The 57,671-nt window shown below is 71.0% G+C and carries 42 protein-coding genes, 1 tRNA gene and 1 riboswitch; of the genes, 25 read left to right on the top strand and 18 right to left on the bottom strand.

The genetic code is table 11. From position 1 onward, the window contains the following. Window positions 1-11: 11 nt before the first annotated feature. The 3 genes from ACZ6JE_RS07255 to ACZ6JE_RS07245 are packed head-to-tail and all read right to left on the bottom strand — an operon-like array spanning window position 12 to window position 4,338. Window positions 12-1,976, bottom strand: a complete 1,965-nt coding sequence (locus ACZ6JE_RS07255) for a glycosyltransferase (RefSeq protein WP_464318571.1) — start codon at window positions 1,974-1,976, stop codon at window positions 12-14. After that, a complete protein-coding gene (locus ACZ6JE_RS07250; protein WP_464318570.1) occupies window positions 1,973-3,172 on the bottom strand; it encodes a glycosyltransferase in 1,200 nt (399 codons plus the stop codon). The genes ACZ6JE_RS07255 and ACZ6JE_RS07250 overlap by 4 nt, the downstream gene beginning before the upstream one ends. Further along, the gene (locus ACZ6JE_RS07245) at window positions 3,169-4,338 is read right to left on the bottom strand and encodes a glycosyltransferase (protein WP_243215458.1); all 1,170 of its coding nucleotides are present in this window, start codon (window positions 4,336-4,338) and stop codon (window positions 3,169-3,171) included. The genes ACZ6JE_RS07250 and ACZ6JE_RS07245 overlap by 4 nt, the downstream gene beginning before the upstream one ends. 159 nt (window positions 4,339-4,497) lie before the next feature. On the opposite strand from ACZ6JE_RS07245, the gene ACZ6JE_RS07240 reads away from it, so the two are divergent. The 10 genes from ACZ6JE_RS07240 to pstB all read left to right on the top strand — a co-directional run bounded on the left by ACZ6JE_RS07240 (window position 4,498) and on the right by pstB (window position 16,142). Then, complete coding sequence (locus ACZ6JE_RS07240; RefSeq protein WP_464318569.1) at window positions 4,498-5,628, top strand: hypothetical protein; 1,131 nt, start codon at window positions 4,498-4,500, stop codon at window positions 5,626-5,628. Beyond that, a complete protein-coding gene (locus ACZ6JE_RS07235; protein WP_464318568.1) occupies window positions 5,625-6,926 on the top strand; it encodes a glycosyltransferase family 2 protein in 1,302 nt (433 codons plus the stop codon). Before ACZ6JE_RS07240 ends, ACZ6JE_RS07235 begins: the two co-directional genes overlap by 4 nt. 184 nt (window positions 6,927-7,110) lie before the next feature. Then, window positions 7,111-7,329 (top strand): hypothetical protein, encoded by a 219-nt coding sequence (locus tag ACZ6JE_RS07230; protein ID WP_192061319.1) that lies wholly within the window; start codon window positions 7,111-7,113, stop codon window positions 7,327-7,329. 94 nt (window positions 7,330-7,423) lie between these two features. After that, the gene (locus ACZ6JE_RS07225; RefSeq protein ID WP_464318567.1) at window positions 7,424-8,458 is read left to right on the top strand and encodes a DUF418 domain-containing protein; all 1,035 of its coding nucleotides are present in this window, start codon (window positions 7,424-7,426) and stop codon (window positions 8,456-8,458) included. 99 nt (window positions 8,459-8,557) lie between these two features. Further along, on the top strand, window positions 8,558-10,726 hold the full coding sequence (locus tag ACZ6JE_RS07220) for an RNA degradosome polyphosphate kinase (protein WP_192061317.1): 2,169 nt from the start codon (window positions 8,558-8,560) through the stop codon (window positions 10,724-10,726). Beyond that, on the top strand, window positions 10,723-11,664 hold the full coding sequence (locus tag ACZ6JE_RS07215) for an NUDIX hydrolase (RefSeq protein ID WP_192061316.1): 942 nt from the start codon (window positions 10,723-10,725) through the stop codon (window positions 11,662-11,664). The genes ACZ6JE_RS07220 and ACZ6JE_RS07215 overlap by 4 nt, the downstream gene beginning before the upstream one ends. A gap of 406 nt (window positions 11,665-12,070) precedes the next feature. Then, complete coding sequence (locus ACZ6JE_RS07210; RefSeq protein WP_414655518.1) at window positions 12,071-13,165, top strand: phosphate ABC transporter substrate-binding protein PstS; 1,095 nt, start codon at window positions 12,071-12,073, stop codon at window positions 13,163-13,165. Between the two features lie 108 nt (window positions 13,166-13,273). Then, a complete protein-coding gene (gene pstC, locus ACZ6JE_RS07205; RefSeq protein WP_192061315.1) occupies window positions 13,274-14,236 on the top strand; it encodes a phosphate ABC transporter permease subunit PstC in 963 nt (320 codons plus the stop codon). Next, window positions 14,236-15,339: a phosphate ABC transporter permease PstA gene (pstA, locus tag ACZ6JE_RS07200; protein ID WP_243215471.1), complete on the top strand. Its 1,104-nt coding sequence runs from the start codon at window positions 14,236-14,238 to the stop codon at window positions 15,337-15,339. Before pstC ends, pstA begins: the two co-directional genes overlap by 1 nt. Before the next feature lie 23 nt (window positions 15,340-15,362). After that, window positions 15,363-16,142 (top strand): phosphate ABC transporter ATP-binding protein PstB, encoded by a 780-nt coding sequence (gene pstB / locus ACZ6JE_RS07195; RefSeq protein WP_192061313.1) that lies wholly within the window; start codon window positions 15,363-15,365, stop codon window positions 16,140-16,142. 110 nt (window positions 16,143-16,252) lie between these two features. Here pstB and ACZ6JE_RS07190 read toward each other — a convergent pair whose 3' ends face one another. The 3 genes from ACZ6JE_RS07190 to ACZ6JE_RS07180 form a co-directional block, all read right to left on the bottom strand. Continuing rightward, window positions 16,253-17,125: an anti-sigma factor gene (locus ACZ6JE_RS07190; protein ID WP_464318566.1), complete on the bottom strand. Its 873-nt coding sequence runs from the start codon at window positions 17,123-17,125 to the stop codon at window positions 16,253-16,255. Then, entirely contained in the window at window positions 17,122-17,715 is a 594-nt protein-coding gene (locus ACZ6JE_RS07185) for a sigma-70 family RNA polymerase sigma factor (RefSeq protein ID WP_192061311.1), read from the bottom strand. Before ACZ6JE_RS07185 ends, ACZ6JE_RS07190 begins: the two co-directional genes overlap by 4 nt. Before the next feature lie 529 nt (window positions 17,716-18,244). After that, window positions 18,245-18,874, bottom strand: a complete 630-nt coding sequence (locus tag ACZ6JE_RS07180) for a DNA-directed RNA polymerase subunit beta (protein ID WP_192061310.1) — start codon at window positions 18,872-18,874, stop codon at window positions 18,245-18,247. Window positions 18,875-18,970: 96 nt separating this feature from the next. On the opposite strand from ACZ6JE_RS07180, the gene ACZ6JE_RS07175 reads away from it, so the two are divergent. After that, a tRNA-Lys gene (locus ACZ6JE_RS07175) sits at window positions 18,971-19,043 on the top strand. Window positions 19,044-19,338: 295 nt separating this feature from the next. On the opposite strand, the gene ACZ6JE_RS07170 is transcribed toward ACZ6JE_RS07175, so the two are convergent. After that, window positions 19,339-20,307 carry an aldose 1-epimerase family protein gene (locus ACZ6JE_RS07170; protein WP_464318565.1) on the bottom strand — a complete coding sequence of 323 codons (969 nt, stop codon included), beginning with the start codon at window positions 20,305-20,307 and terminating at the stop codon, window positions 19,339-19,341. Beyond that, window positions 20,304-21,197: a DeoR/GlpR family DNA-binding transcription regulator gene (locus ACZ6JE_RS07165; protein ID WP_320479326.1), complete on the bottom strand. Its 894-nt coding sequence runs from the start codon at window positions 21,195-21,197 to the stop codon at window positions 20,304-20,306. The genes ACZ6JE_RS07170 and ACZ6JE_RS07165 overlap by 4 nt, the downstream gene beginning before the upstream one ends. A gap of 79 nt (window positions 21,198-21,276) precedes the next feature. On the opposite strand from ACZ6JE_RS07165, the gene galT reads away from it, so the two are divergent. After that, a complete protein-coding gene (gene galT, locus ACZ6JE_RS07160; RefSeq protein ID WP_192061308.1) occupies window positions 21,277-22,380 on the top strand; it encodes a galactose-1-phosphate uridylyltransferase in 1,104 nt (367 codons plus the stop codon). Then, window positions 22,377-23,582, top strand: a complete 1,206-nt coding sequence (gene galK / locus ACZ6JE_RS07155; protein WP_320479325.1) for a galactokinase — start codon at window positions 22,377-22,379, stop codon at window positions 23,580-23,582. The genes galT and galK overlap by 4 nt, the downstream gene beginning before the upstream one ends. A gap of 202 nt (window positions 23,583-23,784) precedes the next feature. Here galK and ACZ6JE_RS07150 read toward each other — a convergent pair whose 3' ends face one another. Both ACZ6JE_RS07150 and glyA read right to left on the bottom strand, forming a co-directional pair. Then, on the bottom strand, window positions 23,785-24,693 hold the full coding sequence (locus tag ACZ6JE_RS07150) for a bifunctional methylenetetrahydrofolate dehydrogenase/methenyltetrahydrofolate cyclohydrolase (RefSeq protein WP_192061424.1): 909 nt from the start codon (window positions 24,691-24,693) through the stop codon (window positions 23,785-23,787). A gap of 191 nt (window positions 24,694-24,884) precedes the next feature. Continuing rightward, window positions 24,885-26,162: a serine hydroxymethyltransferase gene (glyA, locus tag ACZ6JE_RS07145; protein WP_464318564.1), complete on the bottom strand. Its 1,278-nt coding sequence runs from the start codon at window positions 26,160-26,162 to the stop codon at window positions 24,885-24,887. A gap of 38 nt (window positions 26,163-26,200) precedes the next feature. Continuing rightward, window positions 26,201-26,286: riboswitch (ZMP/ZTP riboswitch) on the bottom strand. Between the two features lie 80 nt (window positions 26,287-26,366). Between glyA and clpS the strand changes: the two genes are divergently transcribed. Further along, window positions 26,367-26,675: an ATP-dependent Clp protease adapter ClpS gene (gene clpS / locus ACZ6JE_RS07140; protein WP_464318563.1), complete on the top strand. Its 309-nt coding sequence runs from the start codon at window positions 26,367-26,369 to the stop codon at window positions 26,673-26,675. After that, window positions 26,672-27,238, top strand: a complete 567-nt coding sequence (locus ACZ6JE_RS07135; protein ID WP_464318562.1) for a DUF2017 family protein — start codon at window positions 26,672-26,674, stop codon at window positions 27,236-27,238. The genes clpS and ACZ6JE_RS07135 overlap by 4 nt, the downstream gene beginning before the upstream one ends. Window positions 27,239-27,277: 39 nt before the next feature. On the opposite strand, the gene ACZ6JE_RS07130 is transcribed toward ACZ6JE_RS07135, so the two are convergent. Next, a complete protein-coding gene (locus tag ACZ6JE_RS07130; RefSeq protein ID WP_192061304.1) occupies window positions 27,278-27,460 on the bottom strand; it encodes a PspC domain-containing protein in 183 nt (60 codons plus the stop codon). A gap of 249 nt (window positions 27,461-27,709) precedes the next feature. Here ACZ6JE_RS07130 and ACZ6JE_RS07125 point away from each other — a divergent pair, with 249 nt between their 5' ends. Continuing rightward, window positions 27,710-29,821 carry a serine/threonine-protein kinase gene (locus tag ACZ6JE_RS07125; RefSeq protein WP_464318561.1) on the top strand — a complete coding sequence of 704 codons (2,112 nt, stop codon included), beginning with the start codon at window positions 27,710-27,712 and terminating at the stop codon, window positions 29,819-29,821. Window positions 29,822-30,476: 655 nt separating this feature from the next. Here the strand turns inward: ACZ6JE_RS07125 and ACZ6JE_RS07120 are convergent. The 3 genes from ACZ6JE_RS07120 to ACZ6JE_RS07110 are packed head-to-tail and all read right to left on the bottom strand — an operon-like array spanning window position 30,477 to window position 39,255. Next, window positions 30,477-34,838: an FtsK/SpoIIIE domain-containing protein gene (locus tag ACZ6JE_RS07120; RefSeq protein ID WP_464318560.1), complete on the bottom strand. Its 4,362-nt coding sequence runs from the start codon at window positions 34,836-34,838 to the stop codon at window positions 30,477-30,479. A gap of 59 nt (window positions 34,839-34,897) precedes the next feature. Further along, window positions 34,898-36,397: a hypothetical protein gene (locus tag ACZ6JE_RS07115; protein ID WP_464318559.1), complete on the bottom strand. Its 1,500-nt coding sequence runs from the start codon at window positions 36,395-36,397 to the stop codon at window positions 34,898-34,900. Further along, window positions 36,394-39,255: a PT domain-containing protein gene (locus ACZ6JE_RS07110; RefSeq protein WP_464318558.1), complete on the bottom strand. Its 2,862-nt coding sequence runs from the start codon at window positions 39,253-39,255 to the stop codon at window positions 36,394-36,396. Before ACZ6JE_RS07110 ends, ACZ6JE_RS07115 begins: the two co-directional genes overlap by 4 nt. A 448-nt stretch (window positions 39,256-39,703) precedes the next feature. Here ACZ6JE_RS07110 and ACZ6JE_RS07105 point away from each other — a divergent pair, with 448 nt between their 5' ends. The 7 genes from ACZ6JE_RS07105 (at window position 39,704) to ACZ6JE_RS07075 (ending at window position 50,554) form a co-directional block, all read left to right on the top strand. After that, on the top strand, window positions 39,704-39,985 hold the full coding sequence (locus tag ACZ6JE_RS07105) for a pyrophosphorylase (protein WP_192061299.1): 282 nt from the start codon (window positions 39,704-39,706) through the stop codon (window positions 39,983-39,985). Between the two features lie 176 nt (window positions 39,986-40,161). Next, the gene (locus ACZ6JE_RS07100; RefSeq protein WP_464318557.1) at window positions 40,162-45,693 is read left to right on the top strand and encodes a DUF6531 domain-containing protein; all 5,532 of its coding nucleotides are present in this window, start codon (window positions 40,162-40,164) and stop codon (window positions 45,691-45,693) included. Between the two features lie 15 nt (window positions 45,694-45,708). Beyond that, window positions 45,709-46,104: a hypothetical protein gene (locus tag ACZ6JE_RS07095; protein ID WP_320477493.1), complete on the top strand. Its 396-nt coding sequence runs from the start codon at window positions 45,709-45,711 to the stop codon at window positions 46,102-46,104. 1,130 nt (window positions 46,105-47,234) lie between these two features. Beyond that, window positions 47,235-47,627: a hypothetical protein gene (locus ACZ6JE_RS07090; protein WP_320477492.1), complete on the top strand. Its 393-nt coding sequence runs from the start codon at window positions 47,235-47,237 to the stop codon at window positions 47,625-47,627. Window positions 47,628-47,752: 125 nt separating this feature from the next. Further along, a complete protein-coding gene (locus ACZ6JE_RS07085; RefSeq protein WP_320477491.1) occupies window positions 47,753-48,145 on the top strand; it encodes a hypothetical protein in 393 nt (130 codons plus the stop codon). A gap of 700 nt (window positions 48,146-48,845) precedes the next feature. Further along, a complete protein-coding gene (locus ACZ6JE_RS07080; RefSeq protein WP_192061115.1) occupies window positions 48,846-49,574 on the top strand; it encodes a hypothetical protein in 729 nt (242 codons plus the stop codon). 179 nt (window positions 49,575-49,753) lie between these two features. Further along, window positions 49,754-50,554: a hypothetical protein gene (locus tag ACZ6JE_RS07075; RefSeq protein WP_464318556.1), complete on the top strand. Its 801-nt coding sequence runs from the start codon at window positions 49,754-49,756 to the stop codon at window positions 50,552-50,554. Between the two features lie 18 nt (window positions 50,555-50,572). On the opposite strand, the gene ACZ6JE_RS07070 is transcribed toward ACZ6JE_RS07075, so the two are convergent. Then, a complete protein-coding gene (locus ACZ6JE_RS07070) occupies window positions 50,573-51,019 on the bottom strand; it encodes a hypothetical protein (protein WP_464318555.1) in 447 nt (148 codons plus the stop codon). 221 nt (window positions 51,020-51,240) lie between these two features. Between ACZ6JE_RS07070 and ACZ6JE_RS07065 the strand changes: the two genes are divergently transcribed. Both ACZ6JE_RS07065 and ACZ6JE_RS07060 read left to right on the top strand, forming a co-directional pair. Continuing rightward, entirely contained in the window at window positions 51,241-52,956 is a 1,716-nt protein-coding gene (locus tag ACZ6JE_RS07065; RefSeq protein ID WP_464318554.1) for an ABC-F family ATP-binding cassette domain-containing protein, read from the top strand. A gap of 101 nt (window positions 52,957-53,057) precedes the next feature. Beyond that, window positions 53,058-54,248: an SGNH/GDSL hydrolase family protein gene (locus tag ACZ6JE_RS07060; RefSeq protein WP_464318553.1), complete on the top strand. Its 1,191-nt coding sequence runs from the start codon at window positions 53,058-53,060 to the stop codon at window positions 54,246-54,248. A 212-nt stretch (window positions 54,249-54,460) separates the two neighbouring features. On the opposite strand, the gene ACZ6JE_RS07055 is transcribed toward ACZ6JE_RS07060, so the two are convergent. From ACZ6JE_RS07055 to ACZ6JE_RS07045, 3 genes are all read right to left on the bottom strand, one after another. Then, window positions 54,461-55,087, bottom strand: coding sequence for a hypothetical protein (locus ACZ6JE_RS07055; RefSeq protein WP_464318552.1), 627 nt, complete (start codon window positions 55,085-55,087; stop codon window positions 54,461-54,463). Between the two features lie 114 nt (window positions 55,088-55,201). Then, window positions 55,202-56,707 (bottom strand): cryptochrome/photolyase family protein, encoded by a 1,506-nt coding sequence (locus ACZ6JE_RS07050; RefSeq protein WP_464318551.1) that lies wholly within the window; start codon window positions 56,705-56,707, stop codon window positions 55,202-55,204. A gap of 442 nt (window positions 56,708-57,149) precedes the next feature. Continuing rightward, window positions 57,150-57,590: an OsmC family peroxiredoxin gene (locus ACZ6JE_RS07045; protein WP_192061108.1), complete on the bottom strand. Its 441-nt coding sequence runs from the start codon at window positions 57,588-57,590 to the stop codon at window positions 57,150-57,152. Between the last annotated feature and the right edge of the window lie 81 nt (window positions 57,591-57,671).

The following is a 57,671-nucleotide window of genomic DNA, read 5'->3' as shown; positions in this document are numbered from 1 at the left end:
GCTGAGCGGACTCACGCGCCGGGCCGGGTCGAGCCGTCCCACTCGGGTACGCGCTCCCAGCCGTCGGCGACGCGTCGCACCGCTCCTCCGCGGGCGAAGGCCTCGAGCCAGCCCGTCATCGGCCACTCCCCCCACTGCTCGGCGAAGAGCCGCCCGTTGCGGAGCACGTCGTCGAGGTGCTGCCACGGGGGCGACGAGGTCGGGTGGTGCTGGTGGTACGCGTCGGCCCCGCCGACCCAGACGAGCGGCCGACCCGCCCGGCGGAACGCGAAGGCGAAGTCGGTGTCCTCGCCGCCGTAGCCGACGTAGCGCTCGTCGAAGCGCGGACCGGACCGCCAGGCCCGTGCCGTGAGCGCGAACGAGAGCGACCAGAACAGGGCGTACTCGCCGTCGCCGGCCCGGGCCAGCAGCCCCGCAGGAGGCGCGGGTCGAGCCGCGTGCGGAGCGGTCAGCTCGGCGAGCACGGCCGGGTCGTCGACGTCGACACCGGGCGCGAGGTAGGTGACGGGACCGCAGAGCACCGCATCGGGTTCGGCGCGGGCGGCGTCGACGTAGCGGGAGACCAGCGAGGGCGAGGGCACGCAGTCGGCGTCGAGGAACACCACGAGGTCGGCGCCGAGCCCCACGGCGGCGTCGGCCCCGGCGTTGCGTGCGGCGGCGAGCCGGAAGCCCTCGGCGGCCGGCGGCATGTGCACCACGAGGTCGACGCCCAGATCGCTCGGGGCGGGCTCGTCGTCGAGCCAGACCACGACGGTGGACACCCGCGGAGCCGTCGACCGTGACGGTGCCGACGCACCAGCGGGCTCGGGTCCGGGCTCGGGCGACGCGGCATCGCGCACGACGGCCGCGAGCTGATGCCGCAGGTGGTCGAGCCGGGCGACCGAGCAGAGGGTGACGACGGCGACGTGCCGACCGGGCTGCTGCTCCGAACCGGCGACGCGCTCGATGACGTCGGCGGCCCGGCGGGCGGCTCCGGCCGTGCCCCACCGCGCCCAGTCGGGCTCGAGCTCGAGAGCGCGCGCGATGACCTCGGGCCACCGCTCGGCCGTCGGCCAGACCGGCTCGACGACGGCGAGCCCCGCGCGGTCGAGTGCGGTCGCGGTCGCGATCTGCTCGCCGAAGGGCCTCGTCTGCGGCACGACGATCGCACGGGCACCTGCGGCGGCGATGTCGGCGACGGCGTTCTGCCCCGCCCAGGTGACGACCACGTCGGCCCGGTTCAGGGCCGGCCACGGGTCGTCCACCACGACGGACGGCTGCCCGTCGACGCCGTCGACCCCGAGCACCGTCCAGTGCGTTCCCGGGGTGGCCGCGCGCGCCTCCTCGATGTCGTCGGCGGTGACGTCGTGTCCGCCGCCTCCGGCGAGGACGAGCACACGGGTGCCGTCGGGTTCGGCCGCAGGCTCACGAGGTGCCGCGCGGCCGTCGTGCCGGCTGATGCCGCCGGTGTAGGCGACGAGGTCGCGATGGGCGGCGAGATGCGCCGGCTCCATGAGCTCGCGCGGCCAGGGGGCGACGATCGCGGCGGCGAGGCGTTCGATCAGGGCGTGCGGCTCGTCGTCGCGATCACCGGGCTGGGTGAACAGCACGACCTGGACGCCGAGGAGGCGCGCGAGCAGTCCGACCTCGACCGAGACGTCGACGACCATCGCGTCGATCCGCTCGCGGGCGACGGTCTCGGCGATCGCCGCGAGCCGGTCGCGATGACCCCGATGACCGAGCGGCGCCCAGTGCAGAACGCCGTCCGCCGTCGGGTCCGCCCCGGCGGGGTCGAGCTCGCGCCCGGCATCGTCGATCTCGACCCCGGCGTCGTGCGGCAGGGTCGTCCAGCGGGTGTCCGCGGGCAGGTCGTCGGGCGCGGGGCGCGAGCTGAACACGACGACGTCGGCGTCGACCTGCGGGCGGACGGCCCGGAACCGTGCGACGTGCCCTCCCCCGTGGTGGTGCAGGTACCAGCCGACGACGGGTCGGGTCACGCGGCCTCCTCGGGCCGCTCGGCGTGCGACGCGTCAGACGCGTCCGACGTGTCGACCTCGAGAGCGTCGTGGTCGAGACCCTCGCGGCGTAGACCCTCGCGGCGCACCGTCGCGCGCAGCACCTCCTCGAGGCGGTCGACCCTCGCTCCGAGCGAGAAGCGCGCGATGGTGCTGGCGCGGATGTCGTCGCGACCTCCGGGCGTGCGCGACGCCTCGATGAGATCCCGCGCGGCGACGGCCAATGCGGCCGGGTCGCCCGGGGTGACGGTGGTGATCCCGACGGAACCGCGGGCGATCTCGGTGACCCCGCCCACGTCGTGCGCGGCGACGGGGGTGCCCGTCATGAGCGCCTCGGGCACGACGAGCCCGAACGGCTCGGCCCAGACCGGGGTCGTGAGCGAGCAGGCGCTCCGGCCGACGAGGTCCGCCAGCTCGGCCTGCCCGAGAGGCCCGACGTAAGCGACCCGGTCGCCGAGCGCGGGCGCGACGAAGTGGTCGAAGTAGGCCTGGTCGCCGATGCGACCGACGATCGTCAGAGGCAGGTCGAGGAGGCGCGCGGCCTCGATCGCGAGATGGGTGCCCTTCTCGGGGACGAGACGTCCGAACCAGACGAGACCCGCGCCTCCCGGCCCCAGGGGCCAGAGCGACTCGTCGACGCCGTTCGGCAGCACGACCGAGTCGACGCCCGCGGCCGACCACTCGTCGGCCGTGTGGCGACTGACCGACAGGAACGTGCTGCGACCGCCCACCGACGCGCGGTCGGCGGCGAGCAGCTCGGGGATGACGGGCGTGTGCAGGGTCGAGACGACGGGGACTCCGAGCGATCCGGCACGCTCGTGCGGGAGACCGTGCAGGCAGTGGTTGACGACCACGTCGTAGTCGTCGGCGTGACGGCGGATGCGGTCGAGGGCCGCGTCGAGACGGGGCAGCGCGTCGTCGAGGTAACCAGCCGGGTAGGTGTCGTCGGCGGCGATCTCGCCCTCGGCCCACGCGACGGCGGGCATGACGTACTCGGCCGGACCGCCGGTCATGAAGTCCGAGCCGCGCGGGGCGACGAGGTCGACATGGTGACCGCGTGAGCGGAGGGTCGCGACCTCGTTCCACAGAGCCGACTCGACGCCGCCGGCGTGCGGCTGTCGGATGGGGTACCGGAGTGGGGCGATGGTGGCGATGCGCAAGGGTCGTGGCGGTGTCACGCAGGGGTCCTCTCGGCGGGCGGGGCGGGTCGTCGGGCGGGCTGGATCGTGGGATCCGACGGTGCCGGCCGAGCTCGGGGACGCGCCAGGGCGGCGCGGTAGACGGCCAGGTGAGCGCGGACGACATCCCTGTCGACCCGGTCGCGTTCGGCCGATCGTGCGGTGATGATGTCACGTCGATGTGTCGTGCCGGGGCGGGCACCCGCCCGGAGCACCCCGTCGAGGGCGTCGGCGAGCGCCGAGCCGTCGGCGGCGAACCGGGCGGAGGCGACGGTGGGGTCGTCGTGCTGGTCGGCGTAGTGCCCCGTGTCGGGTGCGACGACGGGCACTCCGAGGTCCCAGCAGAGCTCGAGCCAGCCCGAGTGGGTGCCGTGCCGGTAGGGCAGCACGCAGGCGTCGAGGCGGGCGAGCCCTGCGGCGAGCGCGGTGTCGTCGAGGCGGTCGTGCTCGACGAGGACGACCGCGTCGGAGGCGGCGCAGAGGCGTCGGACCTCGTCGCGGGCGGCGGAGTCGCGGACGGAGCGGTGCAGGCGCACCTCGCCCGTGACGGCGTCCCCGCGGGCGCGGAGGAGGTCGAGGGCCGCGACGAGCGCCGTCGTGGCACCCGGTCCGTCGACGCCGGGCCGGAGGTCCTTCAGGTGCAGGCCGACGACCCGCCCGTCGGCGGCGAACCCGATGGGCGCGGTGTCGGCGGTGAAGTCGGAGCCGAGGAGGCGCGGGTGCGGCACGACGACGGCCTCGACTCCCCAGCGGCGCGCGATCTCGGCCGCGGCGCCCTCGGTCAGGGTCAGAACCGCGTCGACACGGGGCAAGAGGGCGTCGAGCTGGGCGACGTAGCGGCCCTGGTCGGCGTCGGCGAGCTGCGGGTGGTCGAGGTCGTGGACTGTCTGGACGACGGGCCAGCCGACGGCGTGGGCCGCGTCGACGGCGTCCACGAGGTGGGCGACGTCGAACGACTCGGTGCCGAAGTGGATGTGCAGCAGGTCGGCCCCGTCGGCGTGGGCGCGGATCCAGGCCGCGTCGAGCGCGACCGGGGGCCACCAGACGCCCGGCCCGGCGCCGTCGGGGCGCGGGTCGTCGTGGAGTGTGATCGCGTCGTCGGCGGTCACCCGACGCACGTAGGGGTGCGAGGCGGGGACGGCCACGACGCGCAAGGGGCGCGTCATGCTTCCTCCGCTTCTCGGCGCCCGAGCGTCGACGACGACTCGGGCCACCTGTGGAACGTACTCCCAGGGAGGCCGATCGGGTGCGTGCTGTCCGTCGTTCTCCACAGGGGCCTCGGCAGGCGCTCGGGCGGGGGTGCTGCCGCGTGTAACGTCCGACGCGTGCCCACCCCACTCTGCATCGTCGTCGGCCCGCCCTCTCACGGCGTGACGGCCTACGCGTCCGACGTCGCCGCTTCGCTGATCGAGGCCGACCCGGCTGTGCGGCGTCGCGATGTCGCGACGGCCGAGCTCGCCGAGACGCTCGTCGCCGACGAGCGCCCCGCCCGGGTCCATCTGCACGTGACCGACAAGCTGTTCGGGTCGAGTCTCGAAGACGCGGCCGAGCGGGTCGAACGACTGGCCGCCCTCACCTCGCTGACGGTGACCCTGCACGACCTCCCCCAGCCGTCGGACGGCGAGACCGCGGTGCACCGGCGCGCCGCCGCGTACCGTCGCATGGCGCGGGCCGCCCACGGCGTCGTCGTGAGCAGCGAGCACGAGCGGTCGCTGCTGGCCGAGCACGTCGACGACGCTCTCCCCCGCGTGCTGGTCGCCCCGCTCGGGACGCGACCCGGCGCGCCGTTCGCCTCGGCAGGGTCGGCGGGGTCGGCGGGGTCGGCGGGGACGGCAGGGACGGCAGGGTCGGCAGGGTCGGCAGGGTCGGGCGTGGATGCCGCATCCGCGCCTCCTGCGGTCGACCCGTCCGAGCTGCGCGTCGTCATCGCCGGCTACGTCTACCCGGGCAAGGGGCACGACGACGCGATCGCGGCCTGCGGCGACCTGGTGCGCCGGGGCGAGGCGGCATCGGCGACGGTCGTGGCCCTCGGCGGCCCGTCGGCCGGTCACGAGCGCGACGTCGAGGCGCTGGCGTCGGCCGCGACGGCGGTCGGCGTCCGCTTCGAGGTGACGGGGCGACTCGGAGACGAGGCCTACGCCGCCGCTTTCCACGCACCCGTCGTGCCCCTCGTGGCGCACCGCCACTGGTCGGCGTCCCGCTCGCTGCTCGACTGGGCCGAGCAGGGTCGCCGGGCCGTGGTCGCCGACACCCGGTACACCCGCGAGATGGACGCCCTCCGGCCCGGCAGCATCGCCCTGTACGACCCCGAGTCCGACGGCGCCCTGGCGGCCGCGCTGCTCGCCGCGCACCGCGACCCGCGGTCGACGGCGCTTCCGGCCGGCACCTCTCTGGCCCCCACCCTCGACGACACCGCCGCGGCGCACCTGGCGTGGTGGCGCGAGGTCGCCCCGTGACCGGCCCGACGCCCCGACCCGGGCGGGGGCGCGCCCTGCCGGGGAACCGCTGGGACCTCCTCGACGGGGTGACGCCACCCGCGCCTCCCTCGGTCACCGTCGTCGTGGCGCACTACCGGCAGCAGGCGCAGCTCGACCGCACGCTGCTCGCACTCGCCCGGCAGACCCACCCGGCCTCGCGGCTCGAGGTGGTGGTGGTCGACGACGGGTCGCCCGAGACGCCGCGCGTGCCCGACGGGGTGCGACTCGTCGTGCAGGAGGACCGCGGGTTCCGCCTCGCCGCCGCCCGCAACCTCGGCGCCTCGGTCGCCGACGGAGACGTGCTGTGCTTCCTCGACGCCGACACCGCGCCCGAGCCCGACTACGTGCGCGAGCTGACCCGCCTGCCCGCCCTCGCCTCGGACGTCGTCGCGGCCGGTCGCCGACGTCATGCAGCGCTCGATCGGGCCCCCGAGGAGGCACGGGTCGAGCAGGTCGCCCCCGCCCTCGAACTGGACGAGCCGGCCTGGCTCCGCCGCGCGTACGCCGACTCGCGAGATCTGCTCGACGCCGACGACCGCTCGTACCGCTTCGTGATCGGCGCGGTCACCGCCTGCTCGGCCGACCTGTTCGCCGACACCGGCGGCTACGACGAGACGTTCACCCGCTACGGCGGCGAGGACTGGGAGTGGGCCTACCGCGCCTGGCTCGCGGGCGGTGTGCTGGCGCACGTGCCGTCGGCCGTGGCCTGGCACGACGGGCCGGAGTGGTCGGGCCGCGACCTGGCCGATCGACAACGGGCGAAGAACGCCGAGGCCCTGCTGCTCGCCGATCTCGTGCCCGCCCCCGGGTCCCGCGGCCGGGCGCTGCGCGGACCGCACGCCGACGTCGCCCTGCATGGTCCCCTCACGGGAGGCGAGGCGGCGCGGTTCGTCTGCCTGGACTCGATCCTGGCGGAGGTGCCCGAGGCGTCGGTCGTCGGGGCGCCGGTGGTCGGCGACGACGCCGGGCTGGCGATCGACGGCCGTCGGCTCGACCGGGTCAGGGTCGACGTGGTGGTCGCCGACGCGCCGGTGCGGGTGCGCGACGGCGAGCTGCGGCGGGCCGTCGCCGAGCTGGACGGACGCGGGCCCGGGGCGATCGTCTACGTCGACGACGAGGGCGCGACCCTCCTCACCGTCAGCTCCCGGCGAGCGGCGATCAGAGGTCGACGCTGGGGTTCGGACGCGCTGCACGAGACCGTCGAGCGCCGCAGCCCCTCCGTGGTGCGACTCGTCGACGAGCCCGACGTCGAGGGGTACGTCGGCGGCTGGGCCTAGCCCGGACAACGGGGCCGTCGCCCCAGCTCGGGGTACAGAACGGGGTACAGATCGGGCCGCTGACGGGTGCGTTGGCGCCTACTCCCCAGGGGGACGACGATCTGCCATGGCGCTCTCAGCGGCAGGGTGTGGATTGAGGTCGACCGGAACAGACCACGCCTCGACCGCAGCACAGGAGACCACCATGAACCCCGTCAAATTCGTCTCGGACCTCGGAGTCCAGAGCAAGCACGCCTACTGGGGCGGCTTCGCCTCCATCGTCATCGCGCTCGTCGCCTGGCTCGCCTCGCAGGGCAAGGACTCGTCCGACAAGGCGCAGTCCGACCGCTGGGGCATCTTCATCGGCCACTGGGCGCCGACGTTCTTCGCTCTCGGCCTCGCGCTGAAGCAGGAGGAGAAGTAAGCCCGAACACCCTCGTCCCATCGGACGACACCGCCCCGGCGATGTCATCCGGTGGGACGACGTCGTTCAGGAGGTGCGGTGCCAGGATCGTGGCATGTCTCATACTGGATCGTCTCTCGGCTCCGTCACCGCGCCTCCCTCGCCATCGTCGTCGACGCGCTGGCGGCTCGTCGACACCATCCGGGGCTTCGCGCTCGCGGGCATCCTCCTGACCAACGTGGGCTCGCTGACGACGCTCGGCTACGGCCTCGAGGCCGGCGACTGGCGACCGAGCGTCGGCGCCACCGCCCTCGATCTGCTCGTCGAGTCGCGCTTCGTCCCGATCTTCTGCTTCCTCTTCGGACTCAGCCTGCAGCTGATCGTGTCGTCGGCGCGGCGCCGGGGCTCGTCGCCGTGGCCACCCCTGCTGCTTCGACTCGTGGCCCTGTTCGGCATGGGCCTGCTGCACGCGCTCGTGTTCCCCGGCGACGTCCTGCGGATCTACGCCGTCGGCGGGCTGCTGATCCTCCCCCTCGCGATCCTCGCCCCCCGTGTGGTCGTCGCCGTGGCGGGGGTCGTGCTGCTGGCGGCCGGCTTCGCCGCCGGCGGAGGGATGGCCACCGTCCCGGGACTGCTGGCGCTCGGCTCGGCCTCGGCGTCGTTCGGGTTGCCGGCCGCCCTCGAGCGCGGTGGGCCACGCGTCGTCCGGGTGTTCGTCGCCTCAGCCCTGATGGGTGCGGCCGGCGCCGCCCTGCAGCTCCTCCTCGGCCCCGAGCTGTCGTACGGCTTCGTCGCGGAATCCGTGGGCATGGTCCTGTCCGTCGCGTACGTCACCGGGTTCGCGCTGCTCTGGGGAACACCGGTGCGACGCGTCCTCGCCGCCGCCTTCGAGGCGCTGGGGCGCATGGCCCTGACGAACTACCTGTCGGCCTCGATCGTGATCGCGTCCCTCGTGGCGCTCGTCCCGGGCGTCGACGCATCGGAGCGATCGGACCCGACCCCCGGTCTACTGCTGGCCCTCGGGCTGCTCGTCGTGCAGGCCGTGGCGAGCCGCCTGTGGCTGACCCGCCTGTCGTACGGGCCGGTCGAATGGCTCTGGCGGACGATCACCTGGCGGTCGGTCGCGCGACTGCGGGGAGGCGCTCTCTGACACCCGCACCGCTCCTCCTCAGGGCGCCCTCCGGGCCTCGTCATCCACCGTTTACCTGAGCGGCGTCGCGAGGGGCCCGGGCGGTGGCACGATAGGACGATGGACAGCGAACCCCGAGTCGACGGCGCCGGCGTCACCCCCGACTTCCTCGACGACTTCGACGAGATCGTCAGCTTCGAAGACGGCACCCTCCCCGCCGAGCGGTACCTCGACCGTGAGCTCAGCTGGCTCTCGTTCAACCAGCGGGTGCTCGAGCTCGCCGAAGACCCGAGCACCCCCCTGCTCGAGCGGGCGAACTTCCTGGCGATCTTCGCGAGCAACCTCGACGAGTTCTTCATGGTCCGCGTGGCCGGTCTGAAGCGTCGCATCGCGACCGGGCTGGCGGTGCCGACCAACGTCGGCCGCGGTCCGAACGAGGTGCTGGCCGACATCAGCAACAAGGCGCACGAGCTGCAAGAGCGGCACGCGCGCGCGTTCCTCGACATCGTCAAGCCCGACCTCGACGAGGCCGGCATCCACGTCGAGAAGTGGTCCGACCTCGAAGAGGCCGACCGCGTGCGCATGCGCGAGATCTTCACCGAGCAGATCTTCCCCGTGCTGATGCCGCTCGCCGTCGACCCGGCGCACCCGTTCCCGTACATCTCCGGGCTGTCGCTCAACCTGTCCATCCGGGTCCGCAACCCGAAGACGATGCGACAGGAGTTCGCGCGCCTCAAGGTGCCGCAGATGCTGCCGCGCTTCGTCCAGCTCCCCGACGACGAATCCGGGCGCGTGCGGTTCATCCCCCTCGAAGACCTCATCGCGAACCACCTGCAAGACCTGTTCCCGGGCATGGAGGTCGTCGAGCACCATGTGTTCCGCGTCACCCGCAACGAAGACGTCGAGGTCGACGAAGACGAGTCGGAGAACCTCATCCAGGCCCTCGAGCGCGAGCTGCTGCGTCGTCGCTTCGGGCCCCCGATCCGTCTCGAGATCACCGACGACATGGATCCCGTGACGCTCGAGCTGCTCGTGCGCGAGCTCGACGTGACCGATCAAGAGGTCTACAAGCTGCCCGCGCCGCTCGACCTCGCCGGGCTGTTCGAGATCACGAAGATGTCGCGCCCCGACCTCAAGTACCCGAAGCACCTGCCCACCACGGCCGTGCAGCTGCAGCCGACCGAGCCGAACATGAAGCCCGACATGTTCGCCAGCATCGCCCGCCAGGACATCCTCGTGCACCACCCGTACGAATCGTTCGCGACGAGCGTCCAGGCGTTCCTCGAGCAGGCGGCCGCCGACCCCAACGTGCTGGCCATCAAGCAGACGCTGTACCGCACCAGCGGCGACTCGCCCATCATCGAGGCCCTGATCGACGCTGCCGAGTCGGGCAAGCAGGTGCTGGCGCTGGTCGAGGTCAAGGCCCGGTTCGACGAACAGAACAACATCACCTGGGCCCGCAAGCTCGAGAAGGCCGGCGTGCACGTCGTCTACGGCCTCGTCGGCTTGAAGACGCACTGCAAGCTCGCCCTGGTCATCCGCCAGGAGAAGGGCACGCTCAAGCACTACACGCACATCGGCACGGGCAATTACAACCCGAAGACGAGCCGCATCTACGAAGACATGGGCCTCTTCACGTCCGACGACCAGGTCGGCAAAGACCTCACGCGTCTGTTCAACGAGCTCTCCGGCTACGCCATCGAGAAGAAGTTCAAGCGCCTGCTGGTCGCGCCGCGCTATCTCCGCCGCGGTCTGCTGAAGCAGATCCAGAACGAGATCGAGAACGCCCAGGCCGGTCGCCCGTCGGGCATCAAGATCAAGATCAACTCGATCGTCGACGAGCAGATCATCGACGCGCTCTACAAGGCCAGCCAGGCCGGGGTGCCGGTCGACGTCTGGGTGCGCGGCATCTGCACCATCAAGCCCGGGCAGCCCGGTCTGAGCGAGACCATCCGGGTCCGGTCCATCCTCGGCCGCTACCTCGAGCACTCCAGGCTCTTCTGGTTCGCGAACGACGGCGACCCGCAGCTGTTCATCGGCAGCGCCGACATGATGCACCGCAACCTCGACCGCCGTGTCGAGGCGCTCGTCCGCCTCACCCAGCAGAACCACCTCGACGAGGTGGCGTCGCTGTTCGAGAGCGCCATGAGCGACGAGACCGCGTCGTGGTGGCTCGAGGCCGACGGCACGTGGACGCGGCACGCGCGCGACGAGTCGGGCCGCCCGCTGGTCGACCTGCAGAACGCGCTGATGAAGCAGATCAACCAGCGCAAGCGGAGCAGCCGGTGACCGTCGCCTCGACGACCGTCGTCGCCGCGGGCGCCGTGCTCTTCCGCTTCGTCGACGGCAAGGCCCGGGTGCTGCTGATCCATCGCGATCATCACGGCGACGTGTCGCTGCCCAAGGGCAAGGTCGACCCCGGCGAGTCGACGCCTCAGGCGGCCGTGCGCGAGATCAGGGAGGAGACCGGCTACCGGGTCGCCCTCGGCGCCCCCCTCGGGCACGTCGAGTACGTCATGCCCGGCGGCCGCGACAAGATCGTGCACTACTGGGCCGCCGAGGTCACCGACGAGGCCTTCGTCGCCGCCGGCGAGTTCACGCCCAACAGCGAGGTCGGCGCCATCGAGTGGGTCGGCATCGACAAGGCCCGCGCCAAGCTGACCTACGAGCGCGACGCCGACGTGCTCGCGCGATTCGCCGACCGCGTCGCGGCGAAGAACGCCCGCACCTTCGCCCTCGTCGCCCTGCGTCATGCCAAGACGACCGCCCCCGGCGACTGGAGCGGCTCGGACGCCACACGACCGCTGCTCCCCGCCGGTCGTCGGCAGGCCAAGTCGATCGCCCCCGGGATCGCCGCCTGGTCACCGCAGCGGATCGTCAGCAGCACGGCCGCCCGCTGCCTCGCCACGCTCGAGCCCCTCTCGGCGCTCACCCGCGTCGGCGTCAAGCAGACCGACGCCATCAGCCAGGACTCGTTCGAGAACGGTTCCGACGACGTCGCGAGCGTCGTCGCGAAGCGTCTCAAGAAGCGCACCAGTGCGGTGCTCTGCAGCCACGGTCCCGTGCTGCCCGAGCTGATCCGTCAGATCGCGCTCGCGACCAAGGGGGGCGAACGGCTCGATCTGCGCCGCGCCTCCTCGTTGTCGCCGGGCGAGTACACGGTGCTGCACGTGTCGACCACCGACGCCTCGCTGGTCGCCGTCGAGACGCACGGCCCGCTCGCCTGACGCCGCGCCGCTCGGCCCGCGCGCCGGTGCCCCCCCTGCCCGCGCGCGGCGCCCGACTGTGCAGATCGCGACCGTGCCCCCTGTGCACATCGCGACCGCGCCCCGCGTGCAGATCGCGACCGCGCGGACGGCTGCAGCCGTGCCGAACCCGACCGAACGGCCGCGGCACGCCGCTCATCTTCGTCGAAACACCCCGTTCCGCCCCAGATCCGTCGCGATCTGCACACCAACACCCTGGCGCGCGAAACGCGTCGGAGCGCCGCCGCGGACGGCTCCGATGTTCCCCGCCCGTTTACCTGCCGTTCACCGAGACGGGCGACCGTGGTTAACCCGTCGACGTAGCGTCTCGCAGGGGCCGGAACCCGGTCTCAGAACACAGTCGTCACCACCCGAGAAGGAATCACACTTGAATTTCAAGCGCACCGGCAGCCTCGTCGCCATCGCCGCAGTCGGCACCATGCTCCTCGCCTCCTGCGCCACGAACGAAGGCGGCTCGTCCGGCTCCGCCGAGGGCGGCTCCGACCTCTCCGGCACGATCTCCGGCATCGGCGCCTCGTCGCAGCAGGCTGCGCAGGAGTCCTGGGTCGCCGGTTACCAGACGGCCAACGAGGGCGTCACGGTCAACTACGACCCCCAGGGTTCGGGTGGCGGGCGCGAGAGCTTCATCTCCGGTGCGGCCGCCTTCGCCGGCTCGGACCGTGCGTTCACCACCGACGAGATCTCGTCGAGCACCTTCGCCGGTTGCACGCCCGACACCGGCATCGTCGAGCTGCCCGCCTACGTCTCGCCCATCGCGGTCGTCTTCAACCTCGACGGCATCACCGAGCTGAACCTGTCGCCCGCCACGATCGCCGGCATCTTCAACCTCTCGATCACCACGTGGGACGCCGACGAGATCGCCGCCGACAACCCCGGCGTCGACCTGCCGAGCACGCCGATCACGGCCGTGCACCGCGCCGACGACTCGGGCACCACCGAGAACTTCACCGACTACCTCAACAAGACCGCCCCCGACGTGTGGACGGCCGAGGCGGACGGCGTCTGGCCAACGAAGGACGGCGAGGGCGCCACCGGCACCTCGGGTGTCATCGACGCGGTCACCAACGGCACCGGCACCATCGGCTACGCCGACGCGTCGCGCGCCGGTGACCTCGGTGTCGCCAAGGTCAAGGTCGGCGACGAGTTCGTCGGCTACTCACCCGAGGCCGCCGCGGCCATCGTCGACGCCTCCCCCGAGGAGGAGGGCCGCACCGAGGGCGACATCGCCATCGAGATCGACCGCACCACCGATGCCGCCGGCGTCTACCCGATCGTCCTCGTCAGCTACCTGATCGCGTGCGAGTCCTACGAGGACGCCGCGCAGGGCGAGCTGGTCAAGTCGTACCTGAGCTACGTCACGAGCGACGAGGGCCAGCAGGTCGCGGCCGAGGCCGCCGGCTCGGCTCCCATCTCGAGCGAGCTCTCGACCCAGGTCGCCGCCGCGATCGAGCTGATCAAGTAACGACCCGCACCACACGACAGGCCCGGGGGCGCACCGCGTGCGTTCCCGGGCCGTCTGCCTGAATCGCCCCGCTCGACTCGAACACCGATCACCCGGAGGATCCGTCCGATGACCGCCCCCGCTACGACCTCGGCGCCGCCCCAGGCGCCAAAACCCCGGCGTCGTCCCGCCGATCGGATCTTCGCGGGCAGCACGATCGTCGCCGGCGGGCTGATCCTCGCGATCCTCGCCGCGGTCGCGCTGTTCCTCGTCGTCCAGAGCATCCCGGCGCTCACCGCGAACGCCGACGACATCTCGCTCTCGGGGTTCCCCGACTCGTTCTTCCAGTACGTCGGCCCCCTCGCGTTCGGAACGGTCTACGCGGCTGCCCTCGCCCTGCTCATGGCATTGCCGGTCGCCATCGGCATCGCGCTCTTCATCTCGCACTACGCGCCCCGCCGCCTCGCGCAGGGTCTCGGCTACATCATCGACCTGCTGGCCGCCGTGCCGTCGGTCGTGTTCGGCCTCTGGGGCAGCATCGTCCTCGCCCCTGCGATCCAGCCGTTCTACACCTGGCTGGTCGACACCTTCGGGTGGATCCCGATCTTCGCCGGCCCGGTGTCGGGCACGGGACGGACGCTGCTCACCGCCTCCATCGTCCTCGCCGTGATGATCCTGCCGATCATCACGGCCCTCAGCCGCGAGGTGTTCCTCCAGACGCCCGTGCTGCACGAAGAGGCCGCGCTGGCCCTCGGCGCCACGCGCTTCGAGATGATCCAGATCGCCGTCCTGCCGTTCGGCCGCCCCGGCATCATCTCCGCCGCCATGCTCGGTCTCGGGCGCGCCCTGGGCGAGACGATGGCCGTGGCCCTCGTGCTGTCGCCGGCGCTCGTCATCAACCCCGCGATCCTCACGTCCACCAACTCGTCGACCATCGCCGCGAACATCGCGCTGAGGTTCCCCGAGGCGCACGACATCGGCATCAACACCCTGATCGCGACGGGCCTCGTGCTGTTCGTCATCACGCTGATCGTCAACTCGATCGCCCGCTTCGTCATCAACCGCCGCAAGGCCTTCTCGGGAGCGAACTGATGGCCACGACCACCCCCACCACGAGCGGCGTGCGTCGCGAGAGCCAGGCCGTCAACACCCTGACGACCGGACGCCTGCCCAAGGGCGCCCCCGTCATCATCCTCATCGGCAGCTGGATCATCATGGGCGTCGTCTTCGCCCTGCTGCAGGCCGCCGGGGTCACCGAGGGCTTCAACTGGGTGCCCGCGCTCATCCTCGGCACCGTCCTCTACGCGGCTCTGGTCTTCGTGGTCGCCATGCAGGTCGAGGGCATCCGCCGCGCGAAGGACCGCGTCGTCACGACCCTGGTCGGGTCGGCGTTCATCATCGCCCTCATCCCACTCGTCTCGCTGCTGATCACGGTCGTCACCGCCGGCTCCGGTCGCTTCGACGGCGACTTCTTCGCCCAGTCGATGCGCAACGTCGTCGGCGCAGGAGGCGGTGGCCTGCACGCCATCGTGGGCACCGTCCTGATGACCGCCTTCGCCGCGGTGATCTCGGTGCCGATCGGCCTGCTGACCGCGATCTACCTCGTCGAGTACGGCACGGGCCGTCTGGCCAGGGCGATCACGTTCTTCGTCGACGTCATGACGGGCATCCCGTCGATCGTCGCGGGTCTGTTCGCCTACGCCCTGTTCGTCATCTTCTTCGGCGAAGGCGTCCGCATGGGCGCCGCCGGCTCCGTCGCCCTGGCCGTGCTGATGATCCCCGTGGTGGTCCGCAGCACGGAGGAGATGCTCAAGCTCGTGCCGAACGAGCTGCGCGAGGCGGCGTACGCGCTGGGCGTGCCGAAGTGGCTGACCATCCTCAAGGTGGTCCTCCCCACGTCGATCGCCGGCATCACGACCGGTGTCATGCTCGCCATCGCACGCATCATCGGCGAGACCGCCCCGCTGCTGATCACCGCCGGCTTCACCGCGAGCATGAACTACAACCTGTTCGACGGCCGCATGCAGTCGCTGCCGGTCTTCGCCTACAGCTCGTACGTGAGCCAGGGCACCGACGCGGCCGCCTACATCGACCGTGCGTGGACCTCGGCCCTCACCCTCATCCTGATCGTCATGGCGCTGAACCTGCTCGCCCGTCTGATCGCCCGAATCTTCGCACCCAAGCTCGGCCGCTAGGCCAGGAACCACCCGGAGGAACCATGTCCAAGCGCATCGAGGTCCGTGACCTCAACGTCTTCTACAGCAAGTTCAAGGCCGTCGAAGACGTCAACATCACCATCGAGCCCCGCACCGTCACGGCCTTCATCGGCCCCTCCGGCTGCGGCAAGTCGACCTTCCTCCGCACGCTGAACCGCATGCACGAGGTGATCCCCGGGGCGTACGTCGACGGCGAGGTCCTGATCGACGGCAACGACCTCTACAGCCCCGGCGTCGACCCGGTGCTCGTCCGTCGTCAGGTCGGCATGGTCTTCCAGCGCCCGAACCCGTTCCCGACGATGAGCATCCGCGACAACGTGCTCGCCGGTGTGAAGCTCAACAACCGCCGCATGTCGAAGAGCGACCAGGACGGCCTGGTCGAGAAGTCGCTGCAGGGCGCCAACCTCTGGAACGAGGTCAAGGACCGCCTCGACAAGCCCGGCTCGGGTCTGTCGGGCGGGCAGCAGCAGCGTCTCTGCATCGCCCGCGCGATCGCGGTCTCGCCCGACGTCGTGCTGATGGACGAGCCCTGCTCGGCCCTCGACCCGATCTCGACGCTCGCCATCGAGGACCTCATCGAGGAGCTGAAGCAGGAGTACACGATCGTGATCGTGACCCACAACATGCAGCAGGCCAGCCGCGTCAGCGACAAGACGGCGTTCTTCAACATCGCCGGCACGGGCAAGCCGGGCAAGCTCATCGAGTACGACGACACGGCCACGATGTTCTCGAAGCCGAGCGTTCAGGCGACGGAGGACTACGTCTCGGGCCGCTTCGGTTGATCGAGCCCTCGGGCCGGTCCGGGCCCCAGCCGGTCTAGAACCCCGGAGAGCCGAGGAGGCGCCCCACCAGCAGGTGGGGCGCCTCTCGTCGTTCTCGGGGTCGCGTCGCGTCAGGCGCTCGGCAGGGCCACGATCGGCTCGGTGGTCGGCTGGTCGGAGCCGCCGGCCGGCTCGATCGTGACGCCGACGACGTCGCCGGGCGACATCTCGCCCTTGAGCACCTGCGTGACGGCCGAGTCGGTCGTCGTGTCGAACGTGCCCGCCGGGATGGGGCCGTCGTCGCCGATGTACCAGAGCTCGTAGGTGCGGTCGCCGGGCAGCGACTCGAGGCCGTCGGCGACGATCGCGCTGCGCTGCAGCTCGTTCGACCAGACGAGCGTGGCCGTCCCGCCCGTGCTGACCTCGGCCACCGTGCGCTGGAAGTCGGACGCGGCGTAGATCTCGTCGAGAGCCGAAGCCGTCGCCTCCTGCGACTGACCCGGGCCGCTGACTGCGGAGATCACGGCGCCTCCGCCGAAGAACAGACCGGCAGCGGCTGCAGCAGCGCCGAGGATCGCGGCGGGGCGGGTGAACCAGCGACGCTCGGCGGCACCGGTCGGACGCAGGATGCGCGCCTCGGTCTCGGTGGGCTCCATCTCGGGGACGGGACGACGCTGCGGGGCGACGCGCTCGTGCTCGTCACCCGCGCCTCCGGCGATCTCGGGCTGCCGCAACGGCGGCAGCTGGGGTGTGCGGGCGATCTTCTCCATCAGCGAGCTCCGCAGCTCGGCCGAGGGTGCCACCGGCTGTGCCGCGTGAGCGAGCAACAGTGCTGTCTCGCGCAAATCGGCCACTTCTCTCTGCAGATCGGGTGAGCCGTCGAGGAGTCCCTCGAAGGCGTGTCGCTCGTCGTCGCCGAGGGCGTCGAGCACGTACGCGCCGGAGAGGTTCTCCGTCGCTTCGCCGACACCATCGGTGCCGGTGGGTTCGTTGCGGTCGTTCACGAGGCAACCCCCATTTCGTCGCGAAGTCGGATCATTCCGTCGCGGAGTCGTGTTTTGACGGTGCCGATCGGCACCCCCAGCATGGTGGCCACCTCACTGTGGCTGTAGCCGCCGTAGTAGGCCAGTTGGACCGCCTGGCGTTGGAGCTCGGTCAATCGGGCCAGAGCCCGTTCGACGCGCTCGTGCTCGATGCGGATCTCGACCGACTCGGTGACCGAGTCGTATTCGGGAGCCATGTCGCGGACGCCGATCCGGAGGTCGCGGTCACGACCGGCCTGCGAGGCGCGGACGCGATCCACCGCCCGCCGGTGAGCCATGGTGAGCATCCAGCTCGCGGCGCTGCCGCGCGTCGTGTCGAAGCGCGACGCCGTCTGCCAGATCTCGAGGAACACCTCTTGGGCGACCTCTTCGGATTGCGAGTGGTCTTTCAGGAGGCGCTTGATCAGACCCAGCACCCGTGGCGCAGTCTGGTCGTACAGCTCTCCGAATGCGACCTGGTCGCCGCCGGCGACCCTGTGCAGCAGCTCGTCGGGGGACGACGGTTGCGCCGCGTCGGGCATCTCGGTCTCTCGGGTCACGAGCTTCAGCATGTCAGGGTTCACCTCCGTGCGCTTCTCAGGGGCCTGTTCACGAGAAGATCGTGACGGCCGCGTCGGGTCGTGCAGGACGCTTCGCGCCTGCGATTGTGGACAGCACGTCGGGTGACGTGGAGTGTGTCCGCTCCCTCCGCGAGGCGCACCGCCTGGGATGGTAAACACGCCGAGGGCCTCGTGGAGGAAGCGGACCACTGACCCCGGTCTTAGGGAGACCGGAACCGGCGGAGGAGCTTGCGCTCTCACACACTTGGTTCGGCACGAGCTCGCAGCCGGATTGGGCGAGTTTGCGGGCGATGCACGACTGGTGATGTCGGCTTCAGCCGGAAGAGGTGCCAGGCCGCAGAAACGCCTCTCGGCGCGAGGCCGCTCGAAGCGGCTAAATTTGGAGCCCGGGGTTACTGCGGCCCGGCGAGAGTCGATGTTACCCGCTGTCGCGGGCATCCGCCTCGACGTTCGCCGGGTGCGAAATCCGCGACCTGATGCGCCCGCCGACTTGCATCGGGCGGGTGGCGCGAGGCAGGGGTCAGTCGAGACTGTCGGTGCGCCAGAGGTGGGCGCAGGCGACGAGATCGACGGCGAGTTCGGAGAGCCGCAGTGCCCGGCGGGTCAGGTCGGAGGCGTGGTCGGAGCCGATCGAGTCGTGGTCGTCTGCGAGATTCGTGGCCCCGGCGGAGGCGAGGCGGCAGAACGCCGCCCCTCGCTCGAGCGCCGTCGCGAAGTCGCCGACGAACACGCCGCGGAGGATGAGGTCGGCGAGTTCGAGGATCTCCTCCGGGCTGGCCGGCGCCGGGGCACCCGCGACGATGGGGTCGATGGTCGACGACGACTCGACGCCGCGCTCGAAGAGGAACGTGATGTCGGCCGGGTTCTGCCGGATGACCGCCCGCACGAGGTAGATGCGCCAGAGGGCGCCGGGCAGGGTGTGCGCCCCGGCGTGGGCCCACAGCTCGGCGACGGCGTCGATGCCGTGGAGGTCGGTGTAGCTGACGAGGCGGTCGAGGATCTCGGGCGACGGGTCGTCTTTGACGCGGGCGACGAGCGCCGCGGCGGACTCGTGGGCGACGCGGTTGATCGTCGCCGGGTCGTCTCCGCCTTGAAAGGCCTCGAACTCGGCGCCGGAGAACTGGGTGGGGCGGTGGAAGTCTCTTGGCATCGCCTCAACGATAGGCGCGACCCCTGACACTCACTCCCCCGGCGGGGCGTCCGAGCGACGACGGCGCCGCGCATGATCCCGTATTGTTGTCGCCGAGGGCCTCTAGCTCAGTTGGTAGAGCATCGGACTTTTAATCCGCGGGTCATGGGTTCGAGCCCCATGGGGCCCACTCTTCTCCGGCGTCGAGCACGGCGCTCCGCCAACCGCGTCACGCCTGTGCGCCGCACCCCACCGTCGGTGACGGACCGCACCCCCGGCTCCGAGGCGCTGGGCGTCGGGACCGGGGGCACGATGCACCGGGCGGGCGAGGCCGCCATTCGGATCAGGAAAAGAGCGGCCACCTGCGTTACCCGGCGACTGTCGTCCGGTAACCAGCCGGACGATTCACGGTATCGCGCTTTTCTACACAAAGAAACGATCTGCGCGAGAGTGCGCAAACAGGACAGCCGCTCAGCGGATCGGGGTCAAGCGCGGGTCCGCCGAATGCCCCACCGGGCCGACCAGGTCTCGCCTTCGTCGAGCCAGACGAGCCCCTCACCCCTCGCCAGGGCGTTCGCGGGAGCCGTCATCGGCTCGGCTGCGACCGCGAGCCCCTTCACTCCCCCGCGGGGGAAGTTGCGAGGCGTGAAGACCTGCACGAACGGGAAGGCCTCGTCTTGCCAGAGCTCGGTGGCCCAGCCGTCGGGGGCCGTGAGGCGGGTCCGGCGGATGCCGGCGTCGTCGGGAGCGATGTCGCGGTACCCGGTGTCGAGATCGAGGTCGCCGACGAGCGGCCCGGCGGTGAGGTCGTACTCGGTGCCGGCGACCGGGGCCGTACCCGTCGGGATGCTGCGATCGTCGACCTCGGACCGGGTGGCCGCATCGAGCGTCACCCGGAGCGTCGCCGGGTCGTGGTCGCCGACGCGGAGGAACGGATGCGCGCCGACCGCGAACGGCGCCCTGCCCCGACCCACGTTCGCGACGGTCTGCGTGACCCGCATGCCGTCGACGACCAGCTCGTGCCGCACGGTCAGGTCGAGCTGGAACGGGAACCCGTGCTGCGGGTGGACGGTCGCCCCGAGGGTCACCGCATGCCGCTCGACGACGAGGGGCCGGTAGGCCGTGTACCGCAGCAGGCCGTGAGACGCGTTGCCCTTCGAGGGCTCGGTGAGATCGAGCTGCTGCACGACGCCGTCGAGGGTCCACCGGCCGCCGTCGACCCGGTTCGGCCACGGGAACAGCGTGATGCCGCAGGCGGACGGCGGGGTCTCGTCTTCGGCGAAGGTCTCGGTGAGGGCATGCCCGTCGACCGACAACGCCCGGATGCCCGCTGCGACCTCGGTCACGATCGCGCCGACCTCGTGCCCGGCCTCGTCGAGCGACAGTTGGTATTGCGCACCCGTGGGCGGATGGATGGTCGCCGGACAGGGGCCCTCGCTGGATGGCTCGGTCATGTCGCGTCTCCTGTCTCGTCACCCTCAGGGCGGTGATGGCCCTCGTGGCGATGGCCGCCATCGTCGCGCGCCGCCGCGTCGTCGTCGTCCCGATCGGCCTCGATCACTGTGAGACCGGCACCTCGGAGTCCGCTGATGTCAGCACCCGACGCCCCGGCCGTCACGAGGGCCTCGAACGTGTCGAGGGGAGCGATGACGCCGAGATGCGCCTCCCCCAGCTTCGCCCCGTCGGCGACCAGGTACGACCGCCGCGCGGTCTGCGTCATCAGCCGCTTCAGATCGGTCTCGGGCAGGTTGACATTGGTCGCCCCGTGCGCGGCGTCGACGCCGGTGCAGCCGATGAACGCCACGTCGGCCGTGATGCTCGCGAACACGCTGGTCGCGAGCGGGTTGACCAGCGAGTGCTGCAGCGGCCTGAGCGTGCCGCCCGACACGATCACCGTGAAGCGCGGCACCGCCTGCTCGAGGGCGAGCGCGATGGTCAGACCGTTGGTCACGACGACGACGTCGTCGAGGTCGTCTCGCTCGAGCAGCGCGAGGGCGATCTGGGTGGTCGTCGTGCCGACGTCGATGACGACGCAGTCGCCGGACCGGACCAAGGAGGCGGCGGTCACCCCGATGGCCCGCTTGGCCTCGATGCCGACCGAGCTCTCTTCTTCGAACGGGCGCTCGACGACCGGCCGGTCGAGAGAGAGCGCACCCCCGTGCACGCGTGAGAGCAGACCGTCGGAGGCGAGACTCTCGAGGTCGGTGCGGATCGTCACCTCGGAGAGGCGGAATTCGCGGGCGAGCTCGGCGGTGCGGATGAAGCCGCGCCGACCGACGAGGTCGGCGATCCGATCACGGCGGCGACCGGCCGGCAGCTGCTCGTCGATCGGGTTGGCGTTCACCTCGTCATTTTCGTATGCTTTCAGGTGCTTTCGCAACTGCAAATCCTGCGGTGCGAGGCACGACCGAGGAGGCTCCCCCATGGCGTCGATCGCCACCCGCACCACGGTGCTCGCCGACGGGCGTGAACTCATCTACTTCGACGACGCCGACACGACGCTCGGCCCCGACCGCAAGGCCGACGCCCGTGTGCTCGACCCGCGCCCCGACACCGCGACGATGCGGCAGGACGTCCTGACGGGCGACTGGGTGTCGATCGCCGCGTCCCGGCAGAACCGGGTGTTCCTGCCTCCGGCCGAGCTCGACCCGCTCGCCCCGGCGTCGCCCACCAATCCGTCCGAGATCCCCGACGTCTACGACGTCGCGGTCTTCGAGAACCGCTCGCCCTCGTTCGGGCCCCTGCTCACCGACGACCAGGCGCCCGAGGGCGTCGACGACCTCGCCCGCCTCGGCATGGGCCGCACGCGTCGCAGCGTCGGCCGCTGCGAGGTCGTCTGCTTCAGCCCCGAGCACGAGGGCTCGTTCGCCGAGCTGAGCGAGTCGCGTGCGCGCACCGTCGTCGAGGCGTGGGCGCACCGCACCGAGGCGCTGTCGGCGCTGCCCGGCATCGAGCAGGTCTTCCCGTTCGAGAACCGCGGCCAGGCGATCGGCGTCACGCTGCACCACCCGCACGGTCAGATCTACGCCTATCCGTACATCACACCCCGCACGCTGGGTCTGCTGCGCAGCATCGAGTCGTACGGACCGACGCTGTTCGCCGATCTGCTGGACTCCGAGCGCGAGGGCCCGCGCGTCGTGCTCGCCGGCGAGCACTTCACGGCGTTCGTGCCCTTCGCGGCCCGCTGGCCGATCGAGATCCACCTGCTGCCGCACCGTCACGTGCCCGACTTCGCGGGGCTGACCGGCGACGAACGCGACGAGCTCGCGATCATGTACCGGCGCCTCCTGCGGGGGGTCGACGCCCTCTACGGCGACCCCACCCCGTACATCTCGGCCTGGCACCAGGCTCCTGTCAACGTGGGCCGCGACACCGTGCGGCTCAACCTGCAGATCACGTCGCCGCGACGAGCCGAGAAGCGGCTGAAGTTCCTGGCCGGCTCGGAGGCGGCGATGGGAGCCTGGATCGGCGACCTCGTCCCCGAGGCCCAGGCCGACCTGATCAGAGAGGCGATCGAACGAGCATGACCGACACAACCACACCCCGAGGGTTCTCCGACGTGTTCGACACCGAGGTCGTCGGCCGCTGGTCGGCCCCCGGCCGCGTGAACCTCATCGGCGAGCACACCGACTACAACGACGGCTTCGTGCTCCCGTTCGCCATCGACCGACGCACCACCGTGACCGTCGGCGTCCGCACCGATCGCCTGCTCCGCGTCTCGTCGTCGTTCGAGGCCGGCGTGCACGAGATCTCGCTCGACGCCCTCGACCCGGCGTCGATGTCGGGCTGGTCGAGCTACGTCTTCGGCATCGCCTGGGCGCTGCAGGTCGCCCCGACGCGTGCCGAGTCCCCCGCGTTCAGCGCCGCCGGCGGAGACCTCTCGGGCGTCGACCTGTCGACCGCCACGGGTCTCGACCTCTTCGTCGAGTCCGACGTGCCCGTCGGTGCCGGTCTGTCGTCGTCGGCCGCCCTCGAATGCTCGGTGGCGCTGGCCTTCGCCGAGCTCTGGTCGATCGACGTCAACCGCTCGACGCTCGCCGCCGTGGGGCAGCTCGCCGAGAACGAGGCCGTCGGCGCACCGACCGGCATCATGGACCAGTCCGCGTCGCTGCTCGGGCGGGCCGATTCGGGCGTGTTCCTCGACTGCCGCAGCCTCGACGCCGACGTCGTCGAGCTGGGCTTCGCCGCCGCCGGCCTCGAGGTGCTCGTGGTCGACACGAAGGTGGAGCACGCGCACGCGACCGGCGGGTACGTCGATCGCCGCGCCTCCTGCGAGAGAGGGGCCGCAGCCCTCGGTGTCTCGTCCCTGCGTGATCTCGACGCCGACGACCTCGCTCGTGCCGAGCAGGTGCTCGACGACGAGACGTTCCGCCGCGTGCGCCACGTGGTGACCGAGAACCAGCGCGTGCTCGACACCGTCCGCACGCTGCGGACCGACGGCGCCCGCGCCATCGGGCACCTGCTCGACGCCTCGCACGTCTCGATGCGCGACGACTTCGAGATCTCGGTTCCCGAGCTCGACCTCGCGGTCGCCACCGCCCAGGCGTCGGGTGCTCTCGGCGCCCGCATGACGGGCGGCGGCTTCGGCGGCTCGGCGATCGCGCTCGTGCCGACGGAGGCACGCGCCGCGGTCGAGCAGGCCGTCGTCGCGGCCTTCGCCGAGGCGGGCTTCGCCGCCCCGACCGTCTTCACGGTGAACGCCGACGAGGGCGCGCGCCGCGACGCCTAGCGCGCCAGCGCGCCAGAAAGTGGACACGACGCCGGGTTTAAACCTGGCGTCGTGTCCACCTTCTGGCGTCGTGGGGGATCAAGCCGCCACGAGGTCGACACGACGCCACCGGATCTCGTGGCGTCGTGTCGAGTCGGTGGCGTCGTGGCCCGGGGGCGACGCGCGACGGGCGCCGGGCGACGGGCGCCGGGCGCTCGGCGGATCAGCGCTCGGCGGCCTCGACCACGTTCTTGAGCAGCATGGCGCGCGTCATCGGCCCCACCCCGCCCGGCACGGGCGACTGGAACCCGGCGACCGACGCGACCGCCGGGTCGACGTCGCCACGCAGCCGGTACCTGCCCGTCTCGTCGTTCAGCACGCGGGTGATGCCCACGTCGATCACGGCGGCCCCGGGTGCGACCCAGTCGGGTTTCACGAGCCCCGCGACGCCGGCGGCCGCGACGACGATGTCGGCGCGACGCACCTCGGCGGCCACGTCGGCCGTCCGCGAGTGGGTCAGCGTCGCGGTCGCCTCGAGCCTCGTCAGCAGCAGCCCGAGCGGGCGCCCCACCGTCAGCCCCTGGCCGATGATCGTGACGTGCCGCCCCGCGATCGGGATGTCGTACGCCGTCAGCATCTCGACGATGCCGCGCGGTGTGCAGGGCAGCGGCGTGTCGATCGACCCCTTGCCGCCGGGCACCGCGAGCACGAGCTCGCCGAGGTTGACGGGGTGCAGTCCGTCGGCGTCCTTCGCCGGGTCCATCAGCTCGAGCATGGCCGTCGGCTCGATGCCGGCGGGCAGCGGCAGCTGGATGATGAAGGCCGTGACCGCGGGGTCGGCGTTCATCGTCTCGATGGCGCCGCGGATCTCGGCCTCGCTCGCGGTATCGGGCAGGTCGATGCGGATCGACTCGATGCCGACCTCGGCGCAGTCGCGGTGCTTGCCCGCGACATACGAGAGCGACCCCGGGTTCGCGCCGACCAGGATCGTCCCGAGCCCCGGGGCGATCCCCCGCGCCTTCAGCGCCTCGACCCGCACCCTCAGGTCGTCTTTCACCGCCGCGGCGAGCGCCGTCCCGTCGATGCGGATCGCGGTCGACTCGTCACCGGCGACGAACCGCTCGCGAGGCACGACCGGCGCGTCGAGCACCGGCACGTCGGCCGTCGGCACATCAGCGGTCGGCACGTCGGCCGCCGCACCGGCGGTCGGCACATCAGCGGTCGGCGCAGCGGCGGCCGTCTGCGCACCGGCGGTCGGCACGTCGAGCACCGGATCGACGACGTCTCCCGAGGAGGCGCGGGTCGACCCGGTCGCGCCCGCCGTCACGCGTAGAGGGGGAACGCGTCGGTCAGCGCCTTGACCCGTGCCGCGAGGGCCGCGATGTCGGGTTCGGGCATCAGGGCGAGGGCGATGATGTCGGCCACCTCGGTGAACTCGGTGTCGTCGAAGCCGCGCGTCGCGAGGGCCGACGTGCCGATTCGCACGCCGGACGTCGTCATCGGCGGACGAGGATCCCACGGGACGGAGTTCCGGTTGACGGTGATGCCCACCTCGTGGAGGAGGTTCTCGGCCTGCTTGCCGTCCACCTCGGAGGCCCGCAGGTCGACGAGCACGAGGTGCACGTCGGTGCCGCCGGTGAGCACGTCGACGCCGGCCGCCTGCGCGTCGTCCTTCATCAGGCGGGCGGCGAGCAGCTGAGCGCCGCGGATCGTGCGCTCCTGGCGGTCTTTGAACTCGGGCTCGGCGGCGAGCTTGAACGCCGTGGCCTTGGCCGCGATGACGTGCATCAGCGGGCCGCCCTGCTGGCCGGGGAACACGGCCGAGTTGAGCTTCTTGAACAGCGGCTCGTGGTTCGAGAGGATCACACCCGAGCGCGGGCCGGCGAGGGTCTTGTGCACGGTCGACGAGACGACGTGGGCGTGGGGCACGGGCGACGGGTGCAGGCCCGCCGCGACGAGACCCGCGAAGTGGGCCATGTCGACCCAGAGGTACGCGCCGACCTCGTCGGCGATGGCGCGGAACGCCTCGAAGTCGAGCTGACGCGGGTAAGCCGACCAGCCGGCGATGATGACCTTCGGCTTGTGCTCGATTGCCTGACGACGGACGACGTCCATGTCGATCAGGTAGGTCTCGGGGTCGACCTCGTAGGCGACGGCCTTGTACATCTTGCCCGAGAAGTTCAGCTTCATGCCGTGGGTCAGGTGACCGCCGTGCGACAGCTCGAGACCGAGGATGGTGTCGCCGATGTCGGCCAGCGCGGCGAGCACCGCGGCGTTGGCCTGCGCACCCGAGTGGGGCTGCACGTTGGCGAAGTCGGCGCCGAACAGCGACTTGGCGCGCTCGATGGCGAGGTTCTCGGCGACGTCGACGAACTCGCAGCCGCCGTAGTAGCGGCGACCCGGGTAGCCCTCGGCGTACTTGTTGGTCAGCACGGAGCCCTGCGACTCGAGCACGGCGCGGGGCACGAAGTTCTCGGACGCGATCATCTCGAGGTAGTCGCGCTGGCGACCCAGCTCCTGCTCGAGCACGGCGGCGATCTCGGGGTCGACGACCGAGAGCGGCTCGTTGAAGGTCGACGGGAGTTTCTGGTTGACGGTCATGGGACTGCTCCTCGGCACACGGGACGGACGGGATCTGGTGTCGTGGCCCAGGCGTACGGCCACCAACCGTGTGTCAGTCGCTCCCCGATGGTCGACCATCTGAACGCCAGTCGCGACCGCCCCAGCATAACGCGACCGCCCGGCACCGGGTAGGCCCCGGGCGCCGGGCGACCCGACGACGGCCGGGCGTGACACCCTGGTGAGGTGAGCACGACCCTCGACGAAGAACGCACCGGCACCCGGGCCGAGGCCGACCTGCGCCTCCTCGGGGCCCCCGACACCCCGTGGGTGACTCTCGTGTGGGACGACCCGGTCAATCTGATGTCGTACGTGACCTACGTCTTCCAGACCTACTTCGGCTACCCGAAGGCACGCTGCGAACGCCTGATGATGCAGGTGCACACGGGCGGCAAGGCGACGGTCGCGACGGGGCCCCGCGAGCAGATGGAACGCCACGTCGAGGCTCTGCACGACTACGGCCTGTGGGCGACCGTGTCGAAGGCCGACGAGTGAAGCTGCCGTTCCGTCGCGAGCGCGGCGGCGACGACGTGCTGCTCGAGCTGCCCGAGCACGAGCGCGCGCTGCTGATCGACCTGACCAGGCAGGTGGTGCAGCTGCTCGAGCACGGTGACGCCGACGATGCCGCCGTCGCGCGCCTCCTGCCGTCCGCCTACCCCGACGACGCCGAGGCCGCCTCGGAGTTCAGACGGTTCACCGCCGACGACCTGACGAACCGCAAGATCTCGAACGCCCGCGTCGTGCTCGCGACCCTCGCCGACCGGCCGCCCGAGCCGTCGGGCGTGGACACCGGCCCGACGACCGCCGACCCGGAGCCGAGGAGGCGCGGGTCGAGACCGCGCGGACCTCGCCCCGACGCGCGCCGGCTCGACACCGCCGCCCAGCAGGCGTGGCTGCGGAGCCTGACCGATCTGCGGCTGACCCTCGGAACCCGCCTCGGCGTCACCGACGCGGGGATGCCCGACGACGCCGAACCGCACCTCCGCGCGATGCACGCCGTGTTCGACTGGCTCGGCTACCTGCAGGAGTCGCTGTTGCAGACGCTCACGCGTCGCTGAGCGGGGTCGGCCTGGCCAGCGCCACGCGGCAGGTCGCGCCTACTTCTCTTTCGGGAACAGCACCCAGAGCACCACGTACAGCAGCACCTGGGGCCCGGGCAGCACGATCGACAGCACGAAGAGCAGTCGCACGAAGAACGGGCTGAGGTTGAAGCGGTTGGCGAGCGCGGCGCAGACGCCGGCGATGACCTTGCCGCGGCGGGGACGAGTGAGGGTAGCCATGGATCGAGCATGGCATCGACCACCGACAGAGGTCCAGCACGTCCGATGGGCGTGAGTCGCGTCGTCTCCACAGCGTGATCAGCGTCGTCTCCGCGGCGTGCGTCGCGTCGTCTCCGCGGCCTGCGTCGCGTCGTCTCCACAGCGCCCCGCGCCGCGCGCATCCGGTGCCGGTGCGGTCAGTACGATGAGGGGTGGAACGGTCGGGCGCGGGCCCGGATCGGCCGCACGGGGGTACACGAGGGGGAAGCAGTGGCGCAGTCGCGGTCAGGGGAGGCTCTCGGTGCGTCCTATCGACTCGTCGAGCTGATCGGCACAGGCGCGGTCGGCGAGGTGTGGCGAGTCTCCGTGGCGCGAGCCGAGGTGACGCCTGACGATGGCGGCGACGGCGCCGCCGACGGCTCGCCTGCCGACGCTGCACCCGCCGACTCCGGCGAGGCCGCCGCGAAGCTGCTGAAACCCGAGCACGCCGACGACGCGGGCCTGGTCGAGCGGTTCGTGCGCGAGCGCTCGGTGCTGCTGTCGCTGCGTCACCCGAGCATCGTGCGGGTGCGAGACCTGGTGGTCGAGGGCGACCGTCTCGCGATCGTGATGGACCTCGTGCCCGGCGGTTCGGTGCGCGACCTGCTCGCCTCCACCGGGCCCCTGCCCGCTCGAGACGCCCTGACTCTCGTCGCCGAGGTCTTCGACGCCCTGGCGGCCGCGCACGCACGCCAGGTCACGCACCGCGATGTGAAGCCCGACAACGTGCTGCTCTCCGAGCCGTGGCGCCCCGGTCTGACCGGTGCCGTGCGGGTGAGCGACTTCGGCATCGCCTCGGTGGTCGACGAGAAGCTGAGGCAGACCACCGGGCTGCTCGGCACGCCGCAGTACATGTCGCCCGAGCTGATCAGTCAGGGTCGCTCGGGTGGGCCCGGCGACGTCTACGCCACCGGTGTGATGCTCTACGAGCTGCTGTCGGGCCGCACGCCCTTCGCCGGGCCCGGCACCGATTTCACGGTCGCCTACCGCCATGTCACCTCGACTCCCCCGCCCCTCGACGTGCCGGCCGATCTGTGGGCTGCGCTCGAGTCGGTGCTGTCGAAGGATCCCGCGGCACGCCCGTCGGCCGCCGACGCGGCGAGCTCGATGCGTCGGCTCGCAGCGGCCCACGCCGAGCTGCCGGCACTCGCACCGGTGGTCGCACCCGAGGGCTTCGACGACGTCGAACGGCCGGCGACGATCGTCCGAGGTGCGGCGGCCGGGTCCGCCTCGCCCGACACCATCCCAGGAGGCGCGAGCCGGTCGTCCGGGGCGGCCGGCGACCCCGACGCGGCCGGCTCCGACGCGGCCGCGGCCGCCCTCGCCGAGCCCCGACCCGACCTCGGCACCGGCGGCTCGGCCACGATCGTGCGGCCCATGCCCCGTCGCGTGGCACCGCCGACCCGTGCGGCCGCGGCGGCTGAGGCCGACACCCCCGGGTGGCGGCCCGTCTGGCTCACGAACAAGGTCGCGGCGTTCGCTGCGCTGGGCGTCGTGCTGATCGCCGCGCTGGTGATCGGGCTCGTCGTGCTGCTGCCGGGAGACTCCCCCGCCGAAGAGACCCCCACCTCGCCCGACGCGGCCACGGCCAGCCAGCGCGACACGGCGCTGCCGACGGGGCTGGCGATCGTCCGCGACGCGAGCTACGACCCCGAGGCGGGCACCGTCTCGGTGACGATCGCCTACGCCGCGCAGAGCGCCCCGCTGACCGGCCCGCTGCTCGAGGTGCTGCCCGCGGCCGCCGACGGCGACGGCTGCCCGCCCGTCACCTGGACCGGCGCGACCGGCACCCGCAACCAGCCCTCCGTCACCGGGGTGACGGTCGACTGCGGCTGGTCCCTCACGGGGGTCGAGGTGCCCGCGGGCGGTCAGGTCGAGGTCGAGGCGACGCTCCCTGCGGAGTTCGCCGACGCCACGGCGCTCGACGCCTGGCTCGATGCGGCAGCGGCGGCGACGACCGAGGCGACCGGTGACGAGACCGTGACCGGGTCCGCGTATCCGGCGCAGCGCCTCCTCGGGGTCCAGGTCGTGACGCCGTCGCGCACGGTCAGCCAGACGCCGCTGACCGTCACCCTCGTGCCCGTCTGGGCCGGCGGTCCCGACGAGCTGAACCCGCTGTACTCGAGCCCGAGCACCGGGTCGCCGTCGCAGATGCTCGTCGACGTTGCGGGCGGCGAGGAGGGCGTGCGGTTCGCCGACGGCTGCGGCGGGGCGCTGGCGGTGTCGTCCGACGGGCTCGTGGTCACGGCGCTGTCGATCGCGCCCGCGTGCGTGCTGCGCGCCACCGTCGGCAATTTCACGAACCTCGAGAGCTCGCCCTTCAGCATCACGACGCGCGACTAGCCGTCGGTCCGCCCGGCCGGCCGGCCGACGTGCGTGCGCGGGTCGCCCCATCGAGTGGTCAGAAAACGCCCTTCACCGCCCGCGGAAGGACAGTTTCTGACCACTCGACCCCGCTCCCACCCGCGACCGCCCCACCCCGGCGTCGCCACCCCACTCGAGTGGTCAGAAAACGCCCTTCACGGCACTCGGAAGGACAATTTCTGACCACTCGACCCCGCTCCCACCCGCGCCCGCGCCCACGTCACCCCGGCGTCGCCACCCGACACGAGTGGTCAGAAAACGCCCTTCGCGGCACCCGGAAGGACAGTTTCTGACCACTCGCGGTCGTCCCCACCCGCGCCCGCGCCACCCCGGCATCGCCACCGCAATCGAGTGGTCAGAAAACGCCCTTCGCGGCGCGCGGAAGGACACTTTCTGACCACTCGACCCCGCGCCCACGTCGGCAGACCACCTGAGTGGTCAGAAAACGCCCTTCGCGGCACCCGGAAGGACGCTTTCTGACCACCCTCGATACGGCTGCGTGCGGGCGCACCCCAGCACGCCGAGCCGAGCACGCCCAGCGCACCTCAGCGCACCTCAGCGCACCCGAGCACGCCCCGGCACGCCCCGGCCCGGCACGGCGGCGACCGCGGGCACGACGCCGAGGAGGCGCGGGTCAGGCCGTGCGGGCCGGCTCCGCGACGCTCGGGCTCATCGCCTGCACGAGCCGCACCGCGCCTCCTGCACCGGCGTAGCCGCGCCCCTGGGTCAGTGCGACCGGCGCCCGCCGCGGCAGGGGCACGCCGAGCAGCTCGCCGTCGTAGTCGACGTCGGGCTGCAGCAGCACGCCGCAGCGCGACTTGCGGACGGTCTTCGTCCAGTGCCCGTAGAGCGTGCGCAGGTCGGCCGACCGACCCGCCGCGATGACGCAGAGGCCCGGCCGGTTCGATGCGAGCAGGGTTGCTATCGACTGGTCGGTGTCGTCGAAGCGCTCGGCGTCGTCGATCAGCAGCACGACCGGTCCGCGTTCGAGACGGAGCGCTGCGAGCAGCGCGGGCACCTCGTCGGCGCCGACGGCGACCCGGTCGAGCGGAGCATGGGCGAGCGGCGAACGGCGGTCGCCGATGCCCCAGACGACGGGCCGCGCAGAACCCGACACCGACCGGATCGACTCGGCGATCGCCAGCAGCAGCGTCGACTTGCCCGACCGTGCGGGCCCTGCCACGAGCACGTGCTCGCCCTCGTAGACCTCGAGCACGGCGGGGGTCAGGTCGTCTTCGCCGATGCCGATCGGCAGGCGCCATGGCTCGTCGTCGAAGGTCGGGGCGAGGCCGAGCTCGTCGACGCGCACGTCGTCGGGCAGCTGTCCGATGGCGTTGGACTTGGGGGCGGCGTCGCTCCAGACGGAGGCGACGTGCGCGACGGCCTCGACGAGGCTGCCCGCCGGGGTCGCGACGTGCATCTGCAGCCGGTTCGTCACGTCGACGAGACGACCGGGCACCGGCGCGGGGATGCTCTTGCCCTTCACCCCGAGCGACGCGTAGTCGTAGGGGTCGGCGAGGCGGAACAGCCACTTCTGCGTCGTCACCTCGTCCATCGCCGACGGCACCGCCTTCGCACGGGTGGTCGACACGGCGAACGAGAGCCCGAGCGCGGGCCCGTCGGCGTAGACGCGGTAGAGCAGGTCGAGCAGCTGCTGCCCCTCGTAGTCCTGCAGCTCGTCGCGGAGCGCGGCCAGCCCGTCGAGCAGCACGACGGCGCGACGACGGCCGGTCGGGTCGGCGCGGCGGGCTTCGAGCTCGGTGCGCAGATGCCGGAGGAACCGCGCCTGCTGCTCCTTCGCCCCGGCACCCGGTCCGACGTAGGCGACGGTGTGCGGCAGATCGGCCAGCGGCGCGAGATCGCGCGAGCCGAGGTCGAGCACGTACAGGTCGAGGTCGGCGGGGTCGGTCTCTCGCGCCAGGGCGAGCGCGAGGGACGCGAGCGTCGTGCTCGTGCCGCTGCCCGGGATCCCCATGACGAGCAGGTTGCCCTGCGCCATGTCCCACCCGGCAGGGCTCTGCCGCTGCAGATCGGGCTCGTCGGCCAGTGCCACGACGACCCGGTCGCCGACCACCCCGCCGACCTGCGGCCCGCCGCCGCGCACGCGGTCGTGGCCCGACGCGCGGTCGTCGCCCGACCCGTCGCCGTCGCCCTCCGCCGTCGGGAACTCCGCCGTCGGGAACCCGGCCAGCGCGATCGACTCGCCCAGCGCCTCCGGCCAGACCTGCCGAGGAGGCGCGAAGCCGGCCTCGGAGTCGGCCGCGACGATCGCGTCGATCAGCTCGTCGAGGTCGGTGCTGTCTTTCGCCGAGGCGCGCGGGGGCGCCGGGCGCGGGGCGGGCACGCCGAACTGGCCGATCTCGCGCACGCTGACGGCCTCGGCCGCCGCCTCGAGGGCGCGCCCCGTGACGAGGGCGGTCTGCACGGGGGTGATGTCGTCCTGTCCGAGCTTCACGTACGCGCGACCCGTCTGCGCGCGCGAGATGCCCGCGGCCGCCGGCACGCCGATCACGTTGCTGGAGTCCTCGCGGCTCTGCACCCGCAACGCGACGCGGAGGTTCGTGTTCGCGAGGATGTCGTCGTTCACCACGCCGGCCGGGCGCTGCGTGGCGAGGATCATGTGCACCCCCAGCGTGCGGCCGACGGCGGCGACGCTGACGAGCGAGCTGAGCACGTCGGGGAAGTCCTTCGCGAGCATCGCGAACTCGTCGACGACCAGGAGGAGGCGCGGCATCGGCTCCGCAGGAGACGTCGCCAGATACGCCTCGAGATTGTCGATGTCGTCGCCCGCCTCGGCGAAGACGCGCTGACGGCGCTGCATCTCGGCCTCGAGGGATCGGAGGGCGCGGTCGGCGAGCTGCTCGTCGAGGTTGCTGATCGTGCCGATCGTATGGGGCAGCCGCTCGCAGGCCGCGAAAGCCGCGCCGCCCTTGAAGTCGATCAGGATGAAGTTCAGCCGCGTCGGGTCGTTGCGCGCGGCGAGCCCGGCGACGAGCGAGCGGAGGAACTCGCTCTTGCCCGAACCGGTGGTGCCGCCGACCAGTCCGTGCGGTCCGTCAGCGACGAGGTCGAGGGTGAGCACCCCCGACTCGGACGACCCGATCGGGGTCGAGACGCCGGTGCGGGCGCGCCACATCGACTGCACGGACTCGGCGTCGACCCGCGGGACGCCGAGCAGCTCGGGCAGGCGCACGAGGGAGGGCAGCGAGGCGCCCGGCACGATCAGCTCGGGGTCGTCGAAGTGGGCGAGATGACGGGCGCATTCCTCGGCGGTGGGCACGTCGACCCCCGCGAGGACGACGTCGTCGACGCGGGTGCGGTCTTCGGGGCGGTGCACGGTCGCGGCGGCATCCTCGCCGACCACGACGACGGTGGTGCACGACGCGGGCAGCTGCTCTTCGCTGGTCGCGATGACGATGCCGCTCACGCGCACGCTGCGTTCGTTCGGACGCAGCGACGAACCGGGCGTCGAGCGGCCGTGACCGAGGATCGCGCGGGCCGGGGCGTCGCGCCCCTCGGTCAGCACCTCGGAGTCGAGCACGACGAGCAGGGCCGGGGTCGGCATCTCGTCGACCGTCTCGCGGAGGCCGCGCAGCATCGACACGCTCGCCTCGCGGCGGGCCGACATCCAGCGGTCGCCGGTGCTGCTGCCGACCTGACGGGTGTGCGGCAGCCACGAGGCCCACTCCCAATCGCCGTCGCGACCGGGGTCGCAGAAGGTGCCGATCGTGAGGTCGGCGGGGCCGCAGTGCACGGCGGCCTGGGCCAGGAGGCTGCGGGCGAGGGCCAGCGCCCCGGCACGGTCGCCCACGATGCCGACGACGCCGGCGTCGGTCAGATCGACGACGACGGGAGCCGAGGCGAGCCGCCCGGCGGCGAGGGCCTCCTTGACGCGGTCGTCTCTGCGGGTGGAGCCGCGGTCGTCGAGGGCGGGCCGCCAGGGCACGTCGCCGATGCCGGCGTGCAGCGCGAGGAAGTCGTCGGCGCCGACCCGACGCTGCCAGAGGAGCGTGGTCGGCAGCTCGGGGCGACGCAGCACCGTCGCCGGGTCGGGGACGAGATCGAAGCGGCGCCGCGCCTCCTCGGCCGCCGCCTCGGCGATCTCGGCGGAGAACTCGCCGATGGCATTCTCGAAGCGCTCCTCTTCTTCGCGGAGGTTCTTCGTGCGGCGGTGCTTCTGCTCGAGCCACATGCCGATCGCGGTCACCGGGCTGAGCAGCGCGAAGAGCGCGAACCGGGCGTCGCCGAGCAGCGCGACCATCGCACCGGCCAGCAGCAGCGGCGCGAGCACGGTGATGTAGCTGAACTTCGAGGCGGGGGGCACCTCTTTGCGGTCGGGCGGCTGCACGGGTTCACCGTCGTCGGCTCGGCCCGGGCGGGGCGGGCGGTTGAAGGGAGCCGTGGAGGCGGGGGTCAGGTTGTGCAGCGACCCGGGCGCCGGCACGGTGACCTCGGCCAGAGCGGGGCGGACGAGCAGGACGGCGCCGCCCACGATGGCGGTGGTCGCCTCGGTGATGACGAGGCCCTCGGCGTCGACCCGTTCGCCGCCGATCAGGGTGCCGTTGGTCGAGCCGGCGTCGCGGATTCGGACCCCTTCGCCGTCGGGCTCGTTCTCGATGGTGCAGTGCTCCCATGAGGCGCTGGCGGTCGGCAGCACGAGGTCGGCCTGCGGGGCGCGGCCGACGACGAGCGGCCGGCTGCGCGGCACCTCGACGACCTGCCCGGCGGCGAGACCGCCGGCGAGGGTGACGCTCCAGCCTGCGACCTGGCGTCGGCGCGTGCCGGGGGTGCGGGCGATGCGCGATCCCTCGAGCAGCACGAGCTCGTCGAGCGGGGTGTCGAGCGGCACGGCGGCCTCGTCGACGAAGAGGTCGGCGTCGCCGGCGTGGAGCGCTCCCCCGGCGGTGGTGACGAGCTCGCCCAGGGTCGCCGCGCTCTGCCAGCGATCGACGTCGATGCTCCGTCGGTCGCCGTCGAGATCGATCAGGACACGCATGGGGGCTCCTCGGTCGGAGGTGGGGTGGGGCGGGCTCGCTGGGGGTGCTGTTCTTCTCGTCAGCCGGCGGCGGGAGCGGTGACGGGGCCGGCGAACCAGATGAGCCCCGTCGACCCGTCGTCGACGGCGGGGCGCAGACCGAGGTCCTGCGACGACGAGTTCAGCACGGCGACGTCGGCGTCGAGGGCCTGCGCCGACGAGAAGTCGACGGCGGGGCCGGCCATGCCGTCGCCGGCGCCGAGACCGAGGGCTCCGAGTGCGTCGCCGACGGCGCCGGGCTCGATCGAGCCGGCCGATTCGACGGCACGCACGAGGGCGACCACGGCGTCGTGGCTGCGGGCGTCGGCCGCACCGGCGACGACCGAGAACGGCTGATCGCCGGTCAGGTTCACGGCGTCGGGGTCCTGTGCGAGCACGCGGACTCCGCCGAGGAACGCCGACACCGATCGACCGGCGCCGTCGCCGCGGAGGGCGGTCGCGTCGCCGCTCTCGGCGCCGACCGTGACGAGCGAACCGGAGAGGCTGGCGCCGTCCTCCTTCAGCGCTGCGGAGAACGCGGGGCTCGTGGCGTCGGGGGTGAGCACGACCGGGACGGCGAGGTCGGCGGCCTGCAGCCGCGCGACGACGGCGGCCTGGCGGGTCGCCGAGCCGCTGACGAGGACGGCGTCGGAGGGATCGGCGACCGGCTCGGTCTCCTGGGAGGCGGTGGCCGAGACGTCGTCGCCGGTCGCAGTGGTGCTCGTGGCCGGCGGAGTCGACCCGGTGAGGCGGGCGACCTCGCGGGCGAGGGCTTCGTCGCCGGCTGACGACGTCGCCGTCTCGGTGCGGCCGATCTCGACGCCGACGGGGGCTCCGCCTCCGGCGTCGACGAGCAGCGTGTTGGTCGCGCCGCCGAGCGCCTCGGTGAGGGCGGCACCGGTCTGCGCGGCGTCGGGAGCCGTCGACCAGACGTCGCCCGAGGCGCCGTCGGGTACGGGGGCGTAGGGCAGGACGACGGGGATGCCTGCGTCGGCGGCGGCGGTCACCGCGCCGATGATGTGCGGTCCGGACGAGGCGATGACGATGCCGGCGACGCCCTGGTCGACGAGGGCGGCCACGGCCTCTGCCGCGCCGGCCTCGGTGCCGCCGTCGTTCTCGGTCGCGAGGGCGATGTCGGCCCCGCCGAGCTCGAGGCGCCGTTCGGCGACGAGGGCGCCCTGGGCGGCCCCGTTCCAGTCGGCGCCCTCGGCGCCGGGGCCGAGGGTGACGATGACGCCGACCGTGGTGCCTTCGGGCAGATCGGTCGCGGTCAGGGCGACGGGGAGGGTCGCGGCCACGGGGGCGCCGACGGGTTCGTCGTCGGGCTGCACGACGACGACGGTCACGACGATGGCCGCGGCGACGACGAGGGCACCCGCCACGATGGCGATCGTGCGACCGCGGCGACGCGGGCGGGTCTCGGTGTCCATAGTCGATGCGGCCGACTCGACCGAGTCGGTCGACTTCGCGCTCGGCGAGCTGCCGGCCCCGTCGGACGTGGCGCCGGGCGTCTCGCTGTGGCGTGCTCCGCGCTCGCTCATCGTGCGCCGCCGATCGTGAAGGCGTAGAGGGTGGTCGACGTCGCACCGGAGGGCACGTCGAGGTGGAACGCCGGCAGGGCGGTGGCTGCTTCGAGCGACGCGGTGAACTGCGCCTGACGGAGCATGATGCCGGCGATGTCCTCCGCTCGGACGTTGGCGTAGCCGGACGCGTTCTGCGTCGCGAGGGCGAGCTGGAAGTCGGCGGTGTCGGCCTTGGCCGCGCTCGTGGCCATCGCTCCGAGGATCCCCGAGCCCTCCACCTGACGGTCGCCGAGGTCGAGCATGACCTTCGCGAGGTCGCCGGCGAGGAGCGTCGAGGCGCCTTCGACGTCGCGCGTCGAGTTCTGTGTGCTCGCGGCGATGCGCTCGAGCGACGACGCGGTCTGTTCGTCGATGGCGGCAGCGAGCCCGGAGGTCTGCTCGTCGAGGTCGACGCGCTGACCCTCGATGGTCTCCTTCGCATCGCCGACGACCACGTCGGACGTCGACGAGAGGCCGACGATCGAACGGTCGAAGGCGTCGATCACGGTCTGACGTGTGGCCACACCCTGCGCCGAGACATCGCGGACCTGCTCGCCGATCAAGCCCTGGATCTCGTTCGACGCGTCGATCGAAGCCTCGGCGAAGGCCTTCTCGACCTCGTCTGCCAGGGCGTCCTGCTGGATTTTGAGCGTGTTGAGATTCTCCGCCACGGCGGCGTTCTGCCCCTGGGCCCTGGTAACGCTGATCTGCAGCGCCTCGATCGACGAGTCGAGCCCGCCGTCGCCCGCCTCGATGGTGCGCGCGAGTCGATCGATGGCGTCATCCACGGCGGAGGTCGTCTCGTCGAGGGTGGCGATGGTGTCGCCGATCCCGCCGGGGGCACGATCGTCGTCGACGTCGGAGGCCGCGAGGACGGCGTCCCAGGCGGTGGCCTGCGCGTCGAGACGCTGACTCATCGGCTCGAGACCGATGGGGAGGTCGATGATGCGGGGAGCCGCGCCTCCTTCGCTCTCGTCGTCGCCGGGCGCAGCGGTGGGAGCCACCGTCGGTTCACCGGTCGGTGCGGTCGTGGGCTGACCGGTCGGCAGGCCGGTGGGCTCGGGTGTCGGCTCGGACCCGTCGTCGTCGCCTCCCTCGGGGACCTCGCAGGCCACATCGGTCAGGTACGCCCGCAGCTGCTCGACCTCGCCCCGGGACATACCCTCGCCGATCTCGTCGCAGAGACGGGCGGCGAGCTCGGCGTTCTGCTCCTGCATCGTGTCGCCGGAGAACGGCAGGTCGATTCCGCCGTCGGCGGCGTCGGGCAGGTCGCCGATCTCGGCCCGTGCGTCTTCTGCGGCGTCGTGCAGGGCGTCGACCTGGTCGCGCAGGGTCGGCACGCCGACCGAGACGGCGTCGGCTGCGTCGCGGAGGTCGTCGAGGGCCTCGGCCACGTCGTCCTCCGACGCGTCGGCCGCGAGGGCGTCGAGCTGGGCGTCGAGCGCGGCGAGATCGGCTGTCAGCGCGTCGTTGCTCTCGATGGCGAGAACTGCAGGCTTCGCGTCGAGCGACTCGGCGAGCGCGACGCCGTCGGTCACGAGACCGATCAGGGCGACCGTGACGGTGACCGACGAGGCGAACAGCGAGCAGGTGAGCGACGACTCGGTGGCGCAGCTCGCGGCGTCGGGGTTCGACGGGCCGACGGTGCGCTGCAGCTCGGCGGCGACCTGGTCGCGGCAGCCGGCGGTCGACTGGGCGTACCCGTCGAGCTGGGCGGACACCTGCAGCAGGCTGCCGTAGACGCTGGCGGTCTGACCCGGTTCGGCGACGACCGCGGCGCAGCCCTCGCCGTCGATCGTGACGGCGGGTGCCGTGGCCGACGTGTCGCCGAGCAGCGAGTCGACGCTCGAGACGGTCTGCTGCAGCTGGCTCAGCACGGTCGACTGGGTGCCGGTGACGGTGGCCGAGAGGTCGGTCTCGAGCGAGCCGAGCTGGCCGCTCAGGCCGTCCATCGTGCTGGCGAGCGACGAGCTGCTCTCTTTCAGCTGTTCGGCGGTGCGGACGCCGAGCGTCTCGGAGGTGCTCTCGAGGTTGGTGCGCACCTCGGTGATCGTCTCGCCGGCGCGGCTCAGCACGGTGTTGACGTCGCCGACCAGCTCGATGGTGCGCTGCTGCAGGGCCAGCTCGGAGGTCGTCGACGAGTCGAAGGCCGACCCGAGCACGCCGTCGACGGTGAGGTCGGTCGAGATGCCTGGCTGCGCTGCGAGGTCGATCGTGGGTGCCGCGAAGTCGGTCACGTCGGCGACCAGGTGCAGGGTGGTGCTGGCGCCGGAGCGCGGAGGGGCGAGCAAGGCGGCCCACTGCACGACGGCGTCGCCGTCTTCAGTGGTGCTGACGATGCCGTCGGTGCCGGCACCCGTGCCGCTGCCCGTCGAGTCGGAGATGACCTGGCTCGGCGAGACGCCGGTCAGCACGGTCGATGCGGCGAGGCTGATCGGCGCGCCCACGAGGGCGGCGTCGGTGCGGGACGCGCCGGCGACGTCGTAGCTGAGGTCTTGCGGGGCGACGGTGAGGTTCTCGACCGTCAACTCGATCTCGACACGGCCGTCGTAGCCGTCGAGGTCGGCCAGGTCGGTGCCCGTGCCGTCGGTCGTGCGGTACTGCGTGCTGATGCGCAGCGGCAGGTCGCCCGCGACGTCGGCGGGCACGTGCTCGGCGGTGGTCGTCGAGGAGGTACGGGTCGCGTCGTCGACGGAGATGGCCGTGCTCGAGACGGCCGTGATCGACCCGTCGGTGGCGAGTGCCGTGTCGACGGTCTGCAGGACCTTCGACGGGTTCTCGACGACCGTCGGCTCGGACGTGCAGGCCGTGGCCAGCAGTGCGACGACGCCCGCCATGGCGACGACGCCCAGTGCGCGCCCCCCTCGGTGCCGTCGCAGAGTCGTGCTGTGTGTCTTCGTTCCCCTGGCCATGCAGACCGTTCCCCCTAGAAAGTGCTGTCCCTCCTTTGCATGATAGGGGTATGTCGGACGGCTGTGATGTCCCCCATCAGGGTCGTGAGCGCCCCGGCGACAGACGGATCGGTGCAGGGACGAGGATCGGCGGCCTTTCCACAGGCGAACATCGACGCCGAACTCGGCTCGACGGGGCGAACCCCGCGCCGAGCGGCTGCGCCGGCGAAGGCTGCGACGCCGTTGATCCCTCCCCAGGCCGCCACCCCCCGAACGGGGACCGACAGATCGGTGCAGAAGGGGTGCATCCTGGCCGTGACGAGCTAGTCTCGTCATGTTCAAGCCCCGGGGGCGTCTTGCACGGGGGCTATTTCCAGATGAAGGGGACATCACCATGTCACGCGTACTTTCCACCGAGCAGGCCAAGACGGCCATCCGCCAGGTCCAGTCGATCGTCAACGGCGGTTTCACCGACCAGATCTCGCAGCTCGACGCCCAGGGCCGCATCCTGTCCGACCCCAACGTCTGGGACGGACCCCTCGCGGCGACCTTCCGCGGCTCCACCTGGCCCGAGACCAAGGCCGCCCTCGACAAGGCCAAGACCGAGCTCGAGCAGCTCCGCACCCAGCTCGACAACATCTCCGCCAACATCTTCTCCGCCGGCGGCGGCGCGTAACACAGGACGACTGCCCCCGTCACCCCGATCTCCGGGGGGACGGGGGCGTTCGCGTCGCGCCGGGCATTAACCACGCGACGACGTGAGATTCGGCACGACGACGCCAGACGCCCGGCAGGCGTCAGCACCAGCTATCCGCGACATCGCAGCATCACTCCTGAGGGGGAGGACAATTCATGGGGGATCCCAAAGGCGGCAATGAGCCCGTACCGTTCGACAACGGAACGGCCGACGCACTCGTCACCGCGTTCAACAACGCTGCGGACGACATCGAGGGGCAGAGCGGTTCTCGCTCGTCCCTCGTCACGACCGCGTCGCAGGAGTTCCGTGGTCTCTTCTCCGAGCTCTTCACCACGAACGCGGCGACTGCTGCGACAGGTGCCAGCACCCTCGCCACGAGCTTCCGGGCGATAGCGGACTTCGCCGGCGAGCTGAAGGAGGCGGCGAAGCAGGAGAACGACCGCCGCCGCAAGGCACGGGAGTGGCAGCAGCGCCAGGACGACCGCGGCTGGCTCAAGGAGGGCTTGGACGACATCTTCGGCGGCGAGGAGATGCCTCGTGAGCAGCCCGAGCCGGCGCCCCAGCTCGAGCCCCAGGACGCCAACGTCGGTACCCGCGAGACTCCCGCGCCCGGTTCGGGCGGCGGCAGCGGCGGCACCTCGTCGGCGAAGCCCGACGACCTCCGCTCGTTCGCCACCGGCAGCGCAGCCCTCGACGCCGAGCTCGCGGGCCGCCCCTCGACGCTCTCCGGCAAGCTCGCCGACTTCGCGTCCGACTGCCAGTGGGGCGTCATCCACGCCGACGGCGTGGTCTCGAGCTTCTCGACCTGGCTGACCGCCAACGACACCGATGTCGCGTGGGCGAATACGGTCGCCGGCGCGTTCGAGGCGGCCGGCGGTTCGGGCGTCGTCTCGACCGTCGCGGACTCTGCTCTCGCCGCCGCACTGCAGTCCGCCGGGGTCCAGGGTCAGCGCGACGACCTCGTCGTCCCGCCCGCCCAGGGCTGGGGGTCGCCGCCCACGACCGGCTTCACGATGGACCCGGTCAACACGACCACAGGCAACTTCCTCGAGACGGAGGTCGACCTCGCCTTCGCGGGTGCCGCCTCCTCGTTGCGGGTCTCGCGCACCTACAACTCGCTCGACGACCACGTCGGCCCCTTCGGCCCGGGCTGGGGCTCCGTGCTCGAGATCGGCCTCACCCTCGACGACGAGGGCGCCGCGTTCACGATGGACGACGGCCGTGTGGTCACGTTCCCCCGTCTCGGCAGCTCGTGGGATCGCGCCGTCGGCGAGAACTTCTGGCTCGCAGCCGAGGTCGCCTCGACCCTGCCCGGCCTCGGCGACACGGGCGCCGAGACGCTCCTCGTGGTCCGCGACAACACCGGCGGCTGGTGGGCCTTCTCCCCCGCCGGCGTCTGGCTGGCGAGCGGAGGAGGCGCGGGCACCGTCGTCCGCGTCACCCGCGCCCCCGACGGACTCCCGTCGCGCCTGACCCACGCGCGTGGTCGAACGATCGACATCGACTACGTCGACGGTCGCGTCGCGACCCTCACCGCCTCCGACGGCCGCCGGGTCGAGTACGCCTACGACGCAGCCGGGCGCCTGACCGGCGCTGCGAACGAGGTGGGCACGCGACGGTACGACTGGAACGACGCGGGTCTGATCTCGACGGTGACCAGCGCCTCCGGCGTGGTCGAGGCCCTGAACACGTACGACGAGCAGGGGCGCGTGACACTGCAGGTGTCGCCGCACGGCCGCACAGTCCGCTTCGCGTATCTGCCGGGTCGGGTGACGGTCGTCTCGGACGTCGACGGCACCCGGTCGAACAGCTACATGGCCGACAGGAAGGGCCGACTCGTCGGGGTGGTCGACTCCGACGACCAGCGCCAGTCGATGAGCTACGACCCGAACGGCAACCTCGTCTCGGTCACCGAGCGCGACCGATCGGTCACCGTCAACGGCTACGACGAGCGCGGGCGCAAGGTCCGCACCGTCACGCCGTCGGGCGCCGATCTCACCTACGGCTACGACGCCCTCGACCGGGTCACCACCGTCGTGACCGAGTCGGGCGCCGTCGTCGAGTACGAGTACGCCGACGACGCCGAGCGCAACCCGTCGGCACTGGTCGACCCCGAGGGCGGCCGCACACTCATGCGCTGGCGCGACGGGCTGCTCGAGAGCGTCGTCGACCCGACAGGTGTCGTCGTCCGCTGCCACTACGACGAGTACGGCTACCTGATCGCCACGGAGAACGCCGTCGGCGACGTGGCGCGCATCGAGCGCGACCACGCCGGTCGTCCGGTGGCGGCGGTCAGCCCGTCGGGAGCCCGCACGACCTACACGTACGACGCCGCGGGGCTGCTGGTCTCGCGTCGCGATGCCGACGGGGCGATCTGGCGCTTCGAGCACGGGGCGGGTGCCCGGGTGAGCGCGATCATCGACCCCCTGGGCGCGCGCACCGAATTCGGCTACGGCCCGCACGGAGACCTCGAGACCACGACCGATCCGCTCGGCCGTGTCGTCTCGCGTCGCTTCGACGACCAGGGCGACGTCTCGGCTCTGGAGCTGCCGGACGGCTCGTCGTGGGCGTTCGCGCACGACGGTCTCTCGCGCCTGCGGACGATCACCGACCCCACCGGCCACGACTGGACCCGCGAGTACGACGTCACCGGTGCGCTCACCGCGACCGTCGACCCGACGGGAGTCCGGCAGGAGGCGCGGGTCGACCGCGCAGACGGCACCGGCACCCTGCGCGACGCGTTCGGCACCACGACCCTGCGTTTCGACGAGTTCGGCCGCCCGGTGGCGACCGAGGCCGCCGACGGCTCATCCGAGCTGACGACGTACGACCGCTGCGGCCGTCCGGTCGAGCTGGTCGACGGCGAGGGCGGTCTCACACGTCTCGAGCGCGATGCCGGCGGGCGCGTCACTGCGGTCGTCACCCCCTCGGGAGCCCGGACGACCTACGAGTACGACTCGTGCGGCCGCGCTTCGGCGAGCGTCGACCCCCTCGGCGCACGCACCACCCTGACCTACGACGCCGACTCGCGGGTCGTCGCGCGCACGCTGCCGACCGGCGACGTCGAGCGCGTACGGTACGACGCCGTGGGCCGTGTGGTCAGCAGGTCGACCCCGGGTCACGGACAGGCGCGGTTCGATTACGACGCAGCCGGGCGCCTCATCGGCACCCAGGACACCCGCTTCGGTCGCCGTCGCTTCCGCTACGACGCGGCCGGCCAGCTGGTCGAGGCCGAGAACGGTCTCGGCGGCGTGACCCGCTTCGAGTACGACGTCCGCGGGCGCGTCGTCTCCATCACCGATCCGCTCGGCAACGAGACGCGGCGCGAGTACGACGCCGCCGATCGCATCATCGCCGTCACGGACCCGCTGGGCCGGACGACGACCGCTGCGTACGACGCTGCGGGCCGCCAGGTCTCGCAGCAGGACCCCACGGGCACGACCACCACGTGGACCCACGACGCTTCGGGGAACCCCTCGGGCATGAGTGTCGACGGGCGCGTGCGGTCGTCGTTCACCCGCGACGCGTTCTCGCGGTCGATCGTGGTGACCGATCACACTCGCTCCGACGGGGTCGACCTCGAGCACGAGCTCACGTTCGACCGACGGGGGCTCCTCGTCCGCCGTGCCCGCGGCGGCGAGGCGATCTCGTGGGAGTACGACGCCGACGGCCGACGCACCGCACGCATCGATCCCGACGGCAGTCGTCTCGACTATCGTCGCGACGCCGCGGGTCGCGTGGTCTCCGTCGTCCACGGCGGACAGGACAGCGCGCACGTCTCGTACGACGCCGCTGGTCGGGTCGTCGAGGCCACGACCGGTGGCGACCTGCAGACCTGGGACTACGCGGAGGGCCATCTCTCCCGGCACACGAGCACGACTTCCGAGGGCTCGTCGACGACTCGGATCATCCGCGACGCCGAGGCGCGCATCGTCGCTCTCGACACCGTCGACGGTCGGGTCGACTACACCTACGACGCCGCCTGCCAGCTGGTCGGTCTCGAGCGCGAGGGCCGCACCTCGACGTGGTCCTACGACGCCGCCGGCCGGCTGACGCATGAGCTGGTCGATGGCCGGGTGCGCAGCTTCCGGTACGACGCAGCGGGTCAACTCGTCTCCGAGGAGGCGCGGGTCGGTTCATCGACGGACGCTCTCGACACCGTCGTGGTCGCCTCCGTCGAGTACGTGCACGACGGCCTGGGCCGTCGGATCCGCCGGATCGACACCGACGGCTCGTTCACCGAGTACGCCTGGAGCGACCTCGGCTGGCCCACGGCGATCACCGCACGCGACAGCGACGGCGGCATCGTCTCGCAGACGAGTCTCTGGGTCGATGTGCTGGGCGAGCTCGCCACGATCGACGGTGTCGACACCTGGTGGGACACCGCCAGTGCTGTGCCGTCACTCGTGTCGATCGGTGGCGCACCAGTCGTGACGATTCCCGGTGGCGCGACGACAGTCGGTGGTGAACAGCTCGAGCCGACCTGGCGCGGCGCCCGCGCGACGGACGTCACCGACCCGTGGGAGGCGCTTCGCACCTCCTCGGGGATCCCCGGTCTCGAGCTGCCCGCCGGCGTGGAGTTGTCCGCATCGGGTGGCCTCGCGGTCGCGGGTCTCGACTGGCTCGGGGCGCGGGTCTACGACCCGTCGACCCGAGGATTCCTGTCGACCGATCCGCTGGCGCCTGTGCTGGGCGCAGGCTGGGCCGGGAACCCCTACTCGTATGCGGGCAACGACCCGATGCACGCCCTCGACCCGCTCGGGCTGCGCCCCGCGACGGACGCGGACCTCGACGCCTACGCGAAGGCGAACCAGGGTGCTCTGGCAGATGCGGGCGATTGGTGGGGTGAGAACTGGGAGTACGTCGCAGCTGGCGCTGCGATCGCCGTTGGCGTGGGCCTCATGTTCACGGGCGTCGGTGGTCCTGTCGGCATGGCCTTGATCGGCGCGGCATCCGGTGCTTTCATCGGCGGTGGTGTCTCAGTTGTCTCGCAGAAGGCTCAGACAGGAGAAGTCGACTGGGGCAAGGTCGCCACGGACGCAGCCATAGGAGGTGTGCTCGGGGGCGCTGGAGGCGCGGCGGGTGCGTTCGGCAAGGCAGCAATGGCATCGGCTCCTGCGGCTCAGGCCGGACGAGCCGTGGCAGTCAACGTCGCGGCCAACGGCGGAGTCGGCGCGGTCGGCGGTGGCGCCACCTATCTGGCCAGCCATGGCGGGCGAATCGAGAACGGTTGGGACTTCGCGGGTGCGATCGTCGGTGGGGGCGTGTCTGGGTCGGTCGGCGGACTGGCAGGACCGGCAGGTGGCACGATCGCTCGCAATCTGGGACACACGGCAACCAGTGGTGTGGCGACGGCGAGCACGGTCGTTCTCAACGGCGTGGGGTCGTCTGCGGGTACAGCGGTGCAGAGCATCGTGGCGGGTGAGGACGTGAACCCGCTCGAGGTCGCTGTGAATGGAGTTGTCGGGTCTGGGCTCTCAGCCCTGCCACTCGACCGCGTGATTCCCGGCCAACATGGGGTCAACACGCTTGCGCAGATGCCCTACTTCAGTCCGCGGTCGTTGACTGGAGCGCTCAATCTCGGGGCGCACAACACGGCTGGCCTTTTCGGATCCGCCGTCGGCGGTACGGTCGTGGGAGGCGGGGTGGATGTGTTCCGCGACAGTGTCGGCTTGACCGTCGACTAGAGAACGGTGATGACGATGGCGGCATCGAGACAGTCGAAGCGACCGATCAACGCGGTGGCGGCCATGTTGGCCGTCGTGGGCCTTGTGCTCGGGTTGTGGGTCAGCACAGCGATCGGGGGCGCAGGCGTGCTCGCAACCGTCATCACGTTGGTCGCCGGACTCGCGTACGGCCTGCTCCTCTTCGGCTTCCCGCCCCGCAACAGAGCGATCGGTCTCGGTCTTCTCGCACTCGTCCCGGTGGTCATGATCGTCATCGTCGCGAACCAAGACATCGTCGGATCCGTCCAGTACGCCTGGATCTTCGGCTTCATAGCCGGGGGTATCGCAGGCGGGTACGCATGGCCCTGGTCGCGAGCCACCGTCGCGAAGAGAGCCGGTCGAGGCGATAATTCGCCCTCTGATCCCCGATAGACGTCAGTATCCGAGGTCGTAATCGACCTGGGTCTCCGACCTATCGAAATCCTGAGCCTTGAAAAATGAGTAATGAACTTGGTCAAAGACAATCGCGAGGCCGACTGGCTTTTGCCTTTTTGATGTGCCTAGCTGGAATCGTGCTGGTCTTCATGGTCGGAGGCTCTAGGACTTCTTCTGCATTACCCATTTTCATTAGGACACTCTTAGCAGGAGCCGTCTTCAGCTCGTTCATCTTTTCCAGTGCTGAAAATGAAATTGGCTTATCTCGTCATGCTACTTGGCCCGCTCGGTATCTTGGGTCTTTTGAACTGGCTCTCTGAACCCTGGGCAACCGGTCAAATAACTTGGTTTATCGGAACCCTGGTTGGCACTGTTTTCGGTTCGCACCTGAGATATCTAGTCATGTCCAATCGGCATCGATCCTGGTAGTCAGCGACTAGTAGGAATGAGGAATGAGGAATGAGGAATGAGGAATGATCTTGGCCAACGCCAATCACGAGAGCGTCTGGTGTTTGCGGGCGTGATGTGCCTGGTTGGAATCATGCTGGTCTTCATGGTCGGAGGCTCTAGGACCTTCTCTGTATTACCCACTATCATTGGGGCATTACTGGCAGGAGTCATCTTCGGCTCGTCTACTTTTTCACTACTTGGAATAAAATGGGCTTATCCCGTCATGCTCCTGGGCCTACTCACCATCTTGGGCCTCATGACTAGACTCCCTGGCCCCTGGGCCACCGGTCAAATAACGTGGATTTTCGGAACTTTTGCTGGAACTATTTTCGGCTCACACGTGAGATATCTAGCGATGTCCCGTAGGCGTCGGTCCTCCTAGTCGGTGGATCGTCTTCTGAACAGTTGGCGGCCTTGCCGCCACGCATGCGCGACGTTGACAGCCTGCTAGACAAAGCAATGAATCTTCTTCTGCTAGACCGGACGCAAATGCTGGAAGATATCGCGCCGATTCCTGATGGAATCGTCAGCATCGCACCGACAACAGCGGACCTGTAGCCCCTTACGTCGGAACATCAAAAGGCCTGGGAATTTATAGAACCATTGGGGCTTTAGCTGTTTAGCCTCGGGGCAAGTCCCGGTTCAAACTGCGATCACTAGACTCAGGAGAACCTCACGTGTCAAACAACATGGATAGCAGCGAGGACAATGTGCGCCCGGTACCGCTGGGGGGCAAGACAGCACGAAGACTGCGCCTCCTCACCCTCATCGGTGCGCTTCTCGACATCCTCATTGCCATCGCAGTCGTCACTCAAGTCCCTCTGAGCACAACGATCTCGTACACCCGCATCTCATCAGAGTCGCAGGTCCCGCTCTTCGGCCTGCTTGCGGCACCAGTGCTGCTCTCAGCCTTGTGGTGGCAGACGCGGTCGGCTGAGACGCAACCACTCCCTGACAAGGAGCGCGTCCTTCTGATCGCGATCTCCGTACCGTTCCTGGGATTCTTCACGATCGGGCAACTTTTTATGGCGCGGGATTACCTCATCGCAGGCGGGGTTCTTCCGGCCTGAGCTGGGAAGAGCTTCTCGCATCACCCGATTAACGATGCCCCGTAGCGTGGACCGTCACCGCGAGGCAATAGCTAGATTGGCGGGGCGACGTGTGGGTCAGCAGACGAGACATATGAGGTCATTCCATGAGCAACGCGCCTGCCGCCGGTGACGTCGAGTCGGAGCATGCCGCGAGACCTCTGGGCGGGAGGACGATCGTCTGGCTACGACGGGTGCTGATTGCGGGCGTCCTTCTCGACATCGTCGTGGCAGTTTTCGTAGTCACCCAGGTTCCCACCGGCACCACGGTCTCCTACACGAGGGCTTCGAGAGAGTGGCAGATGCCTCTCTTGGTTCTACTCATCGCCCCACTTGTGCTGATAAGCCTATGGTGGCGGTCTCGTCGGGCGGCAAGCGAGTCGCTACCAAGAGAAGAACGAAGATTTCTCCTCGTGATCTTCGTGCCATTCTGGCTCTTCTTCGTTGTGGGGCAGCTCTTCATGGCTCGTGACTTCCTCATCGCAGGCGGAGTGCTGTAAGGCCACAGGGCTAAGCAGCCGGACTGGCGTCGCGACAACCAGCAGCAGACTGAAGCTCAGCCCTTGAGTCCGAAATCCGGGAAGGCAGCAGATGGCGAGCGCACGAGACGATGGCGATCGGAACCCAACAGACAAAAGCGAATGGCTGCCTCGAGATCCAAAGGGTCACAGACTCATACGAGTGACACGCAATCTTGTTCTTTTCTGCATTCTACTGGATATCGTTATTGCCATTTATACGTTCACGCAAGTACCACTTGACACGACTACTCGGTATACTCGCCATTCAAAAGAGTATGAGATACCCGTCTTTGTTCTATTCGGGATGCCTACGGTCCTGGCCCTCTTGTGGCTTCGTTCGCGTCGAGCTGCCTATGACCCCTTGCCGCCGAATGAGCGAAAGATTCTTTTTGCGCTTGGGATTCCCATGCTGTCATTTATGATTGTGAGTCAGTTCGTTGTGATGAGAGACTTCCTCGAGGCTGGCAGCTCACTAGGATGACGACGCAGTTCGCCCTTTTTCTCACACACACGACATCGAGAGTGGATTCCATTGCGGTACTGCCAGATGATGCTATGGTCAATCGCCAGCCCGAGAGAGACTTTCATACAGTGACGGATTCAGCTTTTGGCAAGAAGTAAGCCAGCGATCTCTGGCTACAAGCCTATGCCTCGAATCCAGCGACGTTACAATGCGGTCTTGGCGGTTGTGAACATCGTGGTCGCAATCGTATTGCTGCTGGTTCTGCAAGCTGATGCGAGTTCGGCTTTCATGACACTGGGCTTGGGGATCTTGACCGCCGGCCTGTTGGCGTACTCGTCATCTTTGTGGGGAACGCTCTCCGCTGCCGTTCTTTCGATTGCCGGGCCACCCCTTCTGAACACCACACTGCCAGATGATGAGATCGTCTTAGGCCCTTGGTTCTTCTCCATGATCGCTGGATGGTTCATCGGGTCGACTATTCGCGCACCGAGAAGCGAGCAGGTCAGAGAGCGAGAAGCCACCAGTTCAGAACTCCAATGGTCGGTCGGACGTAAGACATTCGCCGAAGATGCGCCCACGACCGAACAGGCCGTCAGCAAAGTCCGCGCATTGGACGGGATGACTCGGTCCCACGTCGTTCTCAAGCACAAGGGCTCCAGGCTCGACATCTGCGGGCGGGCCGATGGGGCCTTAGCGGTATTCCATTCCCCAGACACCCTGGACGACGACGCCTGGAGCATGGCGATGACGTCCACAGCGTCCCGAGACCACGTGACGGTCATGATGGGCAGCATCGTCAACTCCGTCGAGCAACGCCACACGGTTCTCGTCAGCGAGGCCGAGGAAGCAGCCCGCCATTTTCTGGCATCTGGATCCATGAGCTCAACACTGACCTGGTGGACGAGCGCCGATGTCCTTTTGATCAAACCGCACCTCGGCGAGTAGCACAGCACGATCCGCGAGCGCTTCGGACCGGATGGGCACTCCCGAGAATCGTACCCGTCTCCCTGGTCGACAGGACAGGCGACCTGACCGTTCGGATCCCCGAGCGGCAGCACCCCGACAGACCGGTTCGTGCCAGGATGTCCAGCGAGCACGCCGATCGCCGGCACCAGGGGGACTCCATGAGCACAGACCGCACCGCCGCATCCACCGAGACGAAGCCTCGTCGGCTGACCTCCACCAAGCCGGTCGCGATGCCGTCGTCGACGCGCAGGATCCTGGCCCCGCTCGCGTACGTGCTCGGTCTGGCCGCAGCACTCCTCGGCGGAGCGAACACCGGCCTGGCGATCACGCTCAGCCTCGTGGTGCTGGTCGCCTCGCTCCTCCTCGGACGCCTCCGTGACCGCAGTCGGGCGATCGCGGTGCCGATCACCCTGGTGAGTGTCGCGAGCGTGCCCATGATCACCTCCGGCGCCCCGAACATCTGGATCATCCTCGCCTTCGCCGGCGCCGCCTTCTTCGGCCAGACCATCGGCACGGCCTTGAGGGCCCGGCAGGAGGCGCGCGAGGCCATCATCCTGCCCACCGACCCCGCGAGCGTGCCCGGTCGCACCGTGCTGCTGTGGCGCATGGGACGCGAGCAGTTCGAGGTGCTCGACCCCTCCGAGAAGCGCCTCCGCACGGTCATCAAGGGGCCGAAGGGCAACATCCCCACCAGCATCGAGCTGCGCCGTGGCACCGGGGGTCTCGACATCCTCCGACCGGGCGATGTCCCCATCGCGGTGCTCCACGCCATGGACGTCAGAACCGGCCCCTGGTACGAGATCATCGACCCGATCGTCGCCCGCGGGCCTGGTCAGCCGATCCCGGCCAACCCGTCCACCGCCGTGCTGCTCGATCGCACCACCGAGGCCGCGGTCCACTTCAGCCGCACCGGCGAACCGGCGCCCTCGGCCCCCTGGGCCCTGAGCACCCGCCGCTGAGAGCGATGCACCCGCCGGTCACGAAGGGAGCGCCGCCACCCACGCCCTGAACGACGCCAGTTCGGCGTCGCGCAGCACCACGGTGGGCGGCGCATCGACGTCGGCGGACAGGAACGCCAGGCCGCCCGGAGCCTCACCCTCCAGCATGTCCCCCACCGCCGTGCCGGACTTCTTCGGCCATGCCTGCGTCCACACCGCATAGAACGACGGCCCGTGGGTCGTCTCGAGGATGGCCGTCTCGTCGTCCATGAAGCGATGCACCTCGTCGAGCCTCACCCCGGCGCGCCCCTCGGGCACCGTGAACACGATGCCCGGCACGCTCGGCCGACGCTTTGACGGGACCTCGACCGCCGCCGCTTCGGCCGTCGCCCCGCCACCCGACCACGGTGCCACCGGAATCCGGGGCCACGGCTCGACGGGCGCCGCGCGCTCGTCGTCGTCACGCTTGCGGAACAGTCCGAACACGTCATCCCCCTGACTCGAGGCGCCGCCACCCGGCCCTCGCGTGCCCCGACGCTACCAAGCCGAGGAGGCGCGGCCCGCTTCCCCGCGCCTCCTGCGTCCAGGTGACGCGAACGGGTGCCCGGGCGTCCGGGACTTCGCCGGTAGCGTCACTTCGACGGGCCGGCCGCGCCTCCTCTCCACAACCACCCCGGCAGCGCCCTCCGGTACGCGAGAATGGGCCGATGAGCGCTTCACTCGTGGCCAAGGGCCTGGCCGGCGGCCACGGCCACCGCACCCTGTTCGACGACCTCGACCTCACGGTCGCACCGGGCGACGTCGTGGGCGTGGTGGGCGTGAACGGGGCCGGCAAGTCGACCCTGCTGCGCCTCCTCGCCGGGGTCGACGAGCCGCAGGGCGGCACCATCACCCTCAACCCGGGCGACGCCTTCGTGGGCTGGCTGCCGCAGGAGCACGAGCGCCTCCCCGGCGAGACCGTCGCCCAGTACATCGGGCGCCGCACCGGCAGCACCCAGGCCACCGCCGAGATGGACGCCGCCGCGGCAGCCCTCGGCGACCCCGACCCGGCACCCCGCCCCGACGGCCTCGACCCCGCCGACGTGTACTCGACGGCGCTCGAGCGCTGGCTCGCGAGCGGTGCCGCCGACCTCGACGACCGCCTCCCGGGCGTGCTCGCCGACCTCGGCCTCGAGACCGCGAGCGCGACGTCGTCCGCCGACCCCGGCACGGCCACCGTCGGCCCCGACACCCTGATGACCGCCCTCAGCGGAGGCCAGGCCGCCCGCGTCGGGCTCGCCGCCCTGCTGCTCAGCCGCTTCGACATCGCCCTGCTCGACGAGCCCACGAACGACCTCGACCTCGACGGCCTCGAACGACTCGAGCGCTTCGTGCAGGGCCAGCGCGGCGGGGTCGTGCTCGTCAGCCACGACCGGGAGTTCCTCGCCCGCTGCGTCACGAAGGTGCTCGAACTCGACCTCGCCCAGGCGTCGAACCGGGTCTTCGGCGGCGGCTACGACTCGTACCTCGACGAGCGCGAGACCGCCCGCCGTCACGCGCGCGAGGCCTACGACGAGTTCGCCGACAAGAAGGCCGACCTGGTGGGGCGCGCCCGTGTGCAGCGCGAGTGGTCGAGTCAGGGCGTGCGCAACGCGATGAAGAAGTCGCCCGACAACGACAAGATCCGTCGCAAGGCCGCGGCCGAGTCGAGCGAGAAGCAGGGCCAGAAGGTCCGCCAGATGGAGAGCCGCATCGCCCGCCTCGAGGAGGTCGACGAACCCCGCAAGGAGTGGCAGCTCGAGTTCACCATCGGCGAGGCGCCGCGCTCGAGCGCCGTCGTCTCGACCCTCAGCGGCGCGGTGTTCCGCCAGGGCGACCCCGCGACGGGCGAGTTCGTGCTCGGACCGGTCTCGGTGCAGGTCAACGGCGGCGACCGCATCGGCATCACCGGGCCCAACGGCGCCGGCAAGTCGACCCTGCTGCGCGGTCTGCTCGGGCGACAGGAGCCGAGCGAAGGAGGCGCGAGTCGCGGAGCCAGCATCGCCGTCGGCGAGATCGACCAGGCGCGGGCACTGCTCGCGGGCACCGTCCCCCTCGCCGAGGCGTTCGAGGGGCTCGTGCCCGACTGGCCGCAGGCGGAGGTCCGCACCCTGCTCGCCAAGTTCGGTCTCAAGGCCGATCACGTCAACCGCCCCGTCGACGAGCTGTCGCCCGGCGAGCGCACCCGTGCCGGTCTGGCCCTCCTGCAGGCCCGCGGGGTCAACGTGCTCGTGCTCGACGAACCCACCAACCACCTCGACCTCGTCGCCATCGAACAGCTCGAGCAGGCGCTCGAGTCGTACGACGGCACCCTCCTGCTCGTCACCCACGACCGCCGCATGCTCGAGAGCGTGCGACTCGACCGGCAGTGGCGCGTCGAGAACGGGACGGTGACGGAGCAGTGAGCCGCGCCTCCTCGGCTCCGACGTCGTCGACTCGCCCGGTGTCGGGGGCTGCCTCGGGGGCGGCTGCGCGACCGGCGTCACGACCGGTGCGCCGACGGGGCGTGCGAGCCCTCGCCGCCGTCGCCGTCGCCGCCACGGCGGCCCTCGTCGCCGGCTGCAGCGGAGACCCGACGCCGGCGCCCACGCCCACGGCGGATCCGTGGGCCGCCTGGGACTCCGCCCTCGCCGAGACCGACACCGAGTCGGCCCGCTGGCTGGCGCTCGGCGATTCGCTGACCGAGGGGCAGGGCGCCTCCGCGATCGAGAACCGGTGGATCGACCTCACGCGCGACGCCCTGCAGCGGCAGCACCCGGTCGACGGCGTCGCCGGCGGGGTCGGCTACCGGCCGGGGGTCTTCGCGGTGTACCCGCCCGACTCGACCTGGGGCGCCTGGCAGTCCGACCAGACGGCCGTCACCCCCGACTTCACGACGCCGAGCCTCGGGTACCGCAGCGTCGACCTCGAACCCGGCTCGAGCATCACGTACCAGGTGCGCGGCACCGACCTCGACCTGTGGTGGTCGCCGGGCGGCGGGGTGTTCCGCTACGCGGTCGACGGGGTCGAGGGCGAGCCGGTCGACACGAGCGCGGCAGGAGCGAGCGATGCCGAAGGAGGCGCGGGTGCGGACTCGAGCGCGGGTGCGGTCTCCGGCGCCGGTGTCACGAGCGTGGACGGACTCGAGAGCTCGGTGCACACGGTGACCATCGGGGTCGATCCCGACGCCGCCGACGGCTTCGTCTTCGAGGGGATCACCGCGTTCGACGGCGACCGCGACCGCGGGGTGTCGCTGTTCGACTCCGCGCACTCGGGAGCGACCGTCGCGACCTTCGCGGCGGATCTCGACGGGTTCCTGTCGAAGGTGGCGGCGGTGCAGCCCGACCTCGTCACCATCACCCTCGGCGCCAACGACGCCGTGAACACGAGCCCCGACGACCTGGAGGAGGGCTATCTCGCTCTCGTCCGCGGCCTGAAGGGCCTCGACGGTCCGCCGACCGTCGTCATCGTCGACGAGTTCAGCTCGGACCTCGCCAGCCTCTTCGACCAGAGCGGATCGAGCGGCGACTACGCGGCCGCCGTCGAGTCCGTCGCCGAGCAGACCGGGTCGGTGCGCGTGTCACTCGGCGACGCCCTGCCGGCGGACGCCGCGGGCGACGGCGACATCACCTCGCTGCTGTCCGACGACGGCATCCACCCGAACGACGCCGGGGCGCAGGTCATCGCGCAGTACATGATCGAGCTGCTCGGGCGCTGAGGCGCCGGGGCGGAGCCGGGCCGGTGCCGGGGCCGGGGAGCAGCCGCGCCACCGCGCCGGGCAGCCGGTGCGCCGGGCAGCCGGTGCGCAAGGCGGCCGGCGAGCAGCCGCGCCACCACGCGAAGAACCGCGTTCGCGAAGATGAACCTCGATATATCGTGGTTCATCTTCGCGAACGCGGTTCATGGGCGCGGCGCCTCGGGCGCCGGCAGCTACTTGAGCAGCAGCAGCGTGGAGTCGAGCGCCTCGGTCGGCGAGAGCGGGGCCTCGTCGCCGGCGCCGGTCGCCGACAGGGCGAACAGTCCGTGCGGCGTGATGACGGTCGCCCCGGCGAGCGTGACGCCCTCCTGAGCGGCCTCGAGCTCGAAGGCACGACCGCCGAGGTCGCCGATGCGCGCATCCTCGACCTCGGTGACGCCCTCCTGACCGGCGATCTGGTCGCTCTGCGAGGTGATGGTGGCTTCGTCGAGCTCCTGCGTGCGCGCGACGGCGACGATCGCCTGGGCGCTCGGGTCGATCTCGCCCTCGGCGCTGGCGGCGCTGTTGGCCCACGAGCACTGCAGCTGGCCGTCGGACTCCGTGCTCTCGTCCTGCAGGTCGAGGCCCTCGACGATCGAGCCGAGCGCCTCGCCCGCGTCGGCGCAGGTCGTGACGGCGAGCTCTCCGGTCAGGTCGCGGTCCTCCTGAGTGGCAGCGCTCTCGCTCGCCGAGCTGCTGGGGTCGCTCGAGTCGGCGTTCGAGTCGCTCGACCCGGTGCACCCGGCGAGGAGCAGCGTGAGCGCGACGGCGCCTGAGGTGACGACCGTCATCGCGGTCTTCGTGGTCTTGATGGTGCGCATGGTGGTCCCCCTACGTCGGCCGCCGACTCGCTGCGCGACGGACCCTGCCACCCTAACGGCGACGACCTGTCGGTGCCCGACCCGCGCCTCCTCGGCTCCCCCGCCCCGCACCTCCTACCAGCGCGTGCGCTCGCGCTCCTGCTGCACGACGGCCTCGCGGTCCGCCAACCCGGCCAGGCCCGACAGCGCCTGCCGCATCCGCGGGTTGCCCATCAGCACCGGCCCCGTCCGGTCGAGGAACGCCCAGTACCCCGCCGTCACCGGGCACGCGTCGGGCCCGAGCCGCTTCTTCGGGTCGAACCGGCACCCGCCGCAATGGTCGGTCATGCGGTTGATGTAGGCGCCTCCGGACGCGTACGGCTTCGTCGCGACGATCCCCCCGTCGGCGTGCTGCGACATGCCGACCACGTTGGCGGGCATCACCCACGGCGTCCCGTCGACGTACATGTCGATGAACCACTGGCTCAGCGCTGACGGCTCGACACCGCGCTGCAACGCCCAGTTGCCGAGGATCATCAGGCGCTGGATGTGGTGACTCCACCCGTGCCGGTGCAGCCCGTCGAGCGTCTCGGCCAGGCAGTTCGCCTCGACGACCGCCTCGCCCGCCGCGTCGGTCGGCGAACCGTTCGACAGGTCGCGCCCGAGCGTCGCGAACACCTGCGGCAGCGGCTCGTGCGCCTCCAGCTTGTTGTTCGACGTCGCGTAGTCCTCGCCGAGTCGCCAGTAGAGGTGCCACATGTAGTCGCGCCACCCCATGATCTGCCGCACGAACCCCTCGACGCTGCGGATCGGCGCGTCGCCCGCGGCGTACGCGGCGGCCACGGTGTCGATCACGTCGCGCGGGTCGATCAGTCCGAGGTTCATCGGGGCGCTGATCAGCGAGTGCGCCATGGTCCAGTCGCCGCTGAGCGTGGCGTCCTCGAAGGGGCCGAAGTCGGGGAGGCGCACCTCGACGAAGTCGGCGAGCGCGGCCTCGGCCTCGGCGGCGGTCGCGGCGAACCGGCGGGGTCCGGCGTCGCCGACCAGGGTGACCACTCCGTCGCGCTCCCAGCGGGCGATGTCGTGCCGCACCTCCTCGTCGATGTCGTCCTCCTCAGGCCAGAGGGGTGCGGGCAGTCCGAGCGAGGCGGCGCCCTTCGGGGGCTTCTCGCGGTTGTCGTGGTCGTGGTTCCAGCGACCGCCGGCGGGCTCCTGCCCCTCCATCAGCACACCGGTGCGCTGGCGGACGACGCGGTAGAAGTCCTCCATCAGCAGGCGCTTCCCGGCACGCGAATCCGCCCATGCCGCGAAGTCGCTCTCGCTCGTGACGAATCCCCGGCTCGGCAGGATCTCGGCACCGACCCGTCGCACCAGGCGTCGCGCTCGGTACGAGGTGGGGTCGATCACCTGCAGATCGTCACGCCCGTCGACGGCCTCCGAGTAGTGCTCGACCTGTCTGAAGTCGACCCGGTCGCCGAGATCGCGCGCCCGATGCCTGATGGCCGACAGCAGCAGCTGCAGCTTCGCGCGGTGCAGCGTGCGCCCTCGCCACGACGACCTCGACTCGACGAGCAGCATCGGCCCGCCGTCGTCGAAGTGCGGGCCGAGTTGGTCGAGGAAGATCCAGCGGGTGCGGTCCATGAGGGGTCGAACGGTACCCGCGGGGGCCGGGGCGCGCGCGCGCCGTGGCCGCGTTCGGCTGCCGCCCGGCGCCACCCAGGCCGAGGAGGCGCGGGTCGGGTACCGTCGACCGCCCCTGACCTCTGGAGATCACCATGGCATCCCTGCTTCGCCGCTTCGCACCCCTGATCATCACCTTCGTCGTGCGCAAGATCATGAAGAAGCGCGGTGGCGGCGGCTCGACCGGCGGCAACTACCCGCGTCGCTGAGCCGCGCCTCCTCGGGCACGCGACCCGCGCCTCCTCGGGTCCGCGAGCCGCGCCTCCTCGGCCACGCGACCCGTGCCTCCTCGGTCCCGCGACCGGCGCACCGCAGACGAGAACCCCCGCGTGAGCGACGAACCCCCGGATGACGGGGTTCGATGCTCACGCGGGGGTTCTGTCGTCTCCGCAGGAGGTGCGGCTCAGCTCTCGAAGGTCGCGTCGAGCGTGATCTCGACACCGGTCAGAGCCTTGGAGACCGGGCAGGTCGCCTTGGCCTCGTCGGCCGCCGTGAGGAACGCGGCCTCGTCGATGCCCGAGACCTCGCCGACGACGGTGAGGTGGATGCCGGTCAGCTGGAACCCGCCGGCCGGGTCGGCGCCGAGCGACACGTCGGCCTTGACGTCGAGGGCCTCGACGGTGCCGCCGGCCTGGCCGAGCACGGCGCTGAACTGCATGGCGTAGCAGGCCGAGTGCGCGGCGGCGAGCAGCTCTTCGGGGCTGGTCGAGCCGTTGGCGTCCTCAGCGGAGCGCTTCGGGAACGAGACGCCGTAGGTGCCGACCTTCGAGCTGGTCATCTCGACCTGGCCCTCGCCGGTCTCGAGGCTTCCGTTCCAGGCGGTGCGTGCGGTGCGAGTGGGCATGATGCTCCTTCGTAGGTGTTCGGGTGGGTGTTCGGAGGTGTTGAGGGGGACTGTTGCTGGTCTGGGGGGGCTGGTCTGGGG

This window comes from Frigoribacterium sp. AC759 (assembly GCF_979256015.1).
This window is presented reverse-complemented; position numbering and strand designations above follow the sequence as displayed.

Coding starts and splice junctions, on each gene's coding strand:
- ACZ6JE_RS07245 (WP_243215458.1), bottom strand. CDS start 4,338: ATGACGCGCCCCTTGCGCGTCGTGGCCGTCCCCGCCTCGCACCCCTAC.
- ACZ6JE_RS07230 (WP_192061319.1), top strand. CDS start 7,111: ATGAACCCCGTCAAATTCGTCTCGGACCTCGGAGTCCAGAGCAAGCAC.
- ACZ6JE_RS07225 (WP_464318567.1), top strand. CDS start 7,424: ATGTCTCATACTGGATCGTCTCTCGGCTCCGTCACCGCGCCTCCCTCG.
- ACZ6JE_RS07220 (WP_192061317.1), top strand. CDS start 8,558: ATGGACAGCGAACCCCGAGTCGACGGCGCCGGCGTCACCCCCGACTTC.
- pstC (WP_192061315.1), top strand. CDS start 13,274: ATGACCGCCCCCGCTACGACCTCGGCGCCGCCCCAGGCGCCAAAACCC.
- pstA (WP_243215471.1), top strand. CDS start 14,236: ATGGCCACGACCACCCCCACCACGAGCGGCGTGCGTCGCGAGAGCCAG.
- pstB (WP_192061313.1), top strand. CDS start 15,363: ATGTCCAAGCGCATCGAGGTCCGTGACCTCAACGTCTTCTACAGCAAG.
- ACZ6JE_RS07185 (WP_192061311.1), bottom strand. CDS start 17,715: ATGCTGAAGCTCGTGACCCGAGAGACCGAGATGCCCGACGCGGCGCAA.
- ACZ6JE_RS07180 (WP_192061310.1), bottom strand. CDS start 18,874: ATGCCAAGAGACTTCCACCGCCCCACCCAGTTCTCCGGCGCCGAGTTC.
- ACZ6JE_RS07170 (WP_464318565.1), bottom strand. CDS start 20,307: ATGACCGAGCCATCCAGCGAGGGCCCCTGTCCGGCGACCATCCATCCG.
- galT (WP_192061308.1), top strand. CDS start 21,277: ATGGCGTCGATCGCCACCCGCACCACGGTGCTCGCCGACGGGCGTGAA.
- galK (WP_320479325.1), top strand. CDS start 22,377: ATGACCGACACAACCACACCCCGAGGGTTCTCCGACGTGTTCGACACC.
- glyA (WP_464318564.1), bottom strand. CDS start 26,162: ATGACCGTCAACCAGAAACTCCCGTCGACCTTCAACGAGCCGCTCTCG.
- ACZ6JE_RS07130 (WP_192061304.1), bottom strand. CDS start 27,460: ATGGCTACCCTCACTCGTCCCCGCCGCGGCAAGGTCATCGCCGGCGTC.
- ACZ6JE_RS07120 (WP_464318560.1), bottom strand. CDS start 34,838: ATGCGTGTCCTGATCGATCTCGACGGCGACCGACGGAGCATCGACGTC.
- ACZ6JE_RS07115 (WP_464318559.1), bottom strand. CDS start 36,397: ATGAGCGAGCGCGGAGCACGCCACAGCGAGACGCCCGGCGCCACGTCC.
- ACZ6JE_RS07110 (WP_464318558.1), bottom strand. CDS start 39,255: ATGGCGGGCGTCGTCGCACTGCTGGCCACGGCCTGCACGTCCGAGCCG.
- ACZ6JE_RS07105 (WP_192061299.1), top strand. CDS start 39,704: ATGTCACGCGTACTTTCCACCGAGCAGGCCAAGACGGCCATCCGCCAG.
- ACZ6JE_RS07100 (WP_464318557.1), top strand. CDS start 40,162: ATGGGGGATCCCAAAGGCGGCAATGAGCCCGTACCGTTCGACAACGGA.
- ACZ6JE_RS07095 (WP_320477493.1), top strand. CDS start 45,709: ATGGCGGCATCGAGACAGTCGAAGCGACCGATCAACGCGGTGGCGGCC.
- ACZ6JE_RS07085 (WP_320477491.1), top strand. CDS start 47,753: ATGAGCAACGCGCCTGCCGCCGGTGACGTCGAGTCGGAGCATGCCGCG.
- ACZ6JE_RS07075 (WP_464318556.1), top strand. CDS start 49,754: ATGAGCACAGACCGCACCGCCGCATCCACCGAGACGAAGCCTCGTCGG.
- ACZ6JE_RS07065 (WP_464318554.1), top strand. CDS start 51,241: ATGAGCGCTTCACTCGTGGCCAAGGGCCTGGCCGGCGGCCACGGCCAC.
- ACZ6JE_RS07055 (WP_464318552.1), bottom strand. CDS start 55,087: ATGCGCACCATCAAGACCACGAAGACCGCGATGACGGTCGTCACCTCA.
- ACZ6JE_RS07050 (WP_464318551.1), bottom strand. CDS start 56,707: ATGGACCGCACCCGCTGGATCTTCCTCGACCAACTCGGCCCGCACTTC.
- ACZ6JE_RS07045 (WP_192061108.1), bottom strand. CDS start 57,590: ATGCCCACTCGCACCGCACGCACCGCCTGGAACGGAAGCCTCGAGACC.